Genomic DNA, 55,603 nt, shown 5'->3' with positions numbered 1-55,603 from the left:
CTGCTCTTCGGCGACGTCGTGTCGGCGGCCGGGATCGGACTGACCCAGCCGTACCTGCTGATCCTGCTGCACTCGGTGAAGGGCGTCCCCCTCGCCACCGCCACCGCCATGACGTCGCTGCTCGCGCTGGCGAGCTTCCCCGGCAACTGGCTCAGCGGCGCCCTCGCCGACCGGTACCACGGCCACCGGGTCATGACCGGCGGCCTCGTCACGACCGTCTGCGGGCTGGTCCTCGTAGCCACCGGCGAGCATCCGCTGCTGCTCGGGTGCGCCGTCGCCGCGGTCGGGTTCGGCTGGTCGGTGACGCTGCCCGCGTATGCGACCCTCATCGCCGGCCTGGTCCCCGAGGCGGCCCAGGGCCGGACGTTCACGCTGCAGTTCGCCCTGTTCAACGCGGGCATGGGCGCCGGGTCCGCGGCCGGCGTCCTGGTCACCTCCGGCAACCTCACCGCGCTGTGGTGGGTCGCCGCCGCCACGTGCGTGGTCGCGATCGGTGCGGTGCGGCGGTCGTACGCGTCGCACATCAGGACACCGCTGCCGACGCCAGGCGCTTCGGAGCCTTCCGCGGCCGGCTACCGGTCGCTGCTGGCCGACCGTTCCCTACTGCGGGTGCTGCTGGTCGCGCTGCTGACGTCCGCCGCCGGCTACGGCGTCTACAACGCGGGGCTGCCGCTGCTCGCCGTCACCGGCGCCGACCCGCGTGCCATGTCGTGGGCGAGCGTCGCCAACTGCCTCACCATCGTCGCCGGCCTCCCCCTCGCGCTGCGCGCCGGCGCCCGCCTGCGCCCGCCGCACCTGATCGCCGCGGCAGCCGCGGTGTGGTCGGCCGCTTGGCTGCTGTGCCTCGCCGAGGCCTCTGGTCACGTCGGCCCCGGCACCCGGGTCACCCTGCCGCTCGCGGCCGTGCTCATGGGCGCCGGGGAACTGCTGCTGGCGGGTGCCCTCCCGGCGATGGTCAACGCCCTCGCCCCTCCGGCGCTGCGCGGGCGGTACAACGCCGCCCTGACCCTCGCGATGACGTCGGGCATGTGGGCCGGACCCCTGCTCGCGGCGGCCGCCACGGCGCTCGGCCGGGTCTCGCTGCTGTTCGTTGTGGCGGTCGGGCTGTTACTCATCGTCATCGCGCTGGTACGCCGCCCGGCGCCGGTCCCCCAGCCCGTGGCATAGCCGGGTGAAATGCGGTGCACGGCGCTGAGCGCGTCTGGGGCCGCAACACCGATGTCCTCCCTTCACCACCGGCCAGGCGAGCCCACCCCCGGGCCCGCCTGGCCGGCTGACTGTGTCCGCCCCGAAACACCAGTGACCGGACGCCCCCGATGACGTGCCCCCGGTCACCGCCGTCGCGGCGGTGGCGGCAGTTTGCCAATTTCCGCGATCGGGGCGCCAGGGTGCGGCGCAAACTCGGGACGCTGGGATGCCATCCTCGTGCTGACCTGCGGGGATGTGCGGCCGCTGGGACGGTCGGTAGGATGCTGCCCCCGACCCCTGTGGAGAGAAGACGGCGATGCCGCACCACCCCGGCGACCTTGCCGACCTGCTGACCGAGCTCAAGGACCGCAGCGGCCTGAGCCATGCGGTCATCGGGCAGAAGGTCAACCTGAGCAAGTCGGCGGTGCACCGGTTCATCGCCGGGCGCGCCGTGCCGCACGACTTCGGCACGGTGGAGCGGATCGCCCGGGCGTGCGGCGCGGACCGGGCCGAGCTCGACCGGCTGTACCCGCTCTGGACGGCCGCGCTCAAACAGGCACCGGCGGAAGCACCGGAACCAGCGGAAGCACCGGAAGCAGCCGAAGCACCGGAAGCAGCCGAAGCGGCTGAACCGGGCGAATCGCCAGACCAGCGCGAAGCAACCACAAAGGGCGAAGCCACAGCGCCGGCTCTGGTCGTACCGGCGAAAAACGGAAAATGGCGAACCGCTGTGCTCGCCGGGCTGGCCGCCGCGCTCCTGGTGGCCGGGACGGCCGTGGTGACGCGGATGATCGACAGGTCCGGACCCGCACCCGAGCAGAAGGCGCCCACGGCCGCGGCGCCGCAGTGGATCAGCGGGCCGACCTGGACGATGCCCGCCCAGCCGGTGCCGGCGGAGTACTTCGGCGTGACGATCAACAGCTCGACGGGGCACATGCCGGGGTTCACGACCGGGGCGGTGCGGCTGTGGGACAGCGAGACGACCTGGTCACTGCTCCAGCCGGCCCGGGACCGGTTCGACTGGACGATCCTCGACCGGCTCGTCGACGGCGCCCGCAGCCACGACCTGCCGGTGCTGTTCGTGGTGGGCGGCACGCCCGCGTGGGCGGCGCCGGACGGCAAGCTGTCGGTCTACCCGGACGGCGCGCGGTCGGCCCCGCCGGACGACCTGGCGGTGTGGGACGCGTTCATCGGCGCGCTCGTCGACCGGTACAAAGGCCGCATCTCCGCCTATGAACTGTGGGTCTTCGCCAACGATCCGAGAATGTACTCCGGCTCGATGGAGACGCTGGTGGAGATGACCCGGCGGGCCAACGCCGTCATCCGCGCCGCCGACCCGAAGGCGGTCGTGGTGTGCCCCGGGATGGGCAACCTGTGGACCGCCGAGGGGCAGCAGGTGCTGCGGCGGTTCGCCGAGCTCGGCGGGTATCAGTACTGTCACGCCGCCGGGATCAAGCTGCACCAGCGCTCGGCGGAGGACCCGCCGGAGATGATGCTGGAGCTGACCGCGCTGATCGGCCGGCTCTTCCAGGAGATCGGCGTGCACCCGCCGCTGTGGAACACCGGCACGACCTACGAGATCCCGCTGCAGGGGCACCTGGACGGCGACCGGGCCCGTGACTACGCGGTGCGGTTCTACCTGGTCGGACTGCTGGCCCGGGCGACCGGCCTGGAACGGATGTACTTCTACAACTGGGGCGGCACGAAGATCCCGATCGTGCTGCAGCCGGACCAGGGCGCCCCGACGGAGGCGGCCCTGGCGGTGCAACAGTTGCAGCGGTGGGTGGCCGGCGCGCAGATCAGCGGCTGCGGGACCGGTCAGGCGGTGGGGCTGCCGCAGTACGTGTGGCAGTGCGAGTTCGTCGTGTCGACCCCGGAGGGCAACCGGCGGGCCCTGATCCGCTGGACCCACGCGGGGCCGATCACGCTGCGGGCCGAGGCCGGCGCGGAGGCGGTGCTGCGGCTGGACGGCACCACGGAGCAGGTCAGCGCGGGCGCCGAGATCACGCTCACCGGGACGCCGGTGCTGATCCGCTACCGCCTGTGAGCTGGCCTCAGCCGTTGCGGTGGTGCTTCTTCACGAATGTGTAGCCGGGCGGGAGCTCGGCGTCGTCGAGCTCCTCCTGCTCGACGGTCCGCTGGTGCAGCGACAGCTGCCGCTCCGACGGCTGGGCGCCGGGCGGGAGCTTGCGCAGGAAGCCGTTGACCCAGTGCTCGCGACGGTCGGAGCCCTCCCCGGCGGGCTCGTCCGGGTGCGGGCCGGGCTCGACCAGCGGGGCGTAGAGCAGCATCTCCGCCGCCGCCTCGCCGTCGACCCCCGGGTAGGACGGGTGCCCGGTCGCGTCCACGCTGCCGACGACGCGGGTGACGTGGCCCTCGCGGAGCAGCTGCGCGACGGCGTTGCGGAGCAGGAACGCGCCGCGGTCGCCCCGGCCGAGCCGGCTGCGCTTGAGCAGGTCCGCCTCGGCGAACACGGCGCTGCCGTCGTCGAAGACCCGGCCCAGGTGCCGCACCGTGTGCAGCACCTTCGACCAGTTCGCCTGGCCCGGGACGTGTTCGCGGGTGACGACCTTCGGGTCGTACTCGTGGAAGTAGGCGGCCCCGTCGACCCGCAACGGCTCGTCGAGGGGCGCGGTGCGCACCACGACCTCGTCCTTCGTGGGCCGCCACACGATGGTGAGCAGCACGCCGGGTCGCAGGTCCGCCGGCCACTCGACGCCGTGGAACTGCCACTCGACGTCCTGGCGCAGCGCGGCCTCGAACACGTGCCGCTCGGCGGTGACGCCCTGGACCCGGTGCTCCAGGGCGACCGTGACGGTCTCGCGGTGCCGCAGCACCTCGACGCACTCCTCCGGCACCGGGCAGAGGCCGCCGGCGAGGTCCGCCCGTCGCAGTGCCAGTCGTCGGCTCACCTTCCCCATGATTCACCTCCGCGTCCCGGACCTACACCCCGGGTCGGATCAGGCCGGATTCGTACGCGTGGACAACGGCCTGCACGCGATCGCGCAGGTCGAGCTTGGCCAGCACGCGGCTGACATGGGTCTTGACGGTGCCCTCGGTCAGGTGGAGGCGGGCGGCGATCTCGAGGTTGGACAGGCCGCGGGCGATGAGCGACAGCACCTCGCGCTCGCGGTCGGTGAGGGTGTCCAGTGCGGTGCCCGACGGGGCCGGTGCCGGGCCGGTGCCGATGTGACGCTCCAGGAGGCGGCGGGTCACGCTGGGCGCCACGACCGCGTCGCCGCGGGCGACCACCCGCACGGCGGAGAGCAGGTCGGCGGCGAGGGTGTCCTTGAGCAGGAACCCGCTGGCCCCGGCGCGCAGCGCGGCGTAGACGTATTCGTCGAGGTCGAAGGTCGTCAGGACCATCACTCGGGTGTGGAAGCCGGCGGCGCAGATGCGGCGGGTCGCCTCGACGCCGTCGACGTCGGGCATCCGGATGTCCATCAGCACCACGTCCGGGCGCAGGTCGAGGGCCATCGCCGCGGCCCGCGCGCCGTCGCCGGCCTCGCCGACGACCTGCATGTCGTCGGTGTTCTCCAGGATCATGCGGAACCCGGTGCGCACCAGCGCCTGGTCGTCGGCTACAAGCACCCGGATCACCCGCCCCACCCCGCAAGGGGCAGGGTCGCGCGGACCGTGAAGCCGCCGCCCGGCCCGGGTGCCGCGGTGAGCCGGCCGCCGAGCAACTGGACGCGCTCGCGCATCCCCCGCAGCCCGTTGCCGCCGCCGTCGTGGCCGGCCGGGCCGGGCCCGTCGTCGCTGACCTCGATGCCGACCTCGGCGTCGCCGTAGGAGACGACCACCGTGGCGGTGGCGCCGGTTGCCGCGTGCTTCATGGTGTTGGTCAACGCCTCCTGCACGATGCGGTACGCCGACAGGTCCGTCGACGACGGCAGCGGCGCCGGCTCGCCCTCGACGCGCAGCCGCACCCGCGTGCCCGCCGTGCGCACCTGGGCGAGCAGGGCCGGCAGCTGGGCCAGCCCCGGCTGCGGATGCCACGCGTCGTCCACCTCGCCCACCGCGGCCAGGACGCGACGCATGTCGGCGATGCAGTCGCGTCCGGTCCTGACGATCGCGGCCAGCGCCGCGTAGGTGTCCGCGGGCCGCCGGTCCAGCGCGGCGGCGCCACCCTGCGCCTGGATCACGATCACGGACAGGCCGTGTGCGACGACGTCGTGCATCTCCCGGCTGATCCGGCCGCGTTCGGCCGCCACCGCGAGCGCCGCCTGCTGGTCCCGCTCCCGTTCCAGGTCCTGGGCCCGGGCGTGCAACTGATCGAGGTACGCCCGGCGGCTGCGCGCGCCCGAGCCGACCGCCCACGACGCGACGAGCACGGAGGCGATCACGGACAGGCCGCCCCACGGGTTCGTCCCGCCTCCGCGGACGGTTGCCCCGTCCCGCCCGGCGGCCGGCTCCGGCAGGTGGCTGACGTGGAAGTCCAGCGTCGGCAGCCCGGGCACCGGCCGGCCGTTGAACGCGTGATACCCGCTCCAGCCCGTGACGAGCAGCAGCAGACCCGCCAGCCCGGCGGCCGAGACGACCCTGGGACGGCGGGCGGCGACGGTGTACAGCAGGACCAGCACACCCAGGTCCACCACCATCGGCGGCACCGCCAGCGCCACATGCACCGCGGCCGCCAGGACAACCAGGCCCAGCATCGGCAGCGACCAGCGGCGCCGCAGCGAGACGGCCAGCAGGGCGAGGGCCGTGGCGACCCACCACCACACGACCGTGCCGGGGCCGACCGCGGCCACCATGTGATGCGGGTTGTTCACCAGGACGCAGGCCGCCAGCATCCCGGCGGCGAGCGCGGCGTCCTGCCCCAACTCCCTCATAGTCCTTCGAGGGTACGGTCCGGACCGCGGCGGGCACGTCCCTCGCGCGACAGATCTGCGGGGGCCCGGGATACCTCTCACGACAGATGCGCGTAGCGCGGCTCGCGCCCCAGGGTTGGCCCATGACACAACATGCATCGTCGACCGGCCACCCGGTGAGCCGGCGCGCCACGCTCGGCCTGCTCGGTGCGGTCCCCCTGGCCGCGGGCGGGGTCCTCGCCACGGCCGGACCGGCACACGCCGACGCACCGGCCGACCTGCGCCCCGGCGGCGCCTTCGACCGGTTCGTCGCGCGGCTGGCGGCCGAGGACGCCTTCTCCGGGACCGTCCTGCTGCTGCACCGGGGACGCCGGGTCCTGGCACGGTCCTACGGCATGGCGAACAAGGAACGGTCCATCGCCAACGGGCCGGACACCGCCTTCGCGCTCGGCTCGATCACCAAGCTCTTCACCGCCGTCGCCGTCGTCCAGCTCGTCCAGCAGGGCAAGGTGTCCTTCCACGGCACGCTCGGCACATACCTCGACGGGTTCCCGCCGGACGTCGCCGGCACGGTCACCGTCCACCACCTGCTCACTCACACCTCCGGGATGGGCGACTACATGCAGAGCCCCGGGTTCTGGGCGCAGGCACCCACGTGGAAAAGCATCGAGCAGGCGTGGGACGGCATCATGGCGTTCGTGCGCGGGGGTGCGCTGGCCTTCCCGCCCGGCGCCGGCCATGCCTACAGCAACTCCGCCTACCAGGCCCTCGGCGCGATCGTCGCGAAGGTCTCCGGCCGGTCCTACTACGACTACGTCCGCGAGCACATCTTCCGGCCGGCCGGCATGACCGGCTCGGACTTCTTCACCGTGCCGCAGTGGCGCGACGATCGGCGCATCGCTCGCCCGTACAGCTCACAGCAGTCCGCAGCCCGCGTCGACGCGCTCGACCGGCACATCTTCGTCGGCTCGCCCGCCGGGAACTCCTTCTCCACCGCCGGGGACCTGGCCCGCTTCACCGCGGCCCTGCTCGGCGACGAGCTGCTCAGCCCCGCGTACACCCGGTTGGCGCTGGGCCCGAAGGTGCCGATCGCGCCACCACCTCCCCCGCCGGGGCTGCCCCCGCTGGTCGCCTTCGAGACCTACGCGCCGCTCGCCGTCCTCACCGGTGGCCAGTGGGCGGTCGGGCATAACGGCGGCGCCCCGGGCGTCTCCACCGACCTGGAGTGGTACCCCGACTCCGGCTGGGTGACGGTGCTGCTGAGCAACTACGACCTCGGGATGCGCAGCGCTGTCGCGCCCGTCAACGCGCTCGCGCAGAAGCTCATCACCCGGCCGTAGCGGGTCGCTCGTCGCCGACTTGGATCCGCACGCCGGTGAACCCGGCCATCGACGGATCTCCTCGGCGACCAGGTAGTGTGCACAGTCGATGGGCATGAGCTTCACGATGGCGATCGCCGGCGCCGGCGACGGCGCCGCGCGGATCGGACGGCGGCTCGACGGCGCCGAGGTCACCTTCGACGACCGGGCCCTGCGCCTGCTGCGCGCCGGGTTCGCCGCATGACGTGGCGGCTGCCGTTCTTCGAGGCCCTCGACGGCGCCGAGCGGATCCTCATCGCAGGTGCCGGCGGCGGATTCGACGTGTACGCCGGGCTGCCGCTCGCCCTGTCGCTGCGCGACGAGGGCCGGACCGTCCACCTGGCGAACCTGTCGCTGGTCAACCTGTACGAGCTGGCCAAGGACGACTGGCTGGAGCCCGGCATCGCGGCCGTGACCCCGGACACCGCCGGCTACACCGATTACTTCCCGGAGCGGACCCTCGCCCGGTGGCTGGCCCTGCACCGGTTGCCGCCGACCGTCTACGCGTTCCCGCGCACCGGGGTCCGGCCGCTGCGGTCCGCGTATCGCCGGCTGGCGAAACGGCTCCGGCTCGACGCGATCGTCCTGGTCGACGGCGGCACCGACATCCTCATGCGCGGCGACGAGGCGGCCCTGGGCACCCCGGTCGAGGACGCGACCAGCCTCGCCGCCGTCAACGCCACGCCGGTGGCGACGAAACTGGTCGCCGCGATCGGCTTCGGCGTCGACGCGTATCACGGCGTCAACCACGTGCAGGTCCTGGAGAACATCGCCGCGCTCGACCGGGCCGGCGCGTACCTCGGCGCGTTCACGGTCCCGTCCCACGGCCAGGAGGCGGCGCTCTACCGCGACGCCGTCGCCCACGCCCGGGCCGCCACGCCGAAGCGCGCCAGCATCGTCAACGGGCAGATCGCCGCGGCCCTCACCGGCGCCGTCGGCGACGTCTCCGTCAACGGCCGCACCTTCACGACACCCCTGTTCGTCAACCCGCTGATGGCGATGTACTTCACCTTCGAGCTCGCGGGCCTGGCGGCGCAGTCGCTGTATCTGGACCGCATCCGCGGCACCGACGACATGCTGCAGGTCAGCCACCTCATCGAACGGTTCCGCGACGAGATCACTCCCAGGCCGCGGACCATGTTCCCGCACTGACCTCGGCGTCAGCGGGCCCGCAGGGGTGGGGTGTAGTCCGGCAGGTCGATCGCGCCGGCCTTGGCGAACTGCCCGGCGAGGAGCTGGCGCATCGGCCAGCGCAGCATCATCCGCATCGACAGCGACCGGAGCCGGATCATCGTCGCGCTCCGCGGCGCGTACCCGCGCATGCCGCCCGGCGGCAGTTGCGTGCCCGCGGCCACGTACGCCGCCAGCCGGTCCTGATAGGCGTCGCACGCGGCCGGGACGTCGGCGGTCCCGGCCAGTTCGCCGGCGAGGACGTACGCACCCACGAGCGCGATGCTGGTGCCCAGGCCCGCGAGCGGCGAGCCGCAGTAGCCGGCGTCGCCGAGCAGCACGACCCGTCCCCTGGTCCAGCGCTCCACCCGCACCTGGCTCAGGGCGTCGAAGACGAAGTCGGTGGCCGTCGGCATCGCCTCGAGCAGCGCGGGGACCCGCCAGCCGGCCCCGGCGAAGCGCTCGGTCAGCAGCCGCTGCTGCTCGTGGGCCGGGCGCAGTTCGAGGCCGGGCTCGGCGGAGGCGAAGCCCAGGTAGGCCTTCGCGGTGCCGCCCCGCTCCGGCCGGATGCCGGCTGTCACGCCGCCCGGCGCGTTGTACATCAGCACCCAGTGCTCCAGGTCGCCCGGGTCCGGGACGCTGAAGTAGGCGATGTAGCCGCCGAGTGGCCGCACGTAGGACGCTTCCGGGCCGAACGCGAGCGCGCGGACCCCGGAGCGGACGCCGTCCGCGCCGACGACGAGGTCGTAGTGCTCCGTGCCGCCACTGGCGAAGTCGACGGCGACGCCACCCTGCGACGGTTGCCGCAGTGCCGTGATCCGGTCGCCGAACCGGTATTCGACGTCGTCGCGGGTCGCCTCGTGCAGGATCGCGGCCAGGTCGCCGCGCGGCAGCTCGATCTCGGCGATGAAGCCCTCACCGCCGAACGCGTCGGCCGCCATTGCGGAGGTCCGCCGGCCCTGGGCATCGACCGTGGCGATGCCGCGCTCGTCGACGCGGGCCGCGCGCACCGCCGGCATCAGGCCCATCCGGTCGACGACGGTGCGGGCGGCGCCGCGGATGTCGACCGCCTGCCCGCCGGGGCGCGGGGCGGCCGCGCGTTCCACGACGGTCGCGGCGATCCCGTGCCGGTGCAGCCAGAACGCCAGCGCCGGGCCCGCGATCCCAGCTCCGGAAATGAGCACCCGCATGTTCGGCTCCGATCGTTGTGTACTGCGTACGACGTAACGCCAGCAGGCTATCCATGCTCAGGAAATGCTGGCAATCGCTACTAGTACACCTGGGTAGAACGCCAGGCCGGGCGGTCTGGTGTACTAGTACCGTGACCGACCCCGAACCGCCCTACCGCCAGGTCGCCGCGGACATCCGCCGGCGCATCGAGACCGGGGACCTCGCGCCCGGCGACCTGGTGCCGTCCGCCCGGCAGATCACCCGCCAGTGGGGCGTCGCGATCGCCACCGCGACCAAGGCCCTGGCGGTCCTGCGGCGCGACGGCCTCACGACGGTCAGGCCGGGCATCGGCACCGTCGTCACCGGCGCCGGACCCGTTGCCCGCCGCCGCAGCGGGCCGGAGCGCCGGGACGGCGTCGAGCTGACCCGGGCCCGGATCGTGGCCACCGCGATCGGCATCGCCGACACCGAGGGCATCGCGGAGGTGTCGATGCGCCGGATCGCCGCCGAGCTCGGGGTGGCGACCATGTCGCTGTACAGCCACGTGCCGAGCAGGGACGACCTCACCCTGTTCATGATCGACTTCGCGGTCGGCACGATGCCGCTGCCGGTCCCGCCGCCACCGGGCTGGCGGAACCGGCTCGAGCTGGCCGCGCGGCTGCTGTGGCGGGTGTGCCGGCGGCATCCGTGGCTCGCGCCGACGATGTCGCTGACCCGCCCCCAGCCGGCGATGAACGGGCTCCGGTTCACCGAGTGGGTCCTGGCCGCCCTCGACGGCACGCCGCTGTCAATGACCGACCGGCTCCACGTCCACCTGCTGCTGTTCAGCTACGTGCGCGGCCTCGCCACGGGTCTCGAGGCCGAGGCGGACGCCCAGCGGGAGACCGGGATCACCGGCAACGAGTGGATGGACCGCGGCTTCGGCGGCGCGGAACTGCCGCCGGACGTGCCGATGTTCCAGCGGCTGGTCGAGCTCGACACCTTCGACCTGGACCTGGACCGGCTGTTCGGATTCGGCCTGGACCGCCTCCTCGACGGCCTGGCCGTCTACTTCGACACCCGGGCCGCCGCCACCGAAGACGCCCGGGTCACCACCGAAGGCGCCCTCGACGCCACCGAAGGCGCCCGCGACGCCACCGCCGGGTAGGACGCCGGCGGGGTCAGTGCCGGCTGCGCCAGAACGTTCCGGCGAGCACGGCGGCCACGGGCACCATCGGCCACGACCGCAGCCCGATCGCCAGGGTGATCGCAACCACGCCGCCCAGCCCCAGCAGCGCCATCCCCACGATCCGGCCCGCCCCGCCGCCGAACAGCGCCGAGGCGTTCACCCGGGCCCGCAGCCGCAGCCGGCCGCGGCTCAGCCGGGACCGCAGCCCGACGGTGCGCGACGGGCGCGGGATGTCGCCCGGGTCGCGGGCCGGCAGGTCGACCACGAGCCGCGCCGGGATCGCCGCCTCGATCGCGGCGAGGACCGCCGCGGGCAGCGGGAAGACCGTCGGCTCGAGGTGGACGAAGATGCCGTCGGCGCCGAGCAGCCGGCGGCCGCCGTCCGGCCAGCGCAGCAGGGCGACGCAGTCGGCGAACAGGACGGTCGCCGGACCCGCCGGTGCGACGATGCTGACCCCGTCCTCCGCGCACACCACGGCGGTCTCGGCGTCCACTTTGGACCGGAACCGCTTGCCGAGGACGCTGAACCGCGACAGCTGCGGGGCCGGCTCGAAACCGGTCGGCGGCAGCTCGATCCCGCGGGGCAGCATGAGCAGCGCGGAGTCGAACACGTCCCGGGCCACCTCGCGGACGTCCGCGGCGGTGACCTGGCGCAGTTCGTCGGCGAATTCGGCCACGGTGCGGCTGGCGAATCCCGTGAGCACGTCGACCGCCCGCTGCGGCAACCACTTCGCGTCTGCCGCGGAATCGTCCAGGGCCTCCAGTTCCAAGGCCCGGATCGCGTCCAGTTCACCGGCGTCGAGGCCGGTGTCCCGCAGGCGGCGCAGCTGCGCGGCGCACGCCTCGACGACCGCCTCGGCGTCGCCGTCGCGGGTGTCGGCGACGGCAGTGATGGTAGCGGTCGGGCGGCCGGCGGTGCTGTAGTCGGCCGCGACGGTGTAGGACAGGCCCCGCTCCTGGCGCAGCTCGCGGAACAGCGCCCGCTCCAGGGCCCTGGTGTAGACGACGGCGGCGGCGCCGCGCGGTGCCACCGCGTCCAGGACCAGCACGGGCCCACCGCCGGGGAACACGGCCGGCGTCAACGGCAGCGCCGACGACGCGGGCGGCAGCGGGCGGCGCGGGCCGTCGGGAAGGTCGAGCCGCAGCCCGGCGGGCACCTCGGGGGCGGTCAGCCACAGCACCGCGTTGCCGCGGGTGAAGCGGGTGGCGGCCCACTCGGTCACCTGCTCGGCGGTGAGGGTGTGGATGCCGTACTCCGGGAGGCTGACGAGCCCGTAGTCGCGGGCGCCGTGCCGCCAGAACGGCAGCGACAGGTTGACCGGGTTGCCCCGGCCGGCGGCCTCGCTGCCGATGAGCTTGCGCTCCACCGGCAGCCGGTCGACCGGCAGGGCGCGCAGCCCGGCGCAGACCCCGTGCAGGAACTCGGTCACCGCCTCGGGCGTGCCCTGGGTGACGAACTGCGTGATGGTGGCGCCGGTCATCCCGTTGTAGTGGTAGTCGGCCACGCCGTGCCGGTGCAGCACGAGATGCTCGACGAGGTGGGTGATCCCGGCCGTGGCGGCGGTCTCGTCGGCGACCCCGACGCGGAACACCAGCCCGGCCCGCAGCGGCCCCGCCATCGGGGTCAGCAGCACCGGCACACCGTCGACCTCGAGCGCGGTCATCGGACACCCGCCGTGCGGCCCGCGTGCCGGAAGTCCGACCGCCAGTTGTTGCTCATCTGCTCCCACCCGTACGGCGCCATCAGGTTGCCCAGCCGGGCGAAGTGCTGTGCGGACCGGGGCAGGTCGCCGCCCTCGTACAGGGCGAACGCGAACGCGCTGTGTGCCCGTACCCACCCGTGCTCCTGCTCGAAATCCCCGTGCAGCACGGTGCGCGCCGCCGCGGCGGCGATCTCGTCGCGGACCTGGCGCCTGCTGAGGTAGTCGCGGATCCGGAAGAGGCGGTCGTCGGTGAAGGCCCGCTCGATGTGCGCGTTGGCGACCACCGCACCCGCGAGGGTGCCGGGTTTCCCCGCCTTCAGGCACTCCCGCGCGAAGTCCTGGACGGACTTGATCGATCCGCCCCACTTCGGGCAGAGGTTCTGGATGAGGTGAGCTTGCGCGGTGTACGGGACGTCGCAGTGCTCGGCGGCCCGGTCGTACCTGCGGCGCGCCTCCTCGGGTGCGAAGCCCATCGCCCTGGCGGTGACGATCCGCTCCGTCCACGCGGCGGCGTTGCCCGGCTCGATGGCGACGGCGTCGGTCAGCAGCCGCTCGGCCCGGTGGATGTGGTCGTGGAAGACCCTCCACTGTGCCGGGCTCACGTTCGCCGCGTACGCCGACGTGCGCGCCTTCCAGCCGAGCACCACGCACCGGACCCCCAGCAACGTCCTTGCGAGGGACGAGTCGCGGTCGGTGTCCACGGCCCGCTGCAGGAACCGTTCGGCACCGTCGACGTCGGCGACGACCCGCACGGCGACGGCGTGGTCGGCGCGCGGCGGCAGCCCGTCGAAGTGCGCCACGACACCCGGCCAGTCCCCGGCCTTCGCCACCCGGCGCAGGACCGCCAGGTCGGGCGAGTGCTCGGCGTCACTGGTCCGCAACGGCCTCAGCTGATCAAGCAGCAACACGGCGGGGATCATACGGCCGGGGCCCGGTGCTGTCCGTCCCTTAATCCCGGGCGCGCACGAGCGGCAGGTACACCTCATCGACGATGTCGACGAGCACCTCGTCGGGCGCGGTGGGCACCCCACGGGTGACGAACTCGTTGCGCAGCAGGACGATCGCGACGGTGGCGACGCGGGGGTGCAGCGCCGCCGGGCCGGCCTCGCCACGGGCGACGGCACGGCCGAGGACGGCCAGCCACATCGCGGTCATCGCGTCGGTGGACTGCCCGGGCAGCTGCGCCAGCAGGTGCTGCGCCCCTCCGGCGGCGGTCAGCAGCTCGCGCAGGATCGCGCCGAGCGGTGAGCTCCAGTGCCGGTTCGCCCGGCGCAGCAACTCCAGGGCGTCCTCGCGCAGCACCCCGGTGTCGGGCGGCTCGATCGTGGTGGCGAGCTGCCGGTACGCGGCGACGCCGAGCGCGAGCCGATCGGGCCAGCGGCGGTAGATGGCGTTCTTGTTGGTGCCCGCCCGCTTGGCGACCCGGTCCATGGTCAGGCCCGCGTAACCGTTTTCGGTGAGCTCGCCGGCGGCGGCGTCGAGGATCGCGGCCTCCAGGGTCGCGCCCCGCCGCCGGGTCTGTGTCGTCGGGTCGTCCGGCATCCTCGTCCTCCGTTCCTCCCCAGCATCGACTTGACCGCGGCCCCGCGTCAAAATACGGTACGTCCAGTACCTAATATTTCGACGAGGAGGCCACCGCGTGCGAGGCAAGGGCATCACCTACGACACCGGTTTCGTCCGGTACGGCATGAACTCACGCCGCCGGTTCGATCCGGACCTGGTCGGGCGGGAACTGCGCATCATCCGCGACGACCTGCATTGCACCGCGGTCCGCGTGACCGGCGGCGACCCGGACCGGATCGACCTCGCCGCGACGCTCGCCGTCGCGCTGGGCCTGGAGGTGTGGTACTCGCCGTACCCACTGGAAATGACGCCGGACGCGACGCTGGCGCTGTTCGCCGACTGCGCGGAACGGGCGGAGCGGCTTCGGCGCCGCGGTGGCGTCATCGTTTTCGTGACCGGCGCGGAGCTCAGCATCATGAACCAGGGCTTCCTGCCGGGCGACACCCTCGACCAGCGGCTCGCACTGCTGACCCGGCCCGACCGGCTCCGGGAGGTCATCGGCGAGGTCGGCGCCCGCGTCAACGACTTCCTCGCCCGCGCCGTGACCACGGTCCGGGACCGGTTCGGCGGCCGGATCACCTACGCCTCCGTGCCCATCGACCGGGTCGACTGGACCCCGTTCGACATCGTGTCCATGGACGTCTACCGCTCGGCCGCGATCGCCGACACCTTCGCCGGGATGGTCGCCCAGGGCATGCGCGACCCGGCGCTGCAGGGCAAGCCGGTCGCCATCACCGAGTTCGGCGCCGCCACGTACCGCGGCGCCGGCGACCGCGGCGCGCAAGGCCTCGACGTCGTCGAGCACGACGAACACGGCCCGGTCCGGCTCGACGGCGACCACGTCCGCGACGAGGCCGGCCAGGCCGCCTACATCCGCGAGCTGCTGGAGGTCTTCGACGCGGCGGGTGTCGACACCACTTTCGTGTTCCTGTTCGCGCTGTACGACCACCCGCACCGCCCCGACGCCCCCGCGCGCGACGACCTGGACCTCGCCAGCTACGGCATCGTCAAGGTGTACGAGGACCGGCACGGCACCACGTACCCCGACATGCCCTGGGAACCGAAGGCCGCCTTCGCCGCCGTCGCCGGCTACTACGGCCGGTAGCCTTCGCTTCTTCTGCGACTGCGGCTGAGCCACGGCAGCCTCACGCCGGGCGGACGCCGGCGCTCAGGTCGATGAGGCCGCCGCCGCCGGGTCGGGCCGCGGTCTGGCGGCGGCGCAGGCGGGCGGCGGTGATCATGCTGCCAGCCAGAACGAGAGCTTCCGCATGTGCCCGGGCAGCGCCCTCTCGACGCTACGCCCGGCGACCACCCCCACGACATACGTCAGAAGGCGAATCCAGGCTGCGCCGCGGGTAGGTTGCAGGCATGGACGCGACACCGCTGGAGCGGCTGTGCGCCCACCACGGTGTCCCGGCCCCCGCGGTGAGCCCGGCCGCTCTGGTCGGCCTCGCGCCGGTCCTCGACCTGCACCCGGCCGACCTGCTCGCCGTCGGCGGCGGCGAGATCCCCGGCGCCTACCTGCCGGCCACGACCGCCGACGCCACCACCGAGCTCGCCCGGATCAGGTCCGCCACCTGGGATGCCGGCGAGGAGACCCTGGCCGCGCTGCGAGCGTTCGTGCGGTCCGTCCCCGCGGCCCCGGACCGGACCGGAACGCCCCCGTGGCCGGCGCTGGACCCGGTGACGGTCGGCGGGGTGGTCGGCCGGCTGATGCACGTGCGCAACCTGTCGAGACGGTGGGTCGCGGAGGACTCCTGGCTGGCCGCGACCACCGTCAGCCGCCTCACCAACGACGGCATCGACGGCAGACCGGCCGCCGACATCATCGAGACCCGGTTCATCCTGCGCGTCGCCGACGCGCTGAACCTGCGGCACGGCGACTTCCTGGCGATCGTCGGCCGCGTGGACGAGATCACGCCGGCGCTGCGCGAAGAGGACCGGACCAGGCCCCCGAACCAGCGCGGGCGGCTGATGCAGGACCTCGCGCCACTGCCGCCCGACCAGCTCCGGCAGGTCGCCGAGCACGCGGAGGCCACCGGTGCCGGCTGACCATGCAAGGCTGCACCGGGCTCGCGGGCCGCTTGAGGTTCCACCCGGTGGAACCCGCAGACTCGGCCCGTGGACAGCGAGGCGGAGCTCTACACGATCGGACAGCTCGCGCGGCGTGCCGGGGTGCCGGCGCGGACCGTGCGGTTCTGGTCGGACAGCGGCGTGCTGCCGCCGGTCGACCGTTCCGGCGGCGGGTACCGGCGCTACGACGCGGCGTCCGTCGCCCGGCTGGAGCTGATCCTCACCCTGCGCGACCTCGGCCTCGGCCTCGAGGCCGTGCGGGCGCTGCTGGACCGGCAGGTCACCCTCGCCGAGCTCGCCGCCACCCACGTCAAGGCCCTGGACGCGCAGCTGCGCACCCTGCGGGTGCGCCGGGCCGTCCTGGACACCGTCGCCCGCCGGGGCAGCAGCACCGAGGAGATGACCCTGATGAACCGGCTTGCCAAGCTGTCCGCACAGCAGCGCCAGCGCATCATCGACGACTTCGTCGGCGCCGCGTTCGACGGCGCGGCGGACCCGGACGCCGAGGTCGTGGCCGGTTGGATGCGGGAGCTGCCCGCCGAGCCCACCGCCGAGCAGCTCGACGCCTGGCTGGACCTCGCCGAGCTGGTCGCCGACCAGGGCTTCCAGGGCAAGATCCGCACCATGGTCCGCAGCGGCACCGGCGGCGACCTGGACTTCGGCTTGACCATCCGGCCGCTGGTGCTCACCCACGCCGGCGGCGCCGTCGAGCGCGATGTCACCCCGGACTCCGCCGAGGGGCGGGCCGTCCTCGACCGGATCGTCCCGGCGGACCTGCCGGCCGGCGAGTCAGCCGCGCTCGTCACCTGGCTGGAGCTGGTCGCCGATCCCCGCGTCGAGCGGTACTGGCAGCTCCTCGCCGCGCTCAACGGCACCGACGCCGGCCCGCCGGCCGTGCCCGCATTCGCGTGGCTGCTCGAGGCGATGCGCGTACACCGGCATCCGGGCGAATCAATCTAAGGCAGGTGGCGGCGGCGCCACTCGTCGGGCGTCATCCCGTAGCCCGAGCGGAAGCGGCGGGAGAAGTGCCGCGGGTCGGTGAAGCCCCACCGGCGGGCGACGGTCGCGATGAGCGTGCGGTCGCCGGCCCGGGCGGCGAGCTCGCGGCGGGCGCCCTCGAGGCGGCGCGTGATGATCGCCTCCGCCGGGGACTCCGCCTCGGCGGCGAAGAGCTTGTACAGGTACCGCAGCGAGATCCCGTGCCGCAGGGCGAGCCACTCGGGGGTGAGCGCCGGGTCGCCGAGGCCGGCGTCGATCGACGCGAGGATCACCGTGCGCAGCGACTCGGCGCGCCCGGCCCGGGCCCGCGGGTGGTCCGCGACGATCGACGCGACGAGGGCCCGGACCAGGTCCACGGTGGCGGTGCCCAGCGTGCCCAGGGCGGGGTGACCCGGCGGCATCCGCCGGGCGATGCCGGGCAGGTCCCGCAGGTGCCGCCGGGTGAGGTCATACAGCGGGCTGGCGCGCAGCCGGGGCACCGCCGCCCGGACCAGGTCCACCGGCAGGCCGAGGTCGGCGTAGTCGGCGTTGAACCCGATCGCCGCGTTCGGCCCGTCCCAGCGGGTCTCGTAGCCGCAGGTGAGATCCAGCAGCGTCAGGTCCTGCTCGCGGAGCAGGCCGTGGCCCAGGTGCGAGGCGTGGCAGGCGCCGCGGATGTTGTACGCCAGGGAGATCCGCTCGGGCGCGTCGACGCGCAGGTGCCGCGCGGTGCGCCGCATGTGCAGGGCGTCGGTCGTGTCGGTGCTCACCAGGTTGACGCCGGCGCTGAAGCGCCACCCCTCGATGACGGAGTGGGTGCCGGGGGCGACGTTGACGGTGGTGGGCGACGAGGCGGTGCTGAGCGTGGTGACGACGGCCTCGGCCGAGTCGGCGGGCGAGAGCCCTCGGGTGTCGACCAGCACGGCCATCGCGGGAGCTTATCGGAGTTTCCCGCCACTACGATGGGTGCGTGGCCGGCGGGGTGGACGAGGTCGAGAGCAAGCACCACGTGCCGGACCCGGCCGCGCTCCTCGACCGCCTGCGGGCGCTCGGATTCCAGGGTTCCCCGAAGCAGGAACAGATCGACGAGTATTACGACACCCCCGACGGCCGGCTGCGCGGGCAGGATCTCGTGGCGCGGCTGCGGGTCGTCGCCGGCGTCGCGACCGCCGGGTTCAAGGGACCTCGCACCGGCGCCGACGACGGCACCTACCGGCGGGTCGAGGTGGAGTTCCCCGCCACCGGCGAGGTCCGGGACGCGTTCGCCCGGCAGGGCCTGATCCTGGTCTGGCGGCTGGCGAAACGGCGCCGCGAGTTCCGGCGCGGGACCGACCTGGTGATCGCCGTCGACGAGCTGCCGGCGCTGGGCACGTACGTGGAGTTCGAGGGCGACCCAATCGAGATCGCGGCCGCCCGGGACCGGGTCCAGGGTCTGATCGGGCCGGCCGAGCCGCGCAACTACGCCGAGCTCGCCGCCGACTGGCTCCGCGAGCACGGCCGCCCCGACGCCCGCGAGCTGCTGTTCTGAGCCTTACACCGTCGCGAGGCGGTTATAGATGCAGATCGGGCGATGCCCGCCGTCCTCCGGCCGCAGCGGGCATGCGTCGCACGGCGACGTCGTGCGGGCCAGTTCGGTGTCGCCGGCGCGGCGCAGCAGCGCGCCGTCCTGCCAGCGGTACGCCGCGAGCGCCTCGTCCTCCAGCAGCATCCCGCACGCGAAGACCGCGCCGCTGGGCAGGAACTGCAGGTTGGTGCGGTCCCGCACGGCGCAGCTGCCGCGGTCGGCGCCGGGCACCGGGAAGTCGAACGCGACCTGGCAGTCGACGGTGAACGACTGGCGCGACGGGCGGTAGGCGGCCACGACGTCGAGCACGTCGCTGCGCCAGGCCGCGGCCGGCACCGACTGGTCCGCGGCGTGCAGTGCGCCCCGGCCCACGGGCGAGAACCAGTGCATGTTGAGCCGGCCCGCCCCGCTGGCATCGGCGTACGCCAGCATCTCCGGAACCAGCGGGACCGTGTCGGCGAGGACGGTGCAGTTGAGGTCGAACGGCACCCCGGCGGCGCGCAGTTCCTCGACGGTGGCGACGGCGTCGGCGAAGGCACCGCGGCCGCGCAGGCGGTCCACGACGGTGGCCGATGGTGCGTCCAGGCTGACCGCGACCCTGCTCAGCGCCTGGTGTACGGCCGGCAGGGCGGCCCTGAACTGCCGGCTCCCGTTCGTGACGGTCCGGACCTGGATCGGCGTGGCCGCCGTATCGCGGACGATCGCCGTGAACTCGGGGTGCAGGGCCGGTTCACCGCCCAGGACGGTGATCTCGGTCGCGGCCCCGGACGCCCAGGCGGCGATCGCGGCGACCGTCGCCGGCGGCATGTGCTGCGTCCGGTCGAAGTAGGTGTCGGGCAGGAAGCAGTACGAGCAGCGGCGGTTGCACCGCGACGTGATGTAGAGATCGATGCTCTCGAGCTTGAAGTCCGAGGCGGCGAGCCGGGTCACGCGGCGAATCATGCCATCGCCAGGGCCGGTCCGTGGCCGAACCGGTCAGCGCGGCTTGAGCGAGTCGCGCTCGGCGAGCTCGAGCACCACGCGGCGCTCATCCTCGTCGCCGGTGCGGATCACGCTCGCCGGGCTGCGGAAGCCCAGCGCCGGATGCAGGTCCCGGGCCCAGGCGCGGGCCACGCTGCCGAGGTCGAAGAGGCGCTGCACCTCCAGCACGCAGTGCAGCCGGATGCGGACGCCGGGGTCCTGGAGCGCGACCTCCGCGGACCAGCCGGCCAGCGGCGCGTCGAGCCCGGCACCGAGCAGGTAGGCCAGCAGGTCCGGACCCCAGACCTGCTCCGCGGTGTCGAGCAGCACGAGGTCGTCGACGGCCGGCACGGGGTCAGCTACGGCTGTGGCGGGGGAAGCGCCCATGCCTCCGACGGTACCTGCGAGCGCCGTTCCGCGCATGGGCCGATCGTCCCCCGCCGCTTTCGTCGCGGGTCACACCGACTCGTGCATCAGCAGCGCCGCCACCTCACGGGCGATCACCCGCACGGTGCCGGGGCGCTGCCGGGCGTCCAGCAGCGCCGCGCGGACGGCGTCCCACGAGTCGAGCAGCCTCCCGTCGTAGGACAGCGCCGGCCGGTTGCGCAGGTACCGGTGCAGCACGACCGCATGCTGCACGATCCAGTGCAGGTAGTGGTCCTCACGGTCCCAGCTCTCCAGCCGCATCGCCTTGCGCAGGTGATCCTCGACCTCACGGAAGCTGCGGGCGCCGAGCATCCGCGCGTCCTGACGGACGTTGGCCATGACGGGGTGGAACAGGTGACCGACGGAGTCGGGAAACGTGTCGTGCCACTGGTCCCACATGACCGCCTCGTCCTCGCCGCCGAGGGTCATGACCGCCTCGGGGCGGGTGTCGCGCAGCAGGAACTGCAGGTACGCCCAGATCGCCGGGGTGCTCATCAACCGCTCGGCGCGGGTGGTGCGGATCTGCGCGCCGATCATGGCGTCGTCGATCTCCAGGTCGCCGGCGCCCGGGAACGCCTTCGCCGCGCGGGCCACGTCCAGCATCATCCGGTCGCCGCGGTAGTACTCCAGCTGCACCGCCCACGGGTGCGTCGGCCGGCGCAGCAGCTCCGGGTCCTGCAGCCGCTCGGCGACGCGCCCCGGCGAGCAGAACGCCATCAGCGAGTCGACCTCCGGCGGCCGGGCCCCCTCGACGAGGGCGAACCAGCGCTCGACCTCGTCGGTGAACCGGACCCGCCAGCTGCGGGTGTGCTGGTCGCCGGCGAGGTCGTCGAAGCACAGCACCACCCGGACGCCCCGCGCGGACAGCGCCGCCGCGACGGTCGCCTGCACCGCGTAGATGAGCGTGGGCTGGCGCAGACGCACCGGCCAGAAGACCAGTTCGAGGGGCGTCTCCGGGGTGTCGTCGACGCGCCGCCACCGGAACTCGTAGTCCAGCTGGCGCAGCAGCTCCACCGCCGACGGGCGGGTGCCGAGGATCGCCTCCAGCGTCGGCAGGTGCACCCGGTGCAGCGCGGTCCCGGCCGGCTGCACCGCCACCGAGGCGACGGGCACCGGCTCGCCGGGCTGGGCTCTTGCCGGCGCGCCGGGCACGTCGCTCGCCGGCTCGCCGGGCTGAGCTATTGGCAGCGCGCCGGGCTGGGTTCTCGTCAGCGAGACGGGCAGGGCGGCGAGGCCGCGCCGGACCGCCGGGAACAGCCGGTCGACGTCGACGCCGGTGTAGATCAGCGCCCGGCCGACCGGGGACGTGTCGTCGTCGTGCCGGGCCCACAGCACGTCGGACTGCTCCTGGACCGCCCTGGTCAGCGCGTCGTTGCGGCCCGGCGGGTAGCCGGCCACGCAGATCGTGTCGCTGTGCAGCACCGCGGCCAGCGCGGCGACGACGGCGGTGTCATCGGCCCGCGGCGGCACGGGGTCGTGCAGCAGCGAGCGCTCGTCGGTCTCCGAGGTCGGCCGCCAGTACCCGTGCAGATGCAGCACGTCGATGCCGGCGGCCGGACCGAGCGGCCCGGCGAACGTGCCGTCGCGCCGCAGGGTGAGGCTGCGCGCGGTGCCCCCGGCGCGGCGCACCGCGAGCTCGATGAGCGGGTCGAAGTTGGTCGTGATGACCCGCCGCTCGAAGCGGTCCGGCAGGCCGGCGAGGAGCTCTCCCAGCGCCTCGACGCCCGGGGCCAGCGCCCACGCGTCGCGGTCCTCCTCCAGCTGCACGCCGCGGTGGTAGCCGACGCGTTCCCACCCGGCGGCGGTGGCGCGGTCCGGCCGGTACGCCTCCAGGGCGGCCCGCTGCACGACGATGTCGAACTCGACCGGGGACAGCCACTCGGTGAACGCCTGGCGGTAGGCGGTGTACAGGGCACCGCCGCGGTGGGTGGCGCGCAGCCCGGCGAGGGCCGCCTGCAGGTCGCTGTTCTGCAGCGCCTGCCCGACGAACTCGTCGGCGAGCTCGACCATCCGCTCGACGCCCGGCACCACCCCGGCGGTCAGGCCCGAGCCGAGGACCAGGGTGACGTCACGCCCCTGCCGGATCGTGGTGACCAGCCGGTGCACGAGGCTCTGCTCGGTTCCGGTCATGCCGTCACCTCCGCTGCGCTCCGGCGCCGGCCTGACCCAGGGCTGCAATTCCGATGCCCGGCCCTCCGCTCCGGCCCGGTCATGCCCATGCCTGCTGCGGGTCGGCGAGCCAGGTGGCCAGGTCGGTGCCCGCGTCGACGAGGTCACCGGCGGCCAGCTCGGTCTCCAGCTGGTGCGGCCGCCAGCCGAGGTAGCCGACGAACAGGTACGCGGCCTCCACCACGGCCTCCGCCCGCGCGGGATCGGCGTCCAGCGGCATGACGACGAGCCCCGGGCCCAGCACCCGCCACCCGTCGGGCGGCGCGACGCCGGCCCGCAGCACGGCGAGCAGCAGCACCACGTCGCGGACCGGCCCGCCGTCCAGGACCGCCGGCACGTGCAGCGACGCGGCGAGCTCGTCGCCGAGCACGTGCGCGGGGGAACGGGTCGCGGGGCGGTCGAGGCGCACCCCGATCGCGCCCTCGATCGGCGAGTGGGCGAGGATCGCGACGGCCCCGTCGAGCTCCGGATCCGTGGCGGCCGCCGCGCCGCGCAACACCCGGCCGACGAGGGAACTGTCGAGGCGCGGCGTTTCCGGCGGCGGCCGTTCCGGCGTCCGTGCCGCCCGGCGGGCGTTGATGACGATCGGGATCCGGTCGCCGCCGTTGCGGGCGCGCAGCTCCGGGATCGGCCGGCCACGGGCCCACTGCACCCGCCGGATCTCGTCGTGCAGCGTGCCCAGGTCCAGCAGCGCCGGCCCGCCCTCGACGCCGTCGCGCAGCAGCTCGACGAGCACGCCGGTGAACGCGGTGAGTGGCTCGTCCGGCGGGGCGAGGGCGACCCGGTTGCCGGACGCGGCCACCAGGACGCAGCTGCGGTCGATCTCGACCTGGGTGGCGAGCGCGGCGTCGTCGGCGGACCCGAGACCTGGGATCGCCCGCCCGGCGTAGCAGCAGTCGAGGACGACGACCCGGTGCGCGCTGCGGCTGCCCTGCACGAGGCGGCGCACCCAGTCGAACGGCACGGCGCTGGAGTACGCCGAGTCGGGCATGGTCTGGCCGACCGCGAGGTGCAGCACGCCCGTGTCCGGGTCGATGACGCCGTGGCCCGCGAAGTACAGCAGCAGCAGGCCCGACACGTCGACCTCGGCCGCGGCGCGGCGCATCACCGTGTGGACGTCGCGGGGCGTCTCCGGGTTGTGCACCACGCGGCACGCGTCGGGGTCCAGCCCCCACCGCTGCGGATCGATCAGCACGTCCCGCAGGGCGGTGAGGTTGTTGGTGACCGCGGGGATGGCCGGGAAGTTGTCATACGTGCTGGACCCGACGAGCACCACCCGCGACCGCCGCGCGTCGGACAGTCCCGTCAAGACGCGGGCTCGTCGAGCCGCCGGTCCCCGGAATCGTCCCCCACCCAGGCACGCACCACGCCACCTTCTCCCGGCCCTCGCCCCATCGACCCTCGTCGTCGGAACCGAGGGTATACGGTCGACGCCGGTCGGTGCACGGCGCGCCGCGGCCCGGCTTCCTCAACCGCCGAGCCGCGGCTCCTGAACCGTCGCGCGGCGGCGCCTCAACTGCCGCGCGGCGGCGCCTCAGCCGCCGAGCTTCGGCCCCCTACCCACCGAGCTTCGGCTCCTTGCCGTCGATGAAGTCGATGAAGTCGACGACGGCGCCGACGACCTCGGGCTCGCGCAGCAGCCGGCGGTGCCCGAGCCCCGACGTGACGTGCAGCCGCGCGGTCGGCCACGCCTCGGCGATCGCGATGCCGTCCGCGACGGGGATGGACCGGTCGGCCCGGTCGTGCACGATCAGCGTCGGCGGCATCTGCACGGCCCGCCCGATCTCCGGCACGTCGAAGTGCCGCATCGGCGCCCCGACCCGCCGCTCGACCCGCCGGGTGAGCCGCTGGAGGGTCCGCGGCCCGAACCCGAGCACCCGGGCGAAGTAGCGGGCGTAGGACGCGGGACTCGCCATCGGCGCGATCATGACGACCCGGCCGGCCCGCAACCCGTCGCAGAGGGCGACCGCCGCCGCGACCGAGCCGAGGGAGTGCGCGACGATCGCCTCGGCCGGTCCGTGCTCGGCGACCACGGCCTCCAGCGCGGCGGCGAACTCCGGGATGGACGTGGACCGCGGCCCGAACGCGCCGGGCCCGGACCCGCCGTGGCTCGGCGCGTCGAACGCGACCACCCGGAACCCGCGCCCGACGAGCCCCGGCACGAACGGCTCCAGCTGCCCCCGGTGCCCGGCCCAGCCGTGCAGCAGGTACACCGCCGGCCCTTCACCCCAGGAGGCGCCGACGACGTCGGTCGCACCGGCGCGCACGGTGAACGGCCGCCCCGGATCGCCCGCCGCCGCGGCCCGCGCCTGCCCCGCGGCATGTGCGGCCCGCACGGTCCGCCTCGGCAGCCGGAACCAGATCCGCTCGGCCCACCGCGCCCCCACCGCCGGCGCCGTCCGTTCCAGCAGCCCGAATGCCATCCGCAGCGGTCGCGGCGCTCGAAAAAACCGATCGTTCGTGCTTTTCTGCGGTACCACTGCGGCCTCGGTGACCATGGAACTCCTCCGTGAAGTGGGTGGATCGATGAGGTGCGCCCTGCGTCGATCAGCTCCGGACGCGGTCCAGCAGGGCGTCCAGCGCCTGCCGCGCACGCCGCTCGGAGCGCTCGTCCTCGAGCAGGTGGAAGCCTTGATGGAAGGCCAGCAGGACGCCGTTGAACTCATAGGCGCACTGCTCCGGGTCGGCGTCCCCGCGGAACGCCCCGTCGGCGATCCCGGCCCGGAACATCGTCATGATCATGTCAGTCATGTCACGCTCGCCCCGGACGACCTCGTCCCGCACGGCGCCCGGCTGATGGTGGAACTCGGCCGCCGCGGTCACGAACAGGCACCCGCCGGGCACCGCCTCCCACCGCAGCCACCCGTCGAAGAGCACCCGAAGCCGCGGCTCCCCGCGCGGCGCCCCGAGCGCCGGCCGGACCACCTGGTCCACGAACCGCGCCCGGGCATGCTGGAGCACCTGCAGCTGCAGCGACTCCTTGGACTTGAAGTGCCCGAAGAGCCCGCTCTTGGACAGCGCCGTGCGCTCGGCCAGCGTGCCGATGGTCAGCCCACCGAGCCCGACCCCGCGGGCCACCCTTGCCGCCTCGTCCAGCACCGCGAGCCGGGTCTCCTCGCCCTTCCCCATGGGTCAAGAAAAGCACGAACGTTCGCATCTGGCAAGCACCGGCGCGGCGGGTCCCCCACCGCCCGCGGGCCACGGATAGGGTGGCGGCGTGAAAGTCACCTGGAAACAGGTCGCGACCTGGCGCATGCGGCGCCAGTACGTGCACCCGCGCACGAAGCGCAGCGCCAGCGAGATCGTCGGCCGGCTGTGCGGTGTCCAGGCACAGGTGTGGAGCGCCGCCGAGCTGGCCGTCGCGTTGCGGCAGACGACCCCCGACGGCGACGCGGTCGACCGGGATGTCGCCGACCTCACGCTGATGAAGACCTGGGCGATGCGCGGCACGCTGCACCTGCTGCGCCCGGACGACGCCGGCGCCTACCTGTCGCTGATGGCGGACCTGGGCAACTGGCGCAAGCCGTCCTGGACCAAGGCCTCCGGTGTCACCCCGCAGCAGATCGACGAGCTGACCGAAGAGGTGGCCGGCATCCTCGACGGGGGTGCCGAGCTCACCCGCGACCAGCTGGTGACCCGGCTCGTCGCCGACAAGCGGTTCGCGAGCATGGAGGAGCGGCTGCGGTCCGGGTGGGGTTCCGTGCTCAAGCCCCTCGCGTGGCGCGGCGCCCTGTGCCACGGCCCCAACCAGGGCAACAAGGTCACGTTCACGTCGCCGGCGAAGAAGTTCGGGTCCGCCTGGAAGGGCATCCCCGAGCCCGACGACGCCGCGCCGCTGGCGATCGAGCGGTATCTGGGCGCGTATGGACCCGCCGCACCCGAGACCTTCGACCGCTGGCTCACGCTCGGCAGCACCAGCCGGCCGAAGCTCCGCAAGTGGTTCGCGAGCCTGGACCACAAGCTGACCGAGGTCGACGTCGAGGGCCGCAAGGCGCTGATGCTGACCGAGCACCTGGACGACCTCGTGGGCGCCGCCGCATGCCAGGGGGTCAAGCTGCTCGGCCACTTCGACCAGTACATCCTCGGCCCCGGCACGAAGGACGACGCGCTGCTGGACTCCAAGCACCGCGCCTCCGTGAGCCGCACGGCGGGCTGGATCTCCCCCATCGTCGTGGTCGACGGCCGGGTCGAGGCGGTGTGGGCGGTCGACGGCAAGGAGCTCGTGGTCACCCCCTTCGACGGCGTCAGGCTGCCGATGAAGGACCTCGAACTGGAAGCCGCACACGTGGGCCGGGCCAACGGCGTGAGCGGGCTGACGGTCCGCGTCGCCTGAGCGTCACGGGAAGCGGGCCCGGTGCAGGTCGCGCAGCAGGCAGATCTCCGCACCGTGGTGCATGACCTCGCGGTTGACGTGCAACATCAGGGTGGCCATGGGCCGCTTCGCCCATGGTCCCTCGGCGGGGCCGATCGCCCGTGCGAGGGCCGCACCGTCGAGCCCGACCACGGCGTCACGCCAGCCGCGGTAGTGCCGCTCCAGCGTCGCGACGGCCTCCTCGGCGGTGACCGGCAGCCGCGCCGTGGCGGCGGTCAATGAACCGTCGCCGAAGTGCGTGCTGGTGCGGAAGCCGAGCACGTGGAAGGCGACGTGCGCCATCCGCCACGCGATCGTGGTCACCGGCGGCGGATCCGGGGACGGCTGCGAGCCGTCGAGCGTCGCCGTGCCGTCCCCGGCGATCCGCACCGACCAGCAGTCCCGCACCGGCTCCCAGAAGTACTCCTCGTCGGTGAGACCGGCCAGCCTGGGCGCCAGGTGCAGATCCCAGTAGAGGTCGAGCTGGTCGACCACCTCGGTGCGCCACATCATCCGCGGCTCCCTTCGGCAGGTCCGGACGGAGCGGCGGCCCGACGGTCGCGGTGGGTGCGCACCTTGTTGCGGTTGCCACAGCGCTCCATCGAGCACCAGCGGCGGTTGCCCGGCCGGGACGTGTCGAGAAAGATCAGGCGGCAGTGGTCGCCGGCGCACTCCCGGATCCGCTCCCGCAGCGCCGGCGTGCCGATCACGTCCAGCGCGTCGCGGGCGAACGCGCCGAGCACCTGCACCCCGGTGACCGGGACAACCCACCGGCGACCCAGATCCGCCGCGTCGACCCGCAGCCTCGGCGGCTCCTGCACGAAGCCGTTGATGGCCTCGAGATCGGCGGGGAGCACGTCCCGCCCGTGCGCCAGGGCCGGCGCGACCGCCCAGAACGTGTCCCGCAGGTGCCTGATCCGCTCCAGGTCGGCGGCCCGGATCCGCAGGTCGGCCGGAGCGAGCGGGGCGGCCGCCGCGAGCCGGGTGCGCGGCAGCCACTCCGCCAGGTCGGCCGGGCGGTGCAGGATCTCCCAGCGCCGGTAGTCACCCGGACCGCCGGTGGACAGCAGCTCGACGCTGAGACTGCCGGGATCGAACGAGAACCGCTGACCGCCCCCGCTGGTCAGCACATGGATGCCGGGATGCATGTAACCAGTTTAACCGGTAGCGTGTGGGTATTCCACGAACCGGAAGGGGGCAACATGACCGTCGAAACCGAGCTGGAACAGCTCGAAGAGGAGATGTGGCGTGCCAACCGCGAGGGCGACGGCTCGTTCTACGACCGGGTCGTCCGCGATGACGCCCTGGTCGTCAGCAAGTACGGCGTCGCGGGCAAGGCAGACATCGTCCCGACCATCACCAAAAACGAGAACCCGTTTCTGAAGACGACGTTGGCCGACCTCAAGGTCCTGCGGATCAGCGACGACAGCGCGCTGGTCACCTACAAGGCGACCGTGACCGCCCTGATCAGCGCCGCCGAGCGGACGTTCCAGGTGCTCGCCACCAGCGTCTACACCCGAGACGGCGACGAGTGGCGCAGCGTGTTCCACCAGCAGACCGAGGTCTGAACCCAGCCGACCGGCTCCGGTCCCCGGTGGGACCAGGGCCGGTCGCGCTCCGCCCGCGGGCACCCGGCCGCGGCGCCGGCTCGAACACCTCGGCGACGAGCCGTCGCACCAGGTCCGACGCAGCCGCTCGTCGGCGAAGCCCCGGAACTCGGCGCAGATCCGCCGCTCCAGTCGCGCCCGGAACCCGTCCTTCCGCAGTCGCCCGGTCAGGCCGCCGCGACCACCTCGATCTCGACCAGCCAGCTGCTGACGAGGGTCTGCACGACCATCGCCGTGGTGGGAACGGCGCGCCCACCGAGCGCGGCGATGCGGGCGGCGGCATTGGCGTCCGCGAAGGCGGCATCCGTGAGATAGCTCGTGAGCCGGACGATGTTGTCGACGGTCATACCCGCCGCGGCGAGAATGCCGCGGATGTTGGACCAGATGAGGTCCAGCTGCTCGTCCAGCGTCGCGCCGGGCGTGCCGTCCTGCCGCAGCCCCATCGTCCCCGCCACGAACAGCAGCCGCTCGGCCCCGCGGACCTCCATCGCGTGCACGTAGTCGTCGGTGGCCGGGTAGACGCCCACGGTGGGACTGTGCGGTTGCAGCTGCATCCCCGCCATGCTGCCAGACCCGCAGGACCGGCGGTTGCCCCTGCAGCCAGACGCACGACCATCATCGCAGCGGGATATGACAATTCCCGGCGGCGATGCCACGATCGGTGCGGCCCTTGGAGGTTGCGCCGTGCGTCCCGTCCATCTGTTGCTCAGCTGTGCGGTCCTGGCCGGTCTGCTCGCCGGGTGCGACCGCGCGAAGCCGGCGACCGATGCGGTCATGGAGCGGACCCTGCAGGTCACCAACGGCCCCGACCGGCCGCTGCCCACGCTGCTCGTCCACCCCGTGACCGGCGGCCGGTTCCCCGTCGTGGTGTTCAGCCACGGGTACACCCGACGCCCGGAGGACTACCTGCGCCTGTTCAGGATCTGGGCGGCGGCCGGGTTCATCGTCGCGGCGCCCACCTTCCCGCACTCGGCCCGCGGGTCGCAGCGCCTCGACGACAAGGACATCGTCAACCAGCCCGGCGACACCGCCGCCGTCCTGACCGCGGTGCTGGCGCTCGACGGCACCGGCGGCGACCCTCTCGCCGGTCGCGTCGACCGTGCCGCGGTCGCCGCCGCGGGGCACTCGCTGGGCGGCATGACGACCGTCGGCATGTTCACGAAGCACCGCGACGACCGGCTCAAGGCGGGCATCGTCCTCGCCGGCGGTCAGTGGCCGTTCGGGGTGGGCTACACCGGCGAACCGGCCCCGATCCTGTTCGTCCACGGCCGCCAGGACACCGTGGTCAGGTTCGAGGGCTGCACCGAGGCGTACGACCCACTCCCCTGGCCCAAGGCACTCCTGGACCTGTCCAACGGCGACCATCTCGCCCCGTACCTCGGACCCGACCCCGACTTCGACACCGTCGCCGCCGTGACGGTCGAGTTCCTGCGCTGGTCGCTGCGGGGCGACCAGGCCGCCCGTGCCCGGATGACCGCGGGCACCCGCGGCAGGCTGGAGGACCGGCTGTAACCGTCAGTCCGGGGAGAGCCCGCCGCCGAGCATGACGCCACCCAGGGAAGTGATCGCGGTGACGAGCTGACCGTCCATTGTGCTCACTGTAGTGCCGCCTAGCGGGCCACCGTCTACAGCTGAGACGGTGGCCCGCTCCGCGCTACTGTGCGCGCAGGTAATCGATGTCGTGCACGCCGTTTCCGTCGAACCAGACGTAGACGGCGCGCACGTCGGCCAGGGCCGCCGCGTCGCAGGACATCGCGGTGCTCAGGTCGGCCTCGACCGTGGTGGTGCCGGCCGCGCCCGCGTAGCCCCACGTCGACTGGCACCAGGTGTACGCGTCACCGGTCTGCAGCGCGATGCTGTAGGAGGTGCCGGTCGCGGCGGTGCGCAGCTCGTAGCGCAGCACCGCCTTGCCGGACAGGTCGACGCGCTCGGGCAGGCCGGTGACGCCGAACCAGCCGCCGTCGGCGGTGGTGACCCGCAGCCCGGCCGCCCCCTCGGGGTGGAACTCGGTCGTCTGCGCCACGGTGCCGGCGTTGGACTGCCAGCTCGCCGGCGCCCAGCCCTCGGTGCCGGACTCGAACGACGCCAGCACGAGCGGGTCGCCGGGGCGGTTCTTCACCGTGATCCGCAGCTCCGCCACGTTGGACGTGCGGCCGGCCTGGTCGCGGACGGTGTAGGGCACCACGACCCGGCCGGTGAACCCGGCGGCCGGCGTGAACGTGACCAGGCCAGTGCCGCGGTCCAAGCTGAAGCCACCACCGGGCACCGTCACCGCCGCCTGCTGGCCCGCGACGGCCGGGTCCAGGTCGATGGTGGACGGTTTCACCCTGGTGCGGTACGCGATGTCGTTGGCCGCGGGTGCCACCGTGACCGGCTCCTCGCGCAGGGTCTGGGCGGTGTCGTGGTCGGCGACCGGCGGGCGGGAGCGCTGCCCGTGGCGCAGTTCGTCGCCGGCGTTGGCGACCGTGGTGCAGACGGGGCTCGGGCAGTAGACGGTGAAGCCGTCGTAGTCGGGGTAGTCGGTGCCGTCGTCCTGGACGCCGGACAGGATCCAGTACAGGAATCCGTCGATGCCCGCGCGCACGGCGGCGTCGGTCCACTCCTTGTACACGACGTTGCGGGTGGCCTTGTCCAGCAGCCCGAACTCGCCCAGCAGCACGGGTTTGCGCAGCCGGTCGGCGAGGCGGACATGGCTGGTGATCCAGCCGGTGCCCCAGGCCGGTTCCTTGTTCCAGTGGTCGGGGTACAGGTGGAAGGACAGCAGGTCGACCGCCGGCAGGGCAGCCAGAGCCGCGGAGTTCACCCCGTCGGCGCAGTTGGTGGTGAAGTCGGTGCCGGCCCGGTCCGTGCACAGGAATCCCTCGTCGCCGGAGCCGATGAGGTGCCTGCCGTCGACGCCGTCGATGTGCCCGCTGATGTCGGCGGCCCATGCGGTGACCGTGGTGTCGGTGCAGGTCGCCGAGCGCGGGTAGACCCCGGACCCGCCGCAGCGCGGCTCGTTGGCCAGCTCCCACGCCATGATGGTGGGGTCGTCCTTGTACTTGACGCCGGTGAGACTGTTCGTGCGGTTCAGCACGTGGCTGATCCAGTCCTTGTACCAGCCGCGGATGACGGGGTCGGTGTAGAACTGGTCGTGGTGGGTGCCGCCGCGCCAGCGCACGTACTGGTCCATGCCGCCGAACGCGCTCCAGTTGTTCGTCAGCGGGATGACCAGTTTGATGCCCTTGTCCCGGGCCGACTTGACGACCTGGTCGAGGTGCTGCAGGCCGTCGGGTCCGTCGTTGTAGGCGGGTCGCGTGCCGTCCCAGTACTGGAAGTAGACGCCGTTCTCCTTGTGGTGCACGGATCCGGTGTCGTCCTGGGCACCGATGTCCAGGAACCCCCAGGTGCGCAGCACGGTGAAGCCGGCCGCGGCCGCGTCGGCGAAGACGTCGTCGACCATGGCCGGCGACCGGTACATCAGGTAGTAGTTGTTGGACCCGGCGAACCGGAAGTCCTTCCCGTTGAGCTGCAGGTCGTCGCCGTGACGCACGACGAAGCCGTCGTGGCGGGGGCTCGCGGAGGCCACGCCGGCGCTCGCCGCGAGGGCGAGGCCGGCGAACCCGGCGAGGAGGCGTCTGATCATCGGTCGCCTTCCTGGCGGTGGAGGCAGCACGCGGCTGCGTAGTGACTTAACCGACTCAGGTCGGAGCGTACGAGCGCCCATCCACCGATGTCAACGATGTCTTTGACACCTGGGAATGATCGCAATACGGTCTGTCTTATGCGCTTCAGCTCGCGGGTCACGATCCGTCAGGTCGCCACCCATGCCGGGGTGTCCGAGGCGGCGGTGTCGTATGCGCTCAACGGCCGGCCCGGCGTGTCCGAGCAGACCCGCGCGAAGGTCCTCGCGGCCGCCGGGGAGCTCGGCTGGGCGCCGAACATCGCCGCGCGGTCGCTCGGGCTGTCCCGCGCCCACGCGATCGGGCTGGTGCTGGTGCGGCCGCCGCGGGCGCTGATCGTCGACTCGTACCTCACCCAGATGCTCAGCGGGGTCGAGGCCGCGCTCAACCGCAACGGCATGAGCCTCCTGCTGCACCTCGTCGCCGAGGTCGACGACACCGTCGAGGTGTACCGCAGGTGGTGGGCCGGCCGGCACGTCGACGGCGTGATCGTCACCGACGTGCGCGAGGACGACCCGCGCATCGACGCGCTCGTCGAGCTCGGCCTGCCCGCCGCGGTCATCGGCGGGCACCGCGGACTCGACACGATCAGCACCGTCGACGGCGACACCGCCGGCACCGCCGGCCGGGTCGTGGAGCACCTGCGGGCGCGGGGGCACCGGTCCGTCGCCCGGGTCGCCGGCACCGCCGAGCTGCTGCACACCCGGCAGCGCGACCTGGCCTACCTCGACGCGCTGGAGCGGGCCGGGATCGACCGCTATCTGGTGCTGTACACCAACTACAGCGCCATGGACGGCATGGGCGCCATGCTGCAGCTGATGAGCGGCAGCGAACCGCCGGCCGCCGTGGTCTTCGACAACGACGTGATGGCCGCCGCCGCGCTGAAAGTGGTGCACGACATGGGGATGACGGTGCCCGGTGACGTCGCGGTGGTCGCCTGGGACGACTCCGACCTGTGCCAGATCACCGTGCCGACGATCACCGCGGTCGAGCAGACCCCCGCGCACCAGGCGGAGCTGACCGCCCAGGCGCTGCTGAGGACCCTCCAGACCGGCGAGGTCACCCACACCACGGTGCCGCCCGGGACGCTGCACGTGCGGCAGTCAACCTGAGCGGGATCGCTGATACTCGTGTTCGGCGAGGCCGAGCGCGCCCAGGACGCCGGAGAAGGTGCCGAGGTCCGGCGGCACGATGTACTCGTCCATCCGGGCCGTGGCCGGCACCGCGTCCAAGGCCTTGCCGAGGCGGGCCGCGGTCGCGTCGCGGACCGCGTCGAGGAGGCCGGGGATGTTCAGCACCCCGCCGCCGACGACGATGCGGTGCGGCATCAGCAGGTAGATGATCGACGACATCAGCTGGGCCAGGTAGTGCGCCTCGAGTTCCACGGTCCGCGCGCGCAGCGGGCCGAGGTCGCGGGCGGGCCGGCCGGCCCGGCGCTCGATGGCGGGCCCGCTGGCGAGGCCCTCGATGCAGTCGCCGTGAAACGGGCAGGTGCCGGCGAAGTCGTCGTCCGGGTGCCGCCGCACGTGCAGGTGGCCCATCTCGGGGTGCAGCAGGCCGTGCAGGGGTTGCCCGTTGACGATCGCGCCGCCGCCGATGCCGGTGCCGACCGTCACGTAGACGACGGTGCCCTGGCCGCGGCCCGCGCCCCAGCGGTGCTCGCCGTAGGCGGCGCCGTTGACGTCGGTGTCCAGCGCCACCGGCACGCCGAGCCCACGGCGCAGCGCACCCACCAGGTCGGTGCCGCCCCAGCCCGGTTTCGGCGTGGTGGTGATGTGGCCGGAGACGAGGTCGAGCGGGCCGAACGAGGCGACGCCGAGCGCGGCGATGTCGTGGCCGGCGGCGCGCTGCGCCCGGAAGTAGGCGATGATCCGCTCGAGGGTCTCGGCCGGCGAGGTCGTGGGGATGGTGGTGCGGTCCAGGACCGCATCGGGCCCGACGCCGACCGCGCAGACGACCTTCGTCCCGCCGGCCTCGACACCCCCGAACAGCACGCTCATTTGCCCGCTCCGGCGGTGAAACCGTTGTAGATGAACCGTTGCAGGGCGAGGAACGCGATCAGGGTGGGGATGATGACGAGGATGACACCGGCGGAGATGACCTCCCACTGCGCCCCGAACGGACCCTTGAAGCGGTACAGCGACGTGGAGATGACGCCCAGCTCCTGCGACGGCATGTACAGGAACGGGATGTAGAACTCGTTGTACATGGCGATGCCCTTGATGATGACGACCGTCGCGATCGCCGGCTTCAGCAGCGGCAGGATGATTTTCCAGTAGATGCCGAACGGGCCGGCGCCCTCCAGCGCGGCGGCCTCGTCGAGCTCGCGGGGCACGCCGCGCAGGAACTGCCGGAAGATGTAGATGGAGATGATGTCGGTGCCGAGGAAGAGCGCGATCGCCGACCAGCGGCTGTCGTAGAGGTCGAGGGCGTCGACGACCTTGAACGTGGCGACCTGCGTGGTGACGCCCGGCACCAGCGTGGCGAGCATGAAGAGCGCCACGACCAGTTTGCGGAGCCGGAACCGGAAGCGGTCGATGGCGTAGGCGGCCATCGAGCCGATGAGGACGGTGCCGGCGAGGGAGACGGCCATGATGACGGACGTGTTGGCGAAGCCGCGGAGCATGTGCCCCTTGGTGAACGCCGTGACGTAGTTGTCGAAGTTGAGCCAGTCGCCGGGCGGGTCGAACGGGCCGCTGTTGAGGTATTCGTTGTTGGTTTTCAGCGACGCCATCACCAGCACGATGGGCGGCAGCAGCACCACCAGGCTCGCGCCGGTCAGCGAGAGGTACTTGAGCACGCGGGCGATCACGACAGTTCCACCTTCTCGTCGGGCGCGACGCGCCGCTGCAGCCACGTGACCAGCAGGATGATCAGCAGCAGTACCACCGCCATCGCCGAGGCGAGGCCGAGCTTGTAGTACTTGAAGGCCATGTTGACGGTCTGGATGACGAAGGTCTCGCTGTCGTTCGCGCCGCCGGTCATGATGAACGGGATCTCGAAGACCGACAGCGAGCCGGAGATCGCGAGGATGAACGACAGCCCGACGATCGGCCGGATGCCCGGCAGGATGATGTGCCGGAACTGGTCCCAGCGGTTCGCGCCGTCGAGCTCGGCGGCCTCGTACAGGTGCGCCGGGATCGACTGGATCGCGCCGAGGAACAGCACGAAGTTGAGCCCGAGGTAGCGCCAGACCGAGGTGCCGGCGAGGGACCAGTTGACCACATCAGGGTCACCGAGCCACTGCTGGGTCGCGCCGCCGAGGCCGACCGCGGACATCGCCGAGTCCAGGGTGCCGCCGGGCTGGAAGAAGAACAGGAAGATCATGCCGATGGCGACGCCGTTGATGAGGTACGGGAAGAACAGCACGCCCTTGAACAGATTCCGGAAGCGGGTGTTGAAACTCAGGATCGTGGCGAAGTACAGCGCCAGCACGATCTGCACCACCGAGGCGCCGATGTAGTACAGGCTGACCTTCAGCACCCCGAACAGCTCCGGCCGGGTGGCGATCTCCACGTAGTTGTCGAACCCGACGAACTCGCGGCTCGGGCTCAGCCCGTCCCAGGACGTGACGCTGTAGCCGAACATGTTCACCACCGGGATGTAGGTGAACACGAGCAGGAACGTCAGCGGCGCGACGAGGAACAGGTACGGCGTCAGCGTGCGGGCAAGGCCGCGGCGCGGTCGGCCCGGCCGGGCGGGCGGGCGCAGCTCGGACGCCGGTTTGGTGTCAATGGCCATCGGGCTCACCTTCAAGGAGCGGCGTGCGGCCCGGGGGGACCGCACGCCGAAAGCAGAACCGTTACTTGAGCTTGGCCCGGGTGTCGGCCCACTTCTTGTTCAGGTCGGCGAAGATCTGTTCCTTCGTCTCCTTCTTCGCGCCGCGGGCCGCGTCGACGAGCCGCTGGCGGTACTTGCCGTCGAACAGCGCGATCTCGGCCGTGTTGCCGATCTTGTCGGCAAGCCCCTCCTCGCCCTTGGGCGCCGGGTTGATCTCGATGAACTCCGTCTTGGCCGCCTGCAGGTCCGCCAGGGACGCCGGCAGCTGCGCGCTGGTCACGACCGAGACCCCGCCCTGGTCGATGGCGTAGTTCGACTCGTCAGCGAACCAGTCGACCCAGGCCCGCGCGGTCGCCTTGTTCTTGGAGTTGACGTTGATGCCGTTCTTGTAGTCGCCGCCGACGACCGTGTGGAACTTGCCGTCGACCTGGTTCGGGAACGGCCAGTAACCGATGTCGTCCTTGCTCGCGGCGGCCGCCTGCATCTGCACGACCGACCAGGAACCGAGGACCATCGTGGCGATCTTCCCGGTGCCGAGCATGCCCTTCGACTGCTCCCAGTTCGTGGTCGTCGGGTCGGCCTCGGTGTAGCCGCCCTTCACCGCGTCGAACAGCAGCGAGTCGATGATGTACTGCTCCTTGCCCGGGCTCCACGGCGCGTCGTCCTTGGCCAGCTTCGTCACCGCCTCCGGGTCGCCGCTGACCGCGCCGCGCACGCCCTCCCACTGCCCGAGCGGCCAGCCGTCCTTGTAGTTGGTGTACAGCGGGACCACGCCGGTCTTGTCCTTGATGGCCTGCAGCGCCGACAGGAACTCCTCCGGCGTCTTCGGCGGCGTGGTGATGCCGGCGGCGGTCCACACCTTCTTGTTGAACACGTAGCCCTGGGCGTTGCCGGTGATGGCGAGGCCGTACACCTTGCCGCCGAACGTCTGCTCCGAGCGCACGAAGCGGTACTTGTCCTTGAGCTCGTCCACGGTGCCCAGCGGCTCGAAGAACGACGGCAGCTGGTCGGCGGTGACCGAGTTGGGGATCGGCAGCACGTCGCCGTAGTTCTTCGTGTTCATCCGGACGCGCACCTCCCCCTCGTAGTCGGTGATCGCCTCGAACTTGACGTTCGTGCCGGGATACTTGGCCTCGAACTTCTTCTTGTACTCCGGCAGCACGGTGTCGACGAGGTCGGTGCGCTGCGTCAGGACCGTGATGTCACCGGCGATCTTGCCGTCGCTGCCGCTGCCGGCGTCGTCCCCGCAGGCGGTGAGGACGAGGGAGGTCGCGGCGAGCACGGCGATGAGGCGCTGCTTCATATGCACGGGTACCACCTTCCGATGTGAGGGGGGTGTTATCGGTTGTGCTGCACAGGTGCCATGGTCATGAGGTCTCAGCACGGACGCGTGAGGTCTCAGAACGAGCGCATGAGGTCGAGGAGATGGACGTCGACGTCGAAGCCGTCGCGCCGCTCGAAGACCGCGCCGGGCCGGTGGTGCCCGACGATGCCGAACGGGCCTTCGAACTCCCACAGGGCGTAGCCCCAGCCGAACTGGCCGAACACGTCGAACAGGTCGGCGAACCAGGCGTGGGCGACCTCGTCGGGGGTGTGCTCGTAACAGCCGAACTCGCCGACGTGCACGGGCACGCCCGCGGCTTCCAGGTCGCGCCACGGCGCGTAGAACTCGCGCAGGGCCGCGCCGTCCCACCACCGGCCGGCGTAGTCGCACGGGTAGCTGGGTGCCGGCAGCCCGCGGTGCTCCGGCCACCACTCGGCCCGGTAGTGCGACACGCTCATCGGCTGGTAGCCACGGACGCTCTGGGTGAGGCCCAGGTCCGCCAGCTCCGGCATGGCCAGGTTACCGCCGTCGAGCCCGTCGATGACCAGCGGCCGGTCCGGCGAGATGGCCCGCACGGCGCCGACCGCGTGCCGGATGACGGCCTCGTGGGCGGCGCGGGTGAAGCCGCGCAGGCCCAGCGCCGGCGGCTCGTTGACGAGGTCGAAGCTCAGGTCCTGCGGCGGGACGTCCGCGTAGCGCGCCGCGAACCGTTCCCAGGTGGCGACGAACGCGTCCCGGGCGGGCCGGTCCACCCACAGGTTGTAGGGCTCGGTCTCCCAACCGGTGATGATGTAACCCGGCGCGCGGTGCAGGTTCAGTGAAAGATGCAGCCCCCGCTGCCGGCAGGCGTCGAGGGTCTTGTCCACCAGGGCGAGCACCGACTCGTCCGCGCGGTAGGGGTCGCCGCCGATGCTCCACAGCCGGTAGTCCGTCGGCAGCCGGATGAAGTTGAACCCCCACGCCGCGACGGCGTCCAGGACGCGCTCGTCGGGGCCCTCGGCGCCGGCGTTGGCGTTGAACATCCACTGGACGTTGAACCCATGGTGGGACATCGCGGGACCCTTCAGGCGGCGCGGCGGGGACTGAACCGGATAAGTTCCATCAACCTAGGCCCGCGCTCTGGAGCTGTCAATCCCACGTTTCGCAACAGTTTCAGCACCGGGCCCGCGTGGCGGTCCACTCGCACGGCCGCTCCGAGCGGCCCGACTGAAGCGCATAACAACGCCCGCCGCGACGGTAAGGTTCACGCTCGTGGACATCGACGGGCTCACCAACCTGCCCGGCTATCTCGACGCGGACGGCCAGCGGGACCTGCTCGCCACCGTCGACGCGCTGCCGTGGCGCGAGGACCTGCGCCGACGCGTCCAGCACTACGGTTACCGCTACGACTACAGCCGCAAGAAGGTCGACGCGGACGAGTTCCTCGGGCCGCTGCCGGCGTGGGCCGGCGCGCTCGCCGAGCGGCTGCACCGCGACGGTCACGCGCCCCGCCCGCTCGACCAGGTGATCGTCAACGAGTACCAGCCGGGTCAGGGCATCGCCGCGCACGTCGACTGCGTGCCGTGCTTCGCGGACACCGTGCTGTCGGTGAGCCTCGGCTCCGCGTGCGTGATGACGTTCAGCCTGCCGAAGGCGGAGCGGCGGGTCGACGTGCTGATGGATCCCGGCAGTCTGCTGGTGATGCGCGGTGCGGCACGGTACGACTGGCGCCACGGCATCGCCGCCCGCAAGTCCGACCGGTGGCAGGACACCGTCATCACCCGCGGGCGGCGTGTGTCACTGACGTTCCGGACGGTGCTGATCAGCTGACCGGCTTCGCCGGCCCGGGGTCGCTCGGGTCAGCTGGGGCCGATCGCGGGCAGGGTGCCGCCGTAGGCGTCGATGAGCGCACGGGTCAGCGAGGTGCGGATCAGCTCGAGGGTGTCGTGGCCCATGAGCCCGGCCCAGTCGGACTCGAGCTCGACGTAGATGTCCTCGACGGCGGCGAGCAGGGCCCGGCCCTGGTCAGTGAGGACGACCGCCTTCGTCCGGGCGTCAGCGCCGGCGGCGCCGCGCTCGACGAACCCGCGCCGCTCCATGCTCTCCAGCAGTTTCGAGGCCGCCTGCTTCGAGGTGCGCATCAGCTGGGCGATCTCGCCGCCGGTGGTCGGTCCCGTCCGGGCGGCCAGCAGGACGTAGCCCGTGGCCGGGGGGATGTCGGGCCAGCCGCGGTCGGCGAGACGCTGGTGCAGCCGCTCGACGAGGTACCGGCCGGCCATCGCAAACAGCCGCGCCAGCGGCACCGGCGGCAGGTCGCCGGGGCCGGTGGTCATGCGGTCCACGGTGGGGTGAACACGGCGCCGTCTGGCATGCGGACCTGGCCGCCGACCGGCAGGGCGCACAGCAGGCGCAACGGTCCAGTGCCGGTGTTGTGCAGGGCGAAATCGGTGTCCGGCGGCACCACGATCGCATCACCCGGCCCGGCGGTGAGGGTCTCGCCGGCGAGCCGGACGGTGGCCGTGCCGTCGAGGACGACGAACACCTCTTCGGCGGTGAGCTGATGCGGGTCGGGCAGCGGGCCGGGCTCGATCGTCGCCTGCCAGACGCTGGTGCGCTCGGCGCCGCGGCTCGGGGCGACGAGCGGGTGGAAGGTGGCACCGGGGAACGGGCTGATCGCGGGTGCGGGGCTGAGCACGGGCACGGAAGCCTCCGATGTGGTCAACTTGGTTGACTACATCGAAGCATGCCCCAGAAGGAACCGTCAACCAAGTTGACCAGATCGCCGGCGGGCCCGGCTCTTGCGCGCGGGCCCGCCGTCGTCGTCCACCGGGTGCTACACGTTGACGCCGTAGTCCTTGGCGATACCGGCCAGGCCGGAGGCGTAACCCTGGCCGACGGCGCGGAACTTCCACTCGGCGCCGTTGCGGTACAGCTCGCCGAAGACCAGCGCGGTCTCCGTCGAGTAGTCCTCGGTCAGGTCGTAGCGGGTCAGCTCGTTGCTGTCGGCCGCGTTGACCACCCGGATGAAGGCGTTGGTGATCTGCCCGAACGACTGCCCACGGGCGTCGGCGTCGTGGATCGAGACCGGGAACACGATCTTGTCGACCTCGGGGCCGAGCGCGCCGAGGTTGACCTTGATCATCTCGTCGTCGCCTTCACCCTCACCGGTGAGGTTGTCACCGGTGTGCTCGACCGAGCCGTCGGGCGACTTGAGGTTGTTGAAGAACACAAAGTGCTGGTCGCTGAGGACCTTGCCATCGGCGCCGAGCAGCAGTGCGCTGGCGTCGAGGTCGAAGTCCGCACCAGTGGTGGTGCGGACGTCCCAGCCGAGACCGACGTTGACGTTGGTCAGGCCAGGCGCGGCCTTGGTCAGACTGACGTTGCCGCCCTTGGTGAGGCTGACTCCCATGAATCCTCCAGGTATTGCCGGGCACGGGCACAGCCCGCTCTCAGTAAGCCATCATGCTCCGCCACCCTGAACGTCCGCTGGGAGGGTTGGCAGACGCGCCGCATGAATTTCACACCTCGTAGGGTTGGACCACGACGAAATGCCCCTGCAGCCCCATAAATTGCAGGGCGAGTCCCTCGGCCGGGCCGCCCGTGTACATCTGCCGGGACACCCTGACCTGGGTCGACACCGAGACCCGCATCCCCGTGGTCCAGGCGACCACGGCGGCGATGTCGGCGAACGTCGGTCCCTGGCACAGCAGCGTCACCGGCGTGCCCCGCGTCATGACCACGACCGACCCCTGGCCGGACACGACGAGATGGAACACGCCGCCGCCGGGGATGCCCGGGCTCTCGATGCGTTGGATCTCCGTGCTCAGGGTGGCGTCGAAGGCGAGGACGTTGTTGGCGTTGATGCACAGCGAGTTGCCCTGCAGCTCGACGATGTGCAGGTCGGTGGCGTTCTCCGCGATGAACACCTCACCCTGGCCCTTGCACGTCATGAGCTTGAGGCCCTGCCCGGTGAGGGAGCCCTCGAACATCGCCCGCAGACCGCCGGAGCCCTTGTAGATGAACTCGACGTCACCCTGGTAGGCGACCATCGACCCGCGGCGCGCGTGGAACTCCGGGCCGAGCGTCACCTTCACCATCTTGCTGCTCTGCTTCGTCCACCGCCCGGTCGCCGGCACCTCGCGGTACTTCTGCAGGCTGACCATGGCACCCGGCTGGACCCGCTCACCCTGCACGGGTGGCGGCCCACCCTGCCCCGGCGGATACCCGGGCTGCGGCGGGAAGCCAGGCTGTTGCGGCGGGAGGCCCTGTTGCGGCGGGAGGCCCTGTTGCGGCGGGAGGCCCTGTTGCGGCGGATAGCCGGGTTGCGGCGGCGGATAGCCGGGTTGCGGCGGCGGATAGCCGGGTTGCGGCGGCGGATAGCCGGGTTGCGGCGGCGGATAGCCGGGTTGCGGCGGCGGATAGCCGGGTTGCGGCGGCGGGCCGAAGCTCTGCTGCGGCGGGCCGGCCGGAGGTCCCGGCGGCGGCGCGAAGCCCGGCGCGGCCGGGGCCCCGCCCACCGGCGCGGCCGGCGCCGCACCCATTGGCGCGGTCGGTGCCGCACCCGCCGGTGCGGCCGGTGCCGGCTCGTCGTCGACGGTGCCGCCGTAGGAGCGGATCAGGTCGGCCAGGCCACCGGCGAACCCCTGCCCGACCGCACCCGCCCGCCAGACGCCCTTGCGGTACAGGTCGCAGATGATGATCGCCCGCTCCGGGCCGAAGTCGGCGCCGGTGAAGCTGTACCGCATGACCTCCTGCCCACCGGCCACCAGCCGCACGTGCCCCGACCGCAGCTTGCTGGCCGTGCCCGCCCCGTCGATCGCCGCGCAGAACGACAGCTTGGCGATCTTCTCCGGCACCTTGCTCAGCACGGCCCGGAACGAGTCGGTGTCCCCCTGCTGCGGGCCGAGCTGCCGGATCGCGCCCTCCGGCGACGCCGGCTGGTTGAAGAAGACGAAGTACGCGTCGTCGGACAGCTTGTTGCCGGCGTCCAGCCCGAAGCACGACACGTCCCAGGTCAGCCCCGGCGCGTCCAGGAAGATGCCCACGTAGAGGTCGTCGGCCGTGGTGAGGGCCGACAGCGGGCTCTTCTGCCCTCGGGTGAATGCCTTCGACACGCCCCCAACATATCCGGGCCGCTCCACCTGGGCGATCTCTGAACCCGCGTCAGGACGCCCGGACCGGTTCGTCGGCCGGGGCGAACTGGGTGTGGTAGAGCTCGGCGTACCGGCCGCCGACGGCGAGCAGCTCGGTGTGGGTGCCGCGTTCCACGATCCGGCCCGCCTCGACCACGAGAATGAGATCGGCGGCGCGGACCGTGGACAGGCGGTGCGCGATGACGACCGCGGTCCGGCCGGCAAGTGCCTCGGCCAGCGCTGCCTGCACCGCCGCCTCCGACGTCGAGTCCAGATGTGCGGTGGCCTCGTCCAGCACGACGACCTGCTGGCCGGCCAGGAGCAGCCGGGCGATCGTGAGGCGCTGCCGTTCCCCGCCGGAGAGGCGGTAGCCGCGCTCGCCGACGACGGTGTCGAGGCCGTCGGGCAGCGCGGCGACCAGGTCGTCCAGGCGGGCCCGGCGCAGCACCGCCCACAGCTCCTTCTCGGTCGCCGTGGGGCGGGCGAGCATCAGGTTGGCGCGGACGGACTCGTGGAACAGGTGCCCGTCCTGGGTGACCATGCCCAGGGTGGCCCGGATCGCGTCGGCGGACAGGTCCCGCACGTCGACACCGCCGAGGCGGACGGCGCCGCTGTCGACGTCGTACAGGCGGGGCAGCAGCTGCGCGATCGTCGACTTGCCCGCGCCGGACGAGCCGACCAGGGCGATCATCTGGCCCGGCGCGGCGGTGAACGAGACGTCGTGGAGGACCTCGACGCCGCCGCGCGTGTCGAGGGTCGCGACCTCTTCGAGGGAGGCGAGAGACACCTTGTCCGCGGCCGGGTAGCCGAAGCGGACCGAGTCGAACTCGACCGAGACCGGGCCGGCGGGCACCGTGCGGGCGTCGGGCTTCTCCGCGACGAGCGGGCGCAGGTCGAGGATCTCGAAGACGCGTTCGAAGCTGACCAGGGCGCTCATCACCTCGACTCGGGCGCTGGCGAGGGCGGTCAGCGGGGCGTACAGGCGGGTCAGCAGCAGCGCCAGCGCCACCACCGCGCCCGCGTCCAGGCTGCCGCGCAGCGCGGCGACGCCGCCGACGCCGTACACCAGGGCCAGCGCGAGCGAGGAGACCAGCGTCAGGGCGGTGATGAAGACGGTCTGGTTCATCGCCGTGCGGACGCCGATGTCGCGGACCCGGCGGGCCCGCAGGGCAAACTCCGCCGACTCGTCCGCCGGGCGGCCGAACAGCTTCACCAGGGTCGCGCCCGGCGCGGAGAACCGTTCCGTCATCTGGGTGCTCATCGCCGAGTTGTGCATGGCGGCCTCCCGCTGGAGGCGGGCGAGGCGGGTCCCCATCCGCCGCGCCGGCAGCACGAACACCGGCAGCAGCAGCAATGCGAGCAGCGTGATCTGCCAGGACAGGCTCACCATCACCGCGAACGTCAGCGACAGCGTCACCAGGTTGCTCACGACCCCGGACAGGGTGCCGCTGAACGCCCGCTGCGCGCCGATGACGTCGTTGTTGAGGCGGCTGACGAGCGCGCCGGTGCGGGTCCGGGTGAAGAATGCCACCGGCATCCGCTGCACGTGGTCGAAGACCGCGGTCCGCAGGTCGAGGATCAGCCCCTCGCCGATCTTCGCCGACAGGAGCCGGGCGAGCAGCCCGACCCCTGCCTCGACGAGCGCGATGACCGCGATGAGCACCGCGAGGGTCACCACGGTGTCGCGGGAGCCACCGCCGACGATCGCGTCGACGACCCGCCCGGCGAGCACCGGGGTGGCGACGGCCAGGAGCGCCGTGACGACGCTCAGGGACAGGAACCCGGCGAGCCGGGCCCGGTGCGGACGGGCGAACGCGGCGATGCGTCGCAGGGCGGCGGCCGAGAACGGCCGCCGGTCCTCCGAAGCGTGGATGGCTTGGTACATCTGATTCCAGGCGGTGACTTCCATGCTCACGCGAGCCACCGTACGACCTCGACCAAGGTTGAGGTCTACCCGCGTGCCAGAATCACCAGCCGCTGAGTGGCGCGCGTCATGGCGACGTACCGGTCGACGGCGCTGCCGATGCCGTCGACGAGGACGACCAGGTCGAACTCCAGCCCCTTCGACAGCTCGGGCGTCAGCGACCGGACCCGGTCCGTGGCCTGGAACGTGCTCTGGAACGCAGGGTCGCCGATGACGCATGCGATCCCGTCGGCGTGCGCCGCGAGCCAGGTGTCCAGGATCGTGCCGAGCTCCGACATCGATCCGTGCGTGACCGGGATGCCGCTGCTGCGGATCGAGGTCGGCACGTTGGCGTCGGGGATCGCGGCCCGGATGACCGGCTCCGCCTCCGCCATGACCTCCGCCGGCGTGCGGTAGTTGATGTTCAGCGCCGCCAGGTCGATCCGGGTGAGGCCGATCCGCTCGAGCCGCTCCTGCCACGACTCGGTGAAGCCGTGCCTGGCCTGGGCCCGGTCCCCCACGATTGTGAAGCTCCGCGACGGGCAGCGCAGCAGCAGCATCTGCCATTCCGCGTCGGTCAGCTCCTGCGCCTCGTCCACGACGATGTGCGCGAACGGGCCGGCCAGCAGGTCCGGCATGGTGCCGGGCTGGGCGGCCGCGTCGACCAGGGTGTCCTTCCAGCCTTCATGGCGCAGCATCGTCACCAGGCCGACGCCGTAGTCGTCGTCGAGGACCGCGCTGAGGTCGTCGACGACCCTGGCCCGCTGCTCGCGCTCGGCGGCGAGGGCGGCGGCGCGCTCATGCTGCCGCCGGGACGCCTCCGGGTCGCCGAGCCGCTGCCGGGCCGCGTCCAGCCACGGAAGGTCCGACACCGTCCAGGCCTGCGCGTCGGTGCGGTGCAGCTTCAGCACCTCCTCAGGCCCGAGCCACGGCGCGCACCGGCGCAGGTAGGCGGGGACCGACCACAGGTCACCGACGAGGTCGGCCGCCTCGATCAGCGGCCAGGCCCGGTGCAGCGCCGCGGTCAGCTCCCGGTTGCGCAGCAGCGACGTGCGCAGCTGCTCGTCCGGCACGTCGCCGTCGTGCTTGGCCGCCAGGATCGCGAGCAGCTCCTCCAGGATCTGGTCGCGCGCCTCGTTGTGCGGCGTGCCGGGGTCCACCGCCTCGAACGCCTCGGCCCAGTCCTCCGCGCTCAGCCAGAGCTCGTCCCAGTCCGTCTCGACCGCCATCCCCTTCGCCGGCGGCCGCTCGTAGAACCGGACGGCCGCCTCGATCGCGCCCACCAGGTCCGCCGACGACTTCAGCCGGGCCACCTCCGGGTCGGTCTCCGGCACCGCCGTCGCGCCCTCGGCGACGAGGTCCCGCACCGTGCAGGTCTGCACCCCTTCCTCGCCGAGGCTGGGCAGGACGTCGGCGACGTAGGCCAGGTACGGCTGATGCGGCCCGACGAACAGCACACCGCCCCGGCGGTGCCCGAGGCGAGGGTCGGCGTACAGGAGGTACGCGGTGCGGTGCAGCGCGACGACGGTCTTGCCGGTGCCGGGACCACCGTCGACGACGAGCGCACCGGCGGACCCGGCGCGGATGATGGCGTCCTGGTCGGCCTGGATGGTGCCGAGCACGTCGCGCATCCGGGCCGACCGGTTGCCGCCCAGGCTGGCGATGAACGCGGACTGGTCGTCCAGCGCGGCGTGCCCCTCCAGCCCGTCGGCGGTGAACACCTCGTCCCAGTAGTCACTGATCCGTCCGCGGGTCCACCGGTAGCGGCGGCGGCTGGCCAGCCCCATCGGGTTGGCGTGGGTCGCGCCGAAGAACGGCTCCGCGGCGGGCGAGCGCCAGTCCAGCAGCAGCCGGCGGCCCGAACCGTCCGTGAGCCCGAGCCGGCCGACGTAGACCGGTTCGCCGTCCTCGCCGACGATCCGCCCGAGGCACAGGTCCAGCCCGTAGCGGCGCAGCGCCCGCAGTCGGGCGGTGAGCCGGTGAATCTCCTGGTCCCGGTTCATCGCCGCCTCCCCGATGCCGCCGGGCGCCAGGCGCTCGGCGTCGAGGCGGTCCGACAACTCGGCGATCGACTGCTCGAGGCTCTCCGCGATGGCCGCGAAGTGCCGCTCGTCGCCGGCGATCAGCGCCGGGTCCGCTTTCGGGGTCAGGTGGTCGGGAAGGTCGAACGCACTGGTGGTCAGCGAATTCACGTCATCAGCTCCGATCGTTCGAGGAGCGATTCTGCGCCACGACCCGGGTCTTGCCACAAGCCCCGGGACACGGTATACGTTAAGAATGGAAGGAGTGGGTGCTCCTCTTTCCATTCGTCGATTGGCCGCCCGTGGCGCACCTGATCAGAGCAGGTTGAGGAGTCGCTCGGCTTGCTGGTCGAGGGTGCCGGCCGGGTTCCGGCGTTCGGCGGGTCCGCCGGGGCGGAGCAGGTGCAGCCAGAAGATGCCGTAGAGCCGGCGCGCGTCCAGCAGCCGGTCGCCGTCGAGGTCGAACATGGCGAGGAACCCGGTCCAGTCGGCGCGCCGGGCCGAGAGATGTTCGACCAGGTCGGCCAGTTCGAACTCGCGGTCGGACCGGCCGGCGTCCTCGAAGTCGACGATCCGGATCCGCTGCCCGTCCCACAGGTAATTGGCGAGGTTCGGGTCGGTGTGGCCCAGCACGGTGTGGCCGGCGGGGCCGAGGCGAAGCCCGGCCAGGAAGGACCGGGCGGCGCGGGCGGCCTCGCCCGCCGAGCCGGGCAGGTCCACGCCCGCCATGCGCTCAGTCATCAGCGCGTGCAACTCGGCGGGGTGGTCCCGGCGTTCGGGGAGGTCAGCGCACGGCACCGACCACAACTGACGCAGCGACGCGGCCAACGCGACCTGCTGACCGGTGTCCAAGCCGTCGGTCAGCGGCGTGCCCGGCAGCAGGCTCATGCTGACGGTGGGCGGGTCGGCATCCAGGTCGGCGGCGATCGGCTCGGGCACCAGGTCGGGATACCGGGCGTACACCCGGCGCAGCACGGCCCACTCCCGAAGGTGTTCGCCGCGCGACCACGACACGTACCGCTTGGTCAGCCGACCGCCGTCGACGAGAAGTTCGTGCGTCTGCGACACCCGTCGACGCCAGGCCGTCATCCACGGTCGGGTTGGTGCGGGCGGAACAGGTCGTTGAGGTCGGCCTGGGAGAGCTGGTCCTGGGCGTAGGAGAAGGTGCCCTGCGCCAGCTCCTGGGCGGCGCGCTGCAGGTGGCGGTACATGGCGCGGGCGATGCTGCCGCCGACGGTGACCCGGCGCACGCCGAGGTCGCGCAGGTCGTCGAGGGAGAGCGCGTTGCCGGTGAGGCCCATGACGACGTTGAGCGGGCCGTCCAGCTCGCGGACCAGGGTGGCGATGGTGGCGGCGTCGGCGGCGCCCGGCACGAACGCGCAGTCCGCGCCGGCCGCCAGGTAGGCGTTGGCCCGCTCGACGGACTCGGCGACGGAGCCGCCGACCAGCAGCGTGTCGGTGCGGCCGACCAGGACGAACGGCTCGCCGGCGGCGTCCACGGCGGCCCGGGCGGCCCGGATGCGGTCCACCGCGAGCGCCCGGTCGTGCAGCGGGCGGGCCCGCTCACCGGTGAAGTCCTCGATGTTGCCACCCGCGGCCCCGGCGGCCAGGGCCATCCTGATCGTGGTCGCGACCGTCTCCGGCGCCTCGCCGAACCCCTCTTCCAGGTCGGCGCTCACCGGCACCGCGACGGCGGCGGTGATCTCACGGACCCGCCGGAGCATCGTGTCGCGGTCGATGCGGCCGGCGGGTCCGTGCTCGGCGAAGAAGTCGTGGTCGGGGCGGCCCAGGGAGAACGCGATCCCGGCGCTGGTGGTCGCCACGGCCGGGAAGCCGGCCGCCTCGAGGATCCGGGCGCTGCCGACGTCCCACGCGTTGGGCAGCAGGAAGCAGCCCTCCCGGTGGAGTTCGACGAAGCGCTTCCGCCGGTCGCCGTCCAAGCCGCGCCTCCCTGGTGCAGATCAGCTCGCGCCGATGTCGAAGACGTTACCCTCCGGGTCGGCGAGCGTCGTCCAGACCACGCCGTACTCGGCGAAGTCCGCGACGTGTTTGGCGCCGAGGCCGACCGCGCGGGCGACCGCACCGGGCAGGTCGGCCGTGTGCAGGTCCAGGTGGATGCTGTTCTTGCCCGGGGTGCGGTCCGGCACCTGGATGAACATGAGCACCGGGTGGGCGCCGGCCGAGCGGCCGACGGTGGCGAAGAACTCGGTCGGCGAGGGGTCCACGGGGCGGTCCAGCAGCCCGGCGTAGAACGCGGCGAGGGCGGCCGCGTCCGTGCAGTCGACGGTGACGTGGGCGATGGCGAGGTCGGTCATGCGAAATGCTCCTCAAGGTTGGATGGGCCAGCAGATCTCGGTGCGGAACTGGTCCGGGTCGTCGGTCTCGTCCGGTCCGACGAGGTAGAGCTCGACGATCGGGTCGGGCAGTGCGATGTCGTGCTCGGCCACGTGCAGGCCGAGCCGGCCGTAGGTGATGTCACAGTCGCCGAACGGTCCACTGTGGACGGCAATGGCGTACCGGGTGGGCGGGAGGATGTCGAAACGGTCGTCGCCGGGGGGCACCGCTGACGCCGCCACCGGCACGAAGGCGACGACGTCACCGGTCTCACCCTCGAAGAACTCCGCCGAGTAGGTCGCCCCGGCGGGTCCCGCCGGGTCGGTGCCGAGGGCGCCGAGAATCGCGTACATCTCGGGGTAGACCCGCCGGCAGAAGTCCGTCACCTCGGTGCGGGCCAGCCGCGCCGACATCCGCAGCACCGGCGACCCCGGCGCCCGGCGGTACCGCACCGGCAGGTCGGGCCCGGACCCCAGCAGCCGCCGCAGCGAGGCCACGACGTCCCGGGTGCGGGTGAGCTCGGCCTCCATCCGGTCCAGGTGCCGCGCCAGGGCGTCCTGCCGCGCGGCCGGGTCCGGCTCGGCGAGCACGCCCCGGATCTCGGCGATCGGCATGTCGAGGTCGCGCAGGCGCCGGATGAGGTGCGCGTCGTCGACCTGACCGGGCGCGTACCGCCGGTAGCCGGTGCCGTCGACGCCAGCCGGCACCAGCAGCTCGATGTCGTGGTAGTACCGCAGCGTCTTGGCGCTGAGGTGGCACAGCCGCGAGAATTCCCCGATGGTGACGCCCGGTGTCATGCGTCCAGTCAACCCGTTCCAGTAGCTGGAAGGTCAAGCCTCAGCGGTGTGACACCCGGGTGTGGCGGCGTCCCGCCACGGCGCGCGTGGCGCCAGTGGTGTCGCGCTGCCATGCTGGACCCATCGACACGATCAGAAGCGTCACTGGCGACGCGCCGGACCGGGCGGCCGCGTCCGCGCTGCTGCCCGCGAAGCTCGCCCGGCCCGAGCCGGTGGAGCGGTGGCTGCGGCGGGAGCGGCTCATCGACGCGCTGTGGAGCCTGACCGACCGGCCGGTCACCGTCGTCACCGGCCCGGCCGGGTCCGGGAAGAGCCAGCTGATCGCGGCGTGGGCCGACGACAGCCCCGGCTGGGACGCGATCGCCTGGCTCACCCTCGACCAGGACGACCGGCGGCAGCCGGCGCGCATGTGGCGGCACCTGCTGGCCGCCCTGCGGCGGGCCGGCGCGCTGCTGCCCGCGGCGCTGCTGGACTGGACCGAGGGGTGCGACCACGGGGCCGTGATCGAGCTGGCGGCGGTGCTGGCCCGGCACCATGACCCGATCGTGCTGGTCCTGGACGATGTGGGCTGGCTCGACGCGGAGCAGCTGCACGAGGTCGAGTTCCTGCTGCGGCACGCGCAGGGCCGGCTGCGGCTCGTGCTGATCGGCCGGCACCGGCCGCGGTTCCCGCTGCACCGCTACCGGCTGACCGACCAGCTCAGTGAGCTGCCCGCGGCCGACCTCGCGCTGCATCCCGCCGAGGTGCGGGCGCTGTTCGCCCTCTACGGCGTCGACCTCACCGACGCCGCCCTCGACGAGGTCACCCGGCAGACCCTGGGCTGGCTCGCCGGGGTGCGGCTGTGCGCGATGGCGATGCGGGCCGGCGACGGCGTGACCGTGCCCGCGCTGGCCGGCCACGACTACGTCGTCGACTACTTCACCGGGGAGATCCTCGACCGGCTGACGCCGCCGCAACGGCGGCTCCTGGCCGGGGTCGGGCGGCTCGACGCGTTCACCGCCGAGCTCGCGGCGCTCGTCGGCGGCCCGCACGGCACCCGTGGCGCCTGGGACGTGCTCGCCGACCTGGAGGAGGCCGGCGCGTTCCTGGAGGACGTGCCGGGGATGCGGGGCACCCACCGGTTCCACCCGCTGTTCCGCGCGGTGCTGCGCGACCGGCTGCGGCTGCCGGCCGAGGAGGAGCGCTCGGCCCGGCTCGTCGCGGCCCGGTGGTGCGCCGGGCACGGCGAGCTGCCCGGGGCGGTCGGGCACGCCGCCGCGGTGGGCGCCTGGGACGCGGCGGCCCGGTTCGTCGTCGACGGCCTCGCCGTCGCCGAGGTCATCATGGACGGCCCGACCGGGTTGCTCACCGGCCTGCTCGCCGGTATGCCGGCGACACCGGCGACCTCAGAGGGCGTGATGGTCGCCGCCGCGCTCGCGCTCAGTCACGACGACGTCGCCCGCGCGGAGCGGCTGCTGGCCGGTGACGCGTGGCTGCCCGGCCCGGACGCGGCACTGCCGAGCCGGCTCGCGGCCTGCCTCGTGCGGCAGACGGTCGCCTACGAGACGGGCGACGCCGAGCTGCTCCAGGCGGTCACGCAGACGGCGATGCAGCTGCTGCCCCAGGTCGACCCCGGCCGGGTCGCGGCCCGGCCCGAGCTGTCGGTGTTCGTGCTGTCCGGGGTCGCGACCGCGCACCTGCGGGCGGGGCGGCTCGCCCAGGCCGCCGACGGATACGCCGCGGCGATCCGGGCGGCGGTCAGCGAACGGTGCGGCGGGCTGCTCGCGTACTGCACCCAGCACCTGGCCTTCACCGAGGCGCTGCTGGGCCGGTTGCGGGCGGCGTACGACGCGGCGCAGTGGGCGTCCGACGTCGTGGCGCGCACCCAGGCGCTGAACCGGGGGCCGCGGCACGTCGCCGACGCCGCCCTCGCCTGGGTGGCGGTCGAACGGTACGACACCGCCGCCGCCTGGCACCACCTGCACACCGCCGAGGCCGGGCTGGAGGCCGGCGCCGGGCCGCGGGAGACCGTCTACGCGGCCACCCTGGCCATCGTGCGGTCCCGGCTGCTGCGGGCCCGTGGTGAGCTGCCCGCCGCGTTGTCGGTGCTGCGTGGCACACCGGTCGCGGCGCCGGCCCGCAGGTGGGTGCGGGACGAGCTCGACCTCGCCGAGCTGCGGGTCCTGGTCGCGATGGGCCGGCACGAGGAGGCGTTCCACGGCCTGACCCGGCTCGGCGGCAACGCCGATGACCGGCCGGAGGTCGACGTGGTCCGCGGCGCCGCGTTCCTCGCCGCCGGCGACCCGCAGCACGCGGTCGAGTGCGCGCACCGGGTGCTGCGGCAGCCCGGCCTGCCGGTGGGGGTCCTCGTCGACGCCTGGCTGCTGGTCGCGGCGGCCACGGCCCGCCAGGGCGACCACGCACGGGCCGCGGAGGCGCTGCAGACGGCGGTCGAGTTCACGGTCGACGACGGCGGCACGCGCGCCGTGTACGAGTCGGACGCCGCCCTGCGCCGGCTGTTGCGGCTGCCGGGTGTCGCGGTGGCGGATCCGGGCCGGTCGCTGGTGGCCGGGCCGGTGCCCGTGCTCAGCGCCCGGCAGGCGGAGGTGCTGCGGCACCTGGCGGCGCTGACGCCGGTGGAGGAGGTCGCGGCGATGATGCACGTGTCGGTCGGCACGGTGCGCACCCACATCCGCGACGTGCTGCGCAAGCTGCAGGTGACGAGCCGCAGCGAGGCCGTCCGGCGGGCCCGCGAGCTCGGCCTGGTCTGACCGGCGGCCGCGTCGCGCTCCCCGCCCGGCGTGGTCAGGGAGCGCGACGCTGCGCCTACGGGATGAAGCGCACCTCGGGGAACGCCCGGGACGGGCCGTCGAGGAGGCGCTGGCGGCGGTGGCGCAGGTGCTGGTCGAAGAACGCGAGGGGGTATGCCTGCTGGATGCGCAGCCCCCGGGACGGATCGAGGGGGCCGATCCAGCCCAGCAGCTCCTCGTCACTCATCCCGACCACGGCCGCCAGCTGCGGCATCAACACCTCGTAGTCGCAGTACGAGCGGTGGCTCGCCCCGTCGGCCTGGATGTTGAGCCGCCACCCCTTCAGGTGCGACCAGCACTGGGCCACCGGCTCCTCGGCGCGGGTGAACTCGGCGGTCATCAGCATGAAGGGCCGGTCGAGATCGGCCTCGACGCGCGGCTCCATCGGGGCGTCGATGGCCAGCCCGGCGCGGACCCGCCGGTCCGCCAGCATGGTCCAGGCGGTGGCCGTCGCGCCCTTCGACCAGCCGAACATGCCGATGCGGCGCGGGTCGAGGGCGCCGCGCAGCCCGGCGGGCAGCGGCCGGTGGTCGGCGTCGGGGTTCCGCCCGGCGGCGAGGTCCTCGATGCAGTCCAGGACGAACGGGATGTCGTCGGCGAAGTCGCGGGCGCCGAGGAAGAAGTCACCGTCCCGCAGCGGTTCGAGGATCCGGCCGTCGGGGAACCCGGTGAACGCGTCGTAGGTGTGGTCCACGGTCACCACCGCGTAACCGTGGCTGGCCAGCTCCTGCACCACGGTCGTGTACTCGAAGCGGTGGCCGTGCGCGCCGTGCGAGAACACCACGACCGGCAGCCGCTCGCCCGACCGCCGCACCGGGGCGCCCAGGCGGCCGGCCGTGAACGGGGTCGACACCACGTCGGGCGGAAACCCGTTCTGCGTCAGCAGCGCGTTCAGCGACGCATCGGGCAGCCATTGCGCCCGCGGGTGCCGGGCTGCGTCGCGGGCGGGGTACCAGACGCTTGCCATCAGCTCGCGGTGGTGCGGCGGGCCGGTCAGGGGGTCCGGCCGGGACCGGTCGACGAGGTGCAGCGGGACCGTGCCGACCGGGAACGGGCCGGTCGGCGCGGGCAGGACGGGCCGCGGCGGGCCGGCGGCGGCCGTTGCCCCCGCCCGGCCGGGCAACCCGAACGGCACGGTGAGCCCGGCCGCGAGGGCCGCGGTGATGACGCCGCGGCGGGACAGGCGGGCACGGTCGATCTGCGGTGCGGTCATGGTGCCTCCTGGTGTCATTGGGGCGTTTCGATCCGGGCGATGAGTTGCTTGAGGCGCGCGATCTCCTCGGCGAGCGCGGTGGTGCCCGCCGGGGTGAGGGTGATCCAGGTCCGGCCGCGCCTGCCGGCGTACCCCTTCTCGACCTCGACCAGACCCGCGGTCTCCAGCACGCCGAGGTGCTGGGAGAGGTTGCCGGCGGTCAGTTCCAGCTGGGTGCGCAGGAAGCCGAACTCCACCCGGCGGGCCTCGTGCGCGATGGTGAGGATGCCGAGCCTGACCCGCTGGTGCACGACGTCGTCGAGCCCGGTGACGGGGTGCGGGGTCCCGGCGTCGTCGGTCACCGGGACCGCAGTCTCTGCGCGAGGAGCCGGTGGGGTTCGCCGGCAGGAACCGCATCGGAAGTCATGCCAATAGGTTTGCACAACAAACCAATTGGCGCTACTGCTATTTCGCGATGAGGCTCCGGCAACCCCCGGCGGGCAACCGGGCGTCGTATTGAGGAGTCCAACACCGTGACAGCGCCGAACAACGGGGGCCGGATGAGCCAGGACAGGCGTCTCACACTGGTGGCCGCCGGGTCGGCGCTGCTGGCCGCGCTGCCGGTGACCACCATGTTCGACCACGTCACCTGGGCGGTGCGGGCGGTGCTGGTGGTGGCGGCCATGTGCGGCGCGGCCCTGCTGCTGCGCGGTGGGCGCACACCGCGCTGGGCGCCGGGCGCGACCATGGCGCTCGCCGGGCTGCTGGTCCTGACCTGGCTGTTCCCCAGCGGCCGCGAGTACGGCGGCGTCATCCCCGCACCGGGCACCTTCGCCCACTTCGGCGCCCTGGTGCGCACCGCCGCCGACGAGATGCGCAGGTTCGCGGCACCCGTCAGCGACCGGGAGAGCCTCCTGTTCGTGGCCGTGCTCGGCGTCGCCGCCGTCGCCTGGCTCGTCGACCTGCTCACGGTCGTGCTGCGCCGGCCCGCGCTCGCCGGCCTGCCGATGCTCGCGGTGTACTCGGTGCCGGTCGCCGTGACCGACGGCAGCACCAGTTGGTGGCCGTTCGTCCTGGGTGCGGTGGGCTTCCTGTGGCTGCTGGTCGCCGACAGCGTCGACCGGGTCCGCCGCTTCGGCCGGCGGTTCAGCGGCGACGGGCGCGATCTCGACCCGTGGCTGCCGTCGCCGCTCACCGCCGCCGGCCAGCGACTCGGCGCCCTCGGCGTCGGCCTGGCGATCCTCGTGCCGCTCGTGCCGTTCACCATGCCGGGCGGCGCCCTGGACCGGTCCGGCGGCTGGGGCGCCCCGGAGGAGAGCCGGTCGGTGAGCATGCTCGCCGAGTTCGCCGGCCGGCTGCACCAGGGCGCGACGGTCCCCATGGTCACGGTGACGAACGCGACCGAACCCGACCCCTACTACCTGCGCCTCAACATCCTCGACCGGCTGACCGAGCGGGGCTTCACCGAGCGGCCGGCCGGCACCGGCAGGCCGGTCGTCGACGGCTTCGACCGGCCGCCGTGGGACGGCGCGGTCACGAGCACCACGTTTCGGGCCGACATCGAGGTCGCCGCCGGGCTCGGCGACGGCTACCTGCCGATCTACGCGTGGCCGACCCGGATCGACGGCGTCGACCCGAGCTGGACGTTCGACCCCCGGACCACGGTCGTGTCGTCGCGGCGGCAGACCGCGGCGGGCAGGCGCTACTCATTGACCTACGCCCGGCCCGACATCACACCCGGCGACCTGCGCGGCGCGGCCCCGCTGGACCCCACCGACCCGGCGCTCAAGGACATGCTCGCCGCGCCGCCGAACGCGCTCGTGCGGTCCACCGTGGAGGAACTGGTGCGGGGCAAGGTGACCCAGTTCGACAAGGTCGCGGCGATCCGCGCGTTCTTCTCCGCGGCGAACAACTTCCGCTACGACACCGGCGTCGGCCCCGACACCGACATCGCCGCCTTCCTGCGCACCAGGCACGGGTTCTGCGTCCAGTACGCCGCGGCATTCGGCTGGCTGCTGCGCGAGGCGGGGATCCCGTCCCGGGTCGCGATCGGCTTCGCCCGCGGCGCCACCCGCGACGGGACGAGGACCATGACCAACCGGGACCTGCACGCCTGGACCGAGGTGTACTTCCCCGGCTTCGGCTGGCTGCCGTTCGACGCGACCCCGCCGTCGGCGATCGGCGGCTCGGCGGACACCAGCTACGTGCCCAACACCGCCGCCAGCAGGGAGCCCGACGACCAGCCGCGGGGCGGCCCCGTGCCCGGCCCGACCGGGACGACCGCCGGGCCGGCCCCGGGACCCACGACCCCGGCGGTGGCCGACCCCGGCGGGTCCGGCGACCGGACTGGACAGTCCACAGTGGAGCTGCTGCTGGTGCGGGGCGGTCCGTGGGCCCTTGTCCTGCTGCTCCTGCTCTCCCCTGCCGCG

The 55,603-nt window shown here is 72.9% G+C and carries 52 protein-coding genes (2 of these 52 cut by a window edge); 17 read left to right on the top strand and 35 right to left on the bottom strand.

Features of this window, described 5'->3' with window-relative positions; genetic code table 11:
* Both ACFPIJ_RS08310 and ACFPIJ_RS08305 read left to right on the top strand, forming a co-directional pair.
* Nucleotides 1–1,167, top strand: partial view of an MFS transporter gene (locus ACFPIJ_RS08310; protein WP_380114075.1) — the 3' portion only. Its footprint begins 36 nt before the window's first position; only the last 1,167 of its 1,203 coding nucleotides appear in the window; its start codon lies off the left edge, out of view; its stop codon occupies nt 1,165–1,167.
* 337 nt (nt 1,168–1,504) lie between these two features.
* The gene (locus ACFPIJ_RS08305; RefSeq protein WP_380114074.1) at nt 1,505–3,235 is read left to right on the top strand and encodes a helix-turn-helix domain-containing protein; all 1,731 of its coding nucleotides are present in this window, start codon (nt 1,505–1,507) and stop codon (nt 3,233–3,235) included.
* A 7-nt stretch (nt 3,236–3,242) separates the two neighbouring features.
* Here ACFPIJ_RS08305 and ACFPIJ_RS08300 read toward each other — a convergent pair whose 3' ends face one another.
* Genes ACFPIJ_RS08300 through ACFPIJ_RS08290 form a run of 3 tightly spaced genes read right to left on the bottom strand, consistent with a single transcriptional unit; the run spans nt 3,243 to nt 6,023 of the window.
* Nucleotides 3,243–4,109 carry a hypothetical protein gene (locus ACFPIJ_RS08300; RefSeq protein ID WP_380114073.1) on the bottom strand — a complete coding sequence of 289 codons (867 nt, stop codon included), beginning with the start codon at nt 4,107–4,109 and terminating at the stop codon, nt 3,243–3,245.
* A gap of 22 nt (nt 4,110–4,131) precedes the next feature.
* A complete protein-coding gene (locus tag ACFPIJ_RS08295; RefSeq protein ID WP_380114072.1) occupies nt 4,132–4,788 on the bottom strand; it encodes a response regulator in 657 nt (218 codons plus the stop codon).
* Nucleotides 4,785–6,023 carry a sensor histidine kinase gene (locus ACFPIJ_RS08290; RefSeq protein WP_380114071.1) on the bottom strand — a complete coding sequence of 413 codons (1,239 nt, stop codon included), beginning with the start codon at nt 6,021–6,023 and terminating at the stop codon, nt 4,785–4,787. Before ACFPIJ_RS08290 ends, ACFPIJ_RS08295 begins: the two co-directional genes overlap by 4 nt.
* Nucleotides 6,024–6,145: 122 nt before the next feature.
* On the opposite strand from ACFPIJ_RS08290, the gene ACFPIJ_RS08285 reads away from it, so the two are divergent.
* From ACFPIJ_RS08285 to ACFPIJ_RS08275, 3 genes are all read left to right on the top strand, one after another.
* Entirely contained in the window at nt 6,146–7,342 is a 1,197-nt protein-coding gene (locus ACFPIJ_RS08285; RefSeq protein WP_380114070.1) for a serine hydrolase domain-containing protein, read from the top strand.
* A gap of 94 nt (nt 7,343–7,436) precedes the next feature.
* Complete coding sequence (locus ACFPIJ_RS08280) at nt 7,437–7,565, top strand: hypothetical protein (protein ID WP_380114069.1); 129 nt, start codon at nt 7,437–7,439, stop codon at nt 7,563–7,565.
* Entirely contained in the window at nt 7,562–8,512 is a 951-nt protein-coding gene (locus ACFPIJ_RS08275; protein ID WP_380114068.1) for a DUF1152 domain-containing protein, read from the top strand. The genes ACFPIJ_RS08280 and ACFPIJ_RS08275 overlap by 4 nt, the downstream gene beginning before the upstream one ends.
* 8 nt (nt 8,513–8,520) lie before the next feature.
* On the opposite strand, the gene ACFPIJ_RS08270 is transcribed toward ACFPIJ_RS08275, so the two are convergent.
* The gene (locus ACFPIJ_RS08270; protein ID WP_380114067.1) at nt 8,521–9,720 is read right to left on the bottom strand and encodes an FAD-dependent monooxygenase; all 1,200 of its coding nucleotides are present in this window, start codon (nt 9,718–9,720) and stop codon (nt 8,521–8,523) included.
* A gap of 131 nt (nt 9,721–9,851) precedes the next feature.
* On the opposite strand from ACFPIJ_RS08270, the gene ACFPIJ_RS08265 reads away from it, so the two are divergent.
* Complete coding sequence (locus ACFPIJ_RS08265; protein WP_380114066.1) at nt 9,852–10,847, top strand: TetR/AcrR family transcriptional regulator C-terminal domain-containing protein; 996 nt, start codon at nt 9,852–9,854, stop codon at nt 10,845–10,847.
* Between the two features lie 13 nt (nt 10,848–10,860).
* Here the strand turns inward: ACFPIJ_RS08265 and ACFPIJ_RS08260 are convergent, their stop codons facing one another.
* Genes ACFPIJ_RS08260 through ACFPIJ_RS08250 form a run of 3 tightly spaced genes read right to left on the bottom strand, consistent with a single transcriptional unit; the run spans nt 10,861 to nt 14,112 of the window.
* Entirely contained in the window at nt 10,861–12,531 is a 1,671-nt protein-coding gene (locus ACFPIJ_RS08260) for an insulinase family protein (RefSeq protein ID WP_380114065.1), read from the bottom strand.
* Nucleotides 12,528–13,478: a hypothetical protein gene (locus tag ACFPIJ_RS08255; RefSeq protein WP_380114064.1), complete on the bottom strand. Its 951-nt coding sequence runs from the start codon at nt 13,476–13,478 to the stop codon at nt 12,528–12,530. Before ACFPIJ_RS08255 ends, ACFPIJ_RS08260 begins: the two co-directional genes overlap by 4 nt.
* 40 nt (nt 13,479–13,518) lie before the next feature.
* A complete protein-coding gene (locus ACFPIJ_RS08250; RefSeq protein WP_380114063.1) occupies nt 13,519–14,112 on the bottom strand; it encodes a TetR/AcrR family transcriptional regulator in 594 nt (197 codons plus the stop codon).
* Between the two features lie 97 nt (nt 14,113–14,209).
* Here ACFPIJ_RS08250 and ACFPIJ_RS08245 point away from each other — a divergent pair, with 97 nt between their 5' ends.
* The 3 genes from ACFPIJ_RS08245 (at nt 14,210) to ACFPIJ_RS08235 (ending at nt 17,166) form a co-directional block, all read left to right on the top strand.
* Nucleotides 14,210–15,238: a hypothetical protein gene (locus tag ACFPIJ_RS08245; RefSeq protein WP_380114062.1), complete on the top strand. Its 1,029-nt coding sequence runs from the start codon at nt 14,210–14,212 to the stop codon at nt 15,236–15,238.
* 263 nt (nt 15,239–15,501) lie between these two features.
* Nucleotides 15,502–16,185: a helix-turn-helix domain-containing protein gene (locus ACFPIJ_RS08240; RefSeq protein WP_380114061.1), complete on the top strand. Its 684-nt coding sequence runs from the start codon at nt 15,502–15,504 to the stop codon at nt 16,183–16,185.
* 69 nt (nt 16,186–16,254) lie between these two features.
* The gene (locus ACFPIJ_RS08235) at nt 16,255–17,166 is read left to right on the top strand and encodes a helix-turn-helix domain-containing protein (protein ID WP_380114060.1); all 912 of its coding nucleotides are present in this window, start codon (nt 16,255–16,257) and stop codon (nt 17,164–17,166) included.
* Here ACFPIJ_RS08235 and ACFPIJ_RS08230 read toward each other — a convergent pair.
* Nucleotides 17,163–18,113, bottom strand: coding sequence for a helix-turn-helix domain-containing protein (locus ACFPIJ_RS08230; RefSeq protein WP_380114059.1), 951 nt, complete (start codon nt 18,111–18,113; stop codon nt 17,163–17,165). The two genes, ACFPIJ_RS08235 and ACFPIJ_RS08230, sit on opposite strands and share 4 nt — an antisense overlap.
* Nucleotides 18,114–18,154: 41 nt before the next feature.
* Between ACFPIJ_RS08230 and ACFPIJ_RS08225 the strand changes: the two genes are divergently transcribed.
* The gene (locus ACFPIJ_RS08225) at nt 18,155–18,712 is read left to right on the top strand and encodes a class IV adenylate cyclase (RefSeq protein WP_380114058.1); all 558 of its coding nucleotides are present in this window, start codon (nt 18,155–18,157) and stop codon (nt 18,710–18,712) included.
* A 3-nt stretch (nt 18,713–18,715) separates the two neighbouring features.
* On the opposite strand, the gene ACFPIJ_RS08220 is transcribed toward ACFPIJ_RS08225, so the two are convergent.
* The 6 genes from ACFPIJ_RS08220 to ACFPIJ_RS08195 all read right to left on the bottom strand — a co-directional run bounded on the left by ACFPIJ_RS08220 (nt 18,716) and on the right by ACFPIJ_RS08195 (nt 25,432).
* The gene (locus tag ACFPIJ_RS08220) at nt 18,716–19,678 is read right to left on the bottom strand and encodes a radical SAM protein (RefSeq protein ID WP_380114057.1); all 963 of its coding nucleotides are present in this window, start codon (nt 19,676–19,678) and stop codon (nt 18,716–18,718) included.
* Between the two features lie 45 nt (nt 19,679–19,723).
* Nucleotides 19,724–20,095 carry a hypothetical protein gene (locus ACFPIJ_RS08215; RefSeq protein WP_380114056.1) on the bottom strand — a complete coding sequence of 124 codons (372 nt, stop codon included), beginning with the start codon at nt 20,093–20,095 and terminating at the stop codon, nt 19,724–19,726.
* Nucleotides 20,096–20,164: 69 nt separating this feature from the next.
* A complete protein-coding gene (locus tag ACFPIJ_RS08210) occupies nt 20,165–22,264 on the bottom strand; it encodes a hypothetical protein (RefSeq protein WP_380114055.1) in 2,100 nt (699 codons plus the stop codon).
* Nucleotides 22,265–22,343: 79 nt separating this feature from the next.
* On the bottom strand, nt 22,344–23,612 hold the full coding sequence (locus ACFPIJ_RS08205; RefSeq protein ID WP_380114054.1) for a YqgE/AlgH family protein: 1,269 nt from the start codon (nt 23,610–23,612) through the stop codon (nt 22,344–22,346).
* A 247-nt stretch (nt 23,613–23,859) separates the two neighbouring features.
* Complete coding sequence (locus ACFPIJ_RS08200; RefSeq protein ID WP_380114053.1) at nt 23,860–24,726, bottom strand: alpha/beta fold hydrolase; 867 nt, start codon at nt 24,724–24,726, stop codon at nt 23,860–23,862.
* A 124-nt stretch (nt 24,727–24,850) separates the two neighbouring features.
* Nucleotides 24,851–25,432: a TetR/AcrR family transcriptional regulator gene (locus tag ACFPIJ_RS08195; protein ID WP_380114052.1), complete on the bottom strand. Its 582-nt coding sequence runs from the start codon at nt 25,430–25,432 to the stop codon at nt 24,851–24,853.
* An 88-nt stretch (nt 25,433–25,520) separates the two neighbouring features.
* Between ACFPIJ_RS08195 and ACFPIJ_RS08190 the strand changes: the two genes are divergently transcribed.
* Nucleotides 25,521–26,636 (top strand): winged helix DNA-binding domain-containing protein, encoded by a 1,116-nt coding sequence (locus ACFPIJ_RS08190; protein ID WP_380114051.1) that lies wholly within the window; start codon nt 25,521–25,523, stop codon nt 26,634–26,636.
* A 3-nt stretch (nt 26,637–26,639) separates the two neighbouring features.
* On the opposite strand, the gene ACFPIJ_RS08185 is transcribed toward ACFPIJ_RS08190, so the two are convergent.
* A complete protein-coding gene (locus tag ACFPIJ_RS08185) occupies nt 26,640–27,164 on the bottom strand; it encodes a DinB family protein (RefSeq protein WP_380114184.1) in 525 nt (174 codons plus the stop codon).
* Nucleotides 27,164–27,802 carry a CGNR zinc finger domain-containing protein gene (locus ACFPIJ_RS08180; RefSeq protein WP_380114050.1) on the bottom strand — a complete coding sequence of 213 codons (639 nt, stop codon included), beginning with the start codon at nt 27,800–27,802 and terminating at the stop codon, nt 27,164–27,166. Before ACFPIJ_RS08180 ends, ACFPIJ_RS08185 begins: the two co-directional genes overlap by 1 nt.
* 54 nt (nt 27,803–27,856) lie before the next feature.
* Between ACFPIJ_RS08180 and ACFPIJ_RS08175 the strand changes: the two genes are divergently transcribed.
* On the top strand, nt 27,857–28,222 hold the full coding sequence (locus ACFPIJ_RS08175) for a nuclear transport factor 2 family protein (RefSeq protein WP_380114048.1): 366 nt from the start codon (nt 27,857–27,859) through the stop codon (nt 28,220–28,222).
* A 206-nt stretch (nt 28,223–28,428) separates the two neighbouring features.
* Here ACFPIJ_RS08175 and ACFPIJ_RS08170 read toward each other — a convergent pair whose 3' ends face one another.
* Nucleotides 28,429–28,815, bottom strand: a complete 387-nt coding sequence (locus tag ACFPIJ_RS08170; RefSeq protein ID WP_380114046.1) for a RidA family protein — start codon at nt 28,813–28,815, stop codon at nt 28,429–28,431.
* A 130-nt stretch (nt 28,816–28,945) separates the two neighbouring features.
* On the opposite strand from ACFPIJ_RS08170, the gene ACFPIJ_RS08165 reads away from it, so the two are divergent.
* Nucleotides 28,946–29,773 (top strand): alpha/beta hydrolase family protein, encoded by an 828-nt coding sequence (locus tag ACFPIJ_RS08165; RefSeq protein WP_380114045.1) that lies wholly within the window; start codon nt 28,946–28,948, stop codon nt 29,771–29,773.
* A gap of 142 nt (nt 29,774–29,915) precedes the next feature.
* Here ACFPIJ_RS08165 and ACFPIJ_RS08160 read toward each other — a convergent pair whose 3' ends face one another.
* Nucleotides 29,916–31,886: a cellulase family glycosylhydrolase gene (locus ACFPIJ_RS08160; RefSeq protein WP_380114043.1), complete on the bottom strand. Its 1,971-nt coding sequence runs from the start codon at nt 31,884–31,886 to the stop codon at nt 29,916–29,918.
* Nucleotides 31,887–32,024: 138 nt separating this feature from the next.
* Between ACFPIJ_RS08160 and ACFPIJ_RS08155 the strand changes: the two genes are divergently transcribed.
* Nucleotides 32,025–33,035, top strand: coding sequence for a LacI family DNA-binding transcriptional regulator (locus ACFPIJ_RS08155; protein ID WP_380114041.1), 1,011 nt, complete (start codon nt 32,025–32,027; stop codon nt 33,033–33,035).
* On the opposite strand, the gene ACFPIJ_RS08150 is transcribed toward ACFPIJ_RS08155, so the two are convergent.
* From ACFPIJ_RS08150 to ACFPIJ_RS08130, 5 genes are all read right to left on the bottom strand, one after another.
* On the bottom strand, nt 33,027–33,923 hold the full coding sequence (locus ACFPIJ_RS08150) for an ROK family protein (protein WP_380114039.1): 897 nt from the start codon (nt 33,921–33,923) through the stop codon (nt 33,027–33,029). The genes ACFPIJ_RS08155 and ACFPIJ_RS08150 overlap by 9 nt on opposite strands.
* Entirely contained in the window at nt 33,920–34,735 is an 816-nt protein-coding gene (locus tag ACFPIJ_RS08145) for a carbohydrate ABC transporter permease (protein ID WP_380114037.1), read from the bottom strand. Before ACFPIJ_RS08145 ends, ACFPIJ_RS08150 begins: the two co-directional genes overlap by 4 nt.
* Entirely contained in the window at nt 34,732–35,664 is a 933-nt protein-coding gene (locus ACFPIJ_RS08140; RefSeq protein ID WP_380114035.1) for a carbohydrate ABC transporter permease, read from the bottom strand. Before ACFPIJ_RS08140 ends, ACFPIJ_RS08145 begins: the two co-directional genes overlap by 4 nt.
* Before the next feature lie 61 nt (nt 35,665–35,725).
* The gene (locus ACFPIJ_RS08135) at nt 35,726–37,006 is read right to left on the bottom strand and encodes an ABC transporter substrate-binding protein (RefSeq protein WP_380114183.1); all 1,281 of its coding nucleotides are present in this window, start codon (nt 37,004–37,006) and stop codon (nt 35,726–35,728) included.
* Nucleotides 37,007–37,101: 95 nt separating this feature from the next.
* Nucleotides 37,102–38,079, bottom strand: a complete 978-nt coding sequence (locus ACFPIJ_RS08130) for a glycoside hydrolase family 5 protein (RefSeq protein WP_380114033.1) — start codon at nt 38,077–38,079, stop codon at nt 37,102–37,104.
* A 199-nt stretch (nt 38,080–38,278) separates the two neighbouring features.
* Between ACFPIJ_RS08130 and ACFPIJ_RS08125 the strand changes: the two genes are divergently transcribed.
* Complete coding sequence (locus tag ACFPIJ_RS08125) at nt 38,279–38,836, top strand: alpha-ketoglutarate-dependent dioxygenase AlkB (protein WP_380114031.1); 558 nt, start codon at nt 38,279–38,281, stop codon at nt 38,834–38,836.
* A gap of 29 nt (nt 38,837–38,865) precedes the next feature.
* Here the strand turns inward: ACFPIJ_RS08125 and ACFPIJ_RS08120 are convergent, their stop codons facing one another.
* The 10 genes from ACFPIJ_RS08120 to ACFPIJ_RS08075 form a co-directional block, all read right to left on the bottom strand.
* Nucleotides 38,866–39,339: a MarR family winged helix-turn-helix transcriptional regulator gene (locus ACFPIJ_RS08120; protein ID WP_380114029.1), complete on the bottom strand. Its 474-nt coding sequence runs from the start codon at nt 39,337–39,339 to the stop codon at nt 38,866–38,868.
* On the bottom strand, nt 39,336–39,707 hold the full coding sequence (locus ACFPIJ_RS08115; protein ID WP_380114027.1) for a cupin domain-containing protein: 372 nt from the start codon (nt 39,705–39,707) through the stop codon (nt 39,336–39,338). The genes ACFPIJ_RS08120 and ACFPIJ_RS08115 overlap by 4 nt, the downstream gene beginning before the upstream one ends.
* A 132-nt stretch (nt 39,708–39,839) precedes the next feature.
* Nucleotides 39,840–40,415, bottom strand: coding sequence for a TerD family protein (locus ACFPIJ_RS08110; protein ID WP_380114025.1), 576 nt, complete (start codon nt 40,413–40,415; stop codon nt 39,840–39,842).
* A 109-nt stretch (nt 40,416–40,524) separates the two neighbouring features.
* Nucleotides 40,525–42,120: a TerD family protein gene (locus ACFPIJ_RS08105; protein ID WP_380114024.1), complete on the bottom strand. Its 1,596-nt coding sequence runs from the start codon at nt 42,118–42,120 to the stop codon at nt 40,525–40,527.
* A gap of 49 nt (nt 42,121–42,169) precedes the next feature.
* Nucleotides 42,170–44,023 (bottom strand): ABC transporter ATP-binding protein, encoded by a 1,854-nt coding sequence (locus ACFPIJ_RS08100; protein ID WP_380114182.1) that lies wholly within the window; start codon nt 44,021–44,023, stop codon nt 42,170–42,172.
* A 65-nt stretch (nt 44,024–44,088) separates the two neighbouring features.
* Complete coding sequence (helR, locus tag ACFPIJ_RS08095; RefSeq protein ID WP_380114181.1) at nt 44,089–46,224, bottom strand: RNA polymerase recycling motor ATPase HelR; 2,136 nt, start codon at nt 46,222–46,224, stop codon at nt 44,089–44,091.
* Nucleotides 46,225–46,377: 153 nt separating this feature from the next.
* Entirely contained in the window at nt 46,378–47,130 is a 753-nt protein-coding gene (locus ACFPIJ_RS08090) for an aminoglycoside phosphotransferase family protein (RefSeq protein ID WP_380114023.1), read from the bottom strand.
* Nucleotides 47,131–47,147: 17 nt separating this feature from the next.
* Complete coding sequence (locus tag ACFPIJ_RS08085) at nt 47,148–48,002, bottom strand: isocitrate lyase/PEP mutase family protein (RefSeq protein WP_380114022.1); 855 nt, start codon at nt 48,000–48,002, stop codon at nt 47,148–47,150.
* Between the two features lie 21 nt (nt 48,003–48,023).
* Nucleotides 48,024–48,377 (bottom strand): VOC family protein, encoded by a 354-nt coding sequence (locus ACFPIJ_RS08080; RefSeq protein WP_380114021.1) that lies wholly within the window; start codon nt 48,375–48,377, stop codon nt 48,024–48,026.
* A 12-nt stretch (nt 48,378–48,389) separates the two neighbouring features.
* Complete coding sequence (locus ACFPIJ_RS08075) at nt 48,390–49,193, bottom strand: MerR family transcriptional regulator (protein WP_380114020.1); 804 nt, start codon at nt 49,191–49,193, stop codon at nt 48,390–48,392.
* A gap of 86 nt (nt 49,194–49,279) precedes the next feature.
* On the opposite strand from ACFPIJ_RS08075, the gene ACFPIJ_RS08070 reads away from it, so the two are divergent.
* The gene (locus tag ACFPIJ_RS08070; protein ID WP_380114019.1) at nt 49,280–51,943 is read left to right on the top strand and encodes a winged helix-turn-helix domain-containing protein; all 2,664 of its coding nucleotides are present in this window, start codon (nt 49,280–49,282) and stop codon (nt 51,941–51,943) included.
* Between the two features lie 55 nt (nt 51,944–51,998).
* On the opposite strand, the gene ACFPIJ_RS08065 is transcribed toward ACFPIJ_RS08070, so the two are convergent.
* Together ACFPIJ_RS08065 and ACFPIJ_RS08060 are read right to left on the bottom strand one after the other, a co-directional pair.
* Nucleotides 51,999–53,195: an alpha/beta hydrolase family protein gene (locus ACFPIJ_RS08065; RefSeq protein WP_380114018.1), complete on the bottom strand. Its 1,197-nt coding sequence runs from the start codon at nt 53,193–53,195 to the stop codon at nt 51,999–52,001.
* Nucleotides 53,196–53,209: 14 nt separating this feature from the next.
* Complete coding sequence (locus ACFPIJ_RS08060) at nt 53,210–53,536, bottom strand: transcriptional regulator (RefSeq protein ID WP_380114017.1); 327 nt, start codon at nt 53,534–53,536, stop codon at nt 53,210–53,212.
* A 198-nt stretch (nt 53,537–53,734) separates the two neighbouring features.
* On the opposite strand from ACFPIJ_RS08060, the gene ACFPIJ_RS08055 reads away from it, so the two are divergent.
* Nucleotides 53,735–55,603: the 5' portion of a transglutaminase TgpA family protein gene (locus tag ACFPIJ_RS08055; RefSeq protein WP_380114016.1), read on the top strand. 507 nt of this gene lie beyond the right edge of the window; the window shows 1,869 of its 2,376 coding nt (coding positions 1–1,869); it begins with the start codon at nt 53,735–53,737; its stop codon lies off the right edge, out of view.

Source organism: Dactylosporangium cerinum, assembly GCF_042653625.1.
Lineage (GTDB): Bacteria > Actinomycetota > Actinomycetes > Mycobacteriales > Micromonosporaceae > Dactylosporangium > Dactylosporangium cerinum.
Note: the sequence above shows the minus strand (reverse complement) of the source record. Positions and strands in the feature narration are given on the sequence as shown.

Coding starts and splice junctions, on each gene's coding strand:
- ACFPIJ_RS08270 (WP_380114067.1), bottom strand. CDS start 9,720: ATGCGGGTGCTCATTTCCGGAGCTGGGATCGCGGGCCCGGCGCTGGCG.
- ACFPIJ_RS08250 (WP_380114063.1), bottom strand. CDS start 14,112: ATGCCGGACGACCCGACGACACAGACCCGGCGGCGGGGCGCGACCCTG.
- ACFPIJ_RS08065 (WP_380114018.1), bottom strand. CDS start 53,195: ATGACCGCACCGCAGATCGACCGTGCCCGCCTGTCCCGCCGCGGCGTC.
- ACFPIJ_RS08200 (WP_380114053.1), bottom strand. CDS start 24,726: ATGGCATTCGGGCTGCTGGAACGGACGGCGCCGGCGGTGGGGGCGCGG.
- ACFPIJ_RS08300 (WP_380114073.1), bottom strand. CDS start 4,109: ATGGGGAAGGTGAGCCGACGACTGGCACTGCGACGGGCGGACCTCGCC.
- ACFPIJ_RS08290 (WP_380114071.1), bottom strand. CDS start 6,023: ATGAGGGAGTTGGGGCAGGACGCCGCGCTCGCCGCCGGGATGCTGGCG.
- ACFPIJ_RS08280 (WP_380114069.1), top strand. CDS start 7,437: ATGAGCTTCACGATGGCGATCGCCGGCGCCGGCGACGGCGCCGCGCGG.
- ACFPIJ_RS08180 (WP_380114050.1), bottom strand. CDS start 27,802: ATGCATCCCGGCATCCATGTGCTGACCAGCGGGGGCGGTCAGCGGTTC.
- ACFPIJ_RS08110 (WP_380114025.1), bottom strand. CDS start 40,415: ATGGGAGTCAGCCTCACCAAGGGCGGCAACGTCAGTCTGACCAAGGCC.
- ACFPIJ_RS08170 (WP_380114046.1), bottom strand. CDS start 28,815: ATGCAGCTGCAACCGCACAGTCCCACCGTGGGCGTCTACCCGGCCACC.
- ACFPIJ_RS08160 (WP_380114043.1), bottom strand. CDS start 31,886: ATGATCAGACGCCTCCTCGCCGGGTTCGCCGGCCTCGCCCTCGCGGCG.
- ACFPIJ_RS08120 (WP_380114029.1), bottom strand. CDS start 39,339: ATGACCACCGGCCCCGGCGACCTGCCGCCGGTGCCGCTGGCGCGGCTG.
- ACFPIJ_RS08285 (WP_380114070.1), top strand. CDS start 6,146: ATGACACAACATGCATCGTCGACCGGCCACCCGGTGAGCCGGCGCGCC.
- ACFPIJ_RS08305 (WP_380114074.1), top strand. CDS start 1,505: ATGCCGCACCACCCCGGCGACCTTGCCGACCTGCTGACCGAGCTCAAG.
- ACFPIJ_RS08080 (WP_380114021.1), bottom strand. CDS start 48,377: ATGACCGACCTCGCCATCGCCCACGTCACCGTCGACTGCACGGACGCG.
- ACFPIJ_RS08260 (WP_380114065.1), bottom strand. CDS start 12,531: ATGACCGCGCTCGAGGTCGACGGTGTGCCGGTGCTGCTGACCCCGATG.
- ACFPIJ_RS08075 (WP_380114020.1), bottom strand. CDS start 49,193: ATGACACCGGGCGTCACCATCGGGGAATTCTCGCGGCTGTGCCACCTC.
- ACFPIJ_RS08130 (WP_380114033.1), bottom strand. CDS start 38,079: ATGTCCCACCATGGGTTCAACGTCCAGTGGATGTTCAACGCCAACGCC.
- ACFPIJ_RS08140 (WP_380114035.1), bottom strand. CDS start 35,664: ATGGCCATTGACACCAAACCGGCGTCCGAGCTGCGCCCGCCCGCCCGG.
- ACFPIJ_RS08150 (WP_380114039.1), bottom strand. CDS start 33,923: ATGAGCGTGCTGTTCGGGGGTGTCGAGGCCGGCGGGACGAAGGTCGTC.
- ACFPIJ_RS08240 (WP_380114061.1), top strand. CDS start 15,502: ATGGACGCGACACCGCTGGAGCGGCTGTGCGCCCACCACGGTGTCCCG.
- ACFPIJ_RS08210 (WP_380114055.1), bottom strand. CDS start 22,264: ATGACCGGAACCGAGCAGAGCCTCGTGCACCGGCTGGTCACCACGATC.
- ACFPIJ_RS08135 (WP_380114183.1), bottom strand. CDS start 37,006: ATGAAGCAGCGCCTCATCGCCGTGCTCGCCGCGACCTCCCTCGTCCTC.
- ACFPIJ_RS08175 (WP_380114048.1), top strand. CDS start 27,857: ATGACCGTCGAAACCGAGCTGGAACAGCTCGAAGAGGAGATGTGGCGT.
- ACFPIJ_RS08100 (WP_380114182.1), bottom strand. CDS start 44,023: ATGTACCAAGCCATCCACGCTTCGGAGGACCGGCGGCCGTTCTCGGCC.
- ACFPIJ_RS08275 (WP_380114068.1), top strand. CDS start 7,562: ATGACGTGGCGGCTGCCGTTCTTCGAGGCCCTCGACGGCGCCGAGCGG.
- ACFPIJ_RS08195 (WP_380114052.1), bottom strand. CDS start 25,432: ATGGGGAAGGGCGAGGAGACCCGGCTCGCGGTGCTGGACGAGGCGGCA.
- ACFPIJ_RS08215 (WP_380114056.1), bottom strand. CDS start 20,095: ATGGGCGCTTCCCCCGCCACAGCCGTAGCTGACCCCGTGCCGGCCGTC.
- ACFPIJ_RS08230 (WP_380114059.1), bottom strand. CDS start 18,113: ATGGCCGTGCTGGTCGACACCCGAGGGCTCTCGCCCGCCGACTCGGCC.
- ACFPIJ_RS08185 (WP_380114184.1), bottom strand. CDS start 27,164: ATGTGGCGCACCGAGGTGGTCGACCAGCTCGACCTCTACTGGGATCTG.
- ACFPIJ_RS08155 (WP_380114041.1), top strand. CDS start 32,025: ATGCGCTTCAGCTCGCGGGTCACGATCCGTCAGGTCGCCACCCATGCC.